The sequence below is a fragment of the Lamprocystis purpurea DSM 4197 genome, assembly GCF_000379525.1.
Lineage (GTDB): Bacteria > Pseudomonadota > Gammaproteobacteria > Chromatiales > Chromatiaceae > Thiodictyon > Thiodictyon purpureum.
The window spans coordinates 1-51,649 of record NZ_KB902522.1 but is presented as its reverse complement, the minus strand read 5'-3'; the positions used below and the strand labels follow the sequence as shown (position 1 = coordinate 51,649).

The window sequence follows — 51,649 nt, the reverse complement described above, 5'->3', positions numbered from 1 at the left end:
CGTGGAGCCCAAGGCGGCGCGCGCCACCCACGGACCCTGCAAGCCAGTTCGAACCCTGATGGCGCGCGCTCGCTCTTTGGGCGTTCGTTAGGCAATTGCATAGGCGTTTCTCAGCCGACTAGCCGAATTAAAGGGCTTTGACCCCTTTAGCTTTGACCCCTTTAGCTCAGCCGGCTAGCCGAATTAAAGGGCTCTGACCCTGAGGTATCCCCACGAACTTGAGCGAGACATCAGTAGGTTAGCGGAACCCCGGCGTCAGGGCCTCTGCCAGCCACTTGATGCGTATCTATCTAGCTGATAGAGAAAGTGATTTCGTGGGGATAGCTCAGGCTCTGACCCCTTTAGCTGTCGGCACTCGCCAACCAAAATTTTCGGGGCTCAACACCTTCAGGGTCGGCATCACCCGTTACCTTTGCACCTCGCCTGCTTTCGTGCCTACGCATCGACGTGCCCGTTACCGGTCACGCCGCAAGGCTCGATACTGGGCTCACGATTACCCAGGCGGGACTCTCACCCGCTAGAACACGCGGCCTTGCCAGGCCGCACTGTCCCCTATTTCGTGTGCATTTTTCACTTCGTTTTTACTCGTACACTTTAACTGGAAATATACATGCTGAGTTGTTGCCCATTTGCCTGACTAGCAGAGCTGCGTTATTGCAAACATTTTCATTTGCGCCACGTAAAATCAAAACGCTATTATCACCGATAGTAATGTAGGGGACTCCCATGCTCTTTCTTTCAAAGAAGCCAATTAGAGCCGTTACTTCGCCGCATTTTGAGCTTACGATGCGGGTAATGCCTGGCTGCGCGTTTGCGTCTCTGGTAATGGCTTTTAGTTTGCGATCACAATTTCCTTGCGTCGTTCTTTCTAATTGCGTCTTTACGTTGCCGGCAGTATCCTCAAGAGTTAATGATGCAACATACGCAAGAGAATCCGCGTTTACAGCAGCCGCAACGGAACATGCTGCTACAAAGGCGAACAAGCTGGAAATTGGTTTATGTTTCATGGCTTTGATCTTTGTGGAACCTAACGTTCAGGCCAGCGGCGCGCGCTACCGATGAACCTGCAAACCAGCGCAACGCCCGTGGCGCGCGCTCGCTCTTTGGCCGAGAGTTAGGCATTCTTTATGCTTTTCTTGGTTCTGGAATTAAGTAAAGAATGCATTTAGTAAACTGTCACCGTAATTTACATTGAAGTTATAATTGATCTCAGACCGGTTATGGTTTTCGTAGAGTTATATATAAATAATAAGGGCCATCCTCACAAATAAGCCCGCCGCCGCCAGCATTATCATTATCCATGCGCTCATTCTCTCTGAAATATTGGACTAATATTTGCTCCATCTCTCGAACATTTCTTTTCGAACTTGTACTATAAAGTACAACCATTTCTTCGTATCGAGTCCCATTAGCTGTATATACGGACGCCCTTCTGCCTGGGTCGCTAGTAATACCTATTTTGAACGAAGCAACCCTACCAGCGTGGGTAAACGCAGAAACCCGCTGATGCAAATTTAATTGATTTGGCCAGCCAGCCTGGATCGCATATCTAACGTTCACGTTGCCTCGCATAGATTGTCTTTACTAAGTGGCACAGCCAATACTTAAGTCCAAGCTAAGCCGAGAAAGTCCGCATCGCGGCCTGACGTCGGCTGGAGCGCCGTTTTATGCATTCCTTTGCCTCTCTCCATCGACAGCAGTTCGCCAAAGAACTAGCATGGGCAGCAAAGAGCATAGGGTGACATCTGAACTACGGAGTAATGCGTGAAGTGAATTGTAGAGCATGTAGTAATTAGTGCCTGAAACCTCAGATACAACCTGAATCGTGCGCTGCGCGTCCTTTCTCAATTCTGATTCTGAATACCACTCAGCCGAATGCTTCCAATAGTTTGCCGCTGCGTTGATAACCTGAAAAATGGAATAGTTCTTAGAGTGCTTCGGACCAAGTTCTAATGCGGTTTTTTTATCAATGCCCGTCAGCGTCAAGGTATCGGAAAAATATTGTTGAATTGCAGTTACTCCTATGCCAACGAAGTACTCCCCGCGATCCAATAATCCGTCTGTTTCAGGATCTTTGGATGCCTTAATCTTTTCTTGAACTCGGAGTATCTCCTTATCGACCATGGCCAGCAGATCGGCGAGTAGCGCCATTTCGCCATCTGCATATTCGTCTCCGGCTTTCAGGTACACACTGACCTCACTTGAATTGCATAACGTGTTCCCCGAGCCAGCACGCACCACCCACGGACCCTACAAACCAACTCGAACCCTGATAGCGCGCTCGCTCTTTGGGTGTTCGTAAGGCAATTATTGGATTCGTAACAGAGCCTGGCCCGTTTTCCCTGGGAATTAGGTAAACTGCCCCCGGAATTCGCGGGAACTCTGTTAGGCGTTTCTATGGTGATACTCCTCTTCCAGCCGATGAAATTCTTCTTGCACTCGCTGCTCTTGAATATCTCGCATGATCTTCGAGACGCAATCGGGGCAGGCCTCGAAGTTGCTGTAGCCATAGGAGTTATGCATAACGGTCCGTCCCTCATCGTAGTCTGTGTCGAGAGACTCGAAAAACGACTCCATGGCGGACTCGAAATTCAACTGCTCGCAGTGCGCGCATTCAACTACAGCCTCCGCATGGGAGCACACATAGCAGATATCGGCGCCGTCTTCGATGACAAAGGTGTCCTCTCCGCAATTCGGACATGCCCATACGAACTTGCCATCGACTTCTTCTTCAGCAATTCGGTTCTTGGCTCTTAACACTAACTCATCAAGGAGCCTCCGAATCTGTAAAAGCTGTTGGAAGTTCTCGGACGGAATTAGATCGGCTACATCGGTGTTGAGACGACGTCGTTGGAAATCGGACACAAAGGCAAATATCTCGAAGAAATTTGCTGCGGCGTGCTGACCAGTAAAATTGAAGCCCGAATGGGTAACCTCATTCCGCACTTTAATAGCACTCCGAATCCTTGTCTTGTCTCTATCTGAGAAAGTGAACCCGCCGATCTTTGGGTTTTCAAGTCGTTGAATTGCGCGAATGGAACTCAGGCTGTTTTTCGGGTTGTCGATGTCTTCGTAGACCAGAATCGGATGAATTGCACTGAGAGCAGCTTTGAGGCTTAGTTCGAGTGACTGCACAAGATTGAGGATCGCAAACTGCCAATGCCGAATGTCGGAGGTTGCTACCAGAACCTTCGCCACAGCTTCGTTGAGGAAGGCATGGCTATTCTCAAGCAAGCTAAGGTCGATTGAATCCGTATTGGACATAAGGAGATCAGAGGCCTAACGTTTCGCCTAAAGCGGGCGCGCCTACTGCGATGCCCGAGTTCTGCTCCGCCGGTCGTAGCGCGCCTCAAATTACGGTGACAGTTTACTAAATACAGTAATTACGGGGTTGCGTTCAACGCCCATCCGCATTCAGTGCATTTAGTAAACTGTCACCGTAACTAGCATTGCATTCCTAGCTGGTGGTGCGGATGCTCAAGAGAAACTCCAAAATCATGTTTCAGTATTTTTTCTCTAGCTTCCTCAACCGGCATAGCGTCTAGGCGAGCGAGGAAATCTTGTTCTGCACGTTTATTTAGGCCGACTACCTTTTCTGCGAGAATTATGTTTCTTGATGTTGGTTTATTTTAGCCTTCTTGGAATTTATAAGAATAAACCAATTATCCATTTTATAGCTATAAGAATCAATAAAGCAGTTGTGATATACGCACAGACGGTCTCGAAAGAACGCCATGGGTGATCTTGCCAATTGATAAGAAAACCATGCCTAGGCCCAAATAATGATGTTTCTCGAGCAATTGCGTACCCACCGATCAGCATCACGATACTCAATAGCACTATTAGCAACTCTAACATTTATTTGCCTATACTATTCACTAGATTATTAACAATGACTAAGTTAGGCTCTCTGTTCTTAAGGCAAAACCTGACCCCATGCCCCTGAATTAAGAAAACTGTCCCCGAAATTCGGGACTCATATTAAGTCTTGCGGTATGCCTTTTTCTTTCAATATGTTTGAAATCTTACTTTGAATGCCGGGAATATCGCTAGGATTCACACTACGAGCTTCAGAAATAAGTAGAGCTGTCCCCAATTTTGATAGCGAATCTACCTCATTCTTGTATATTTCCGCTTCTACAGAAGCGGGTGTTCCTGGTCTTGTTCGCACCATTTGGACTAGTAATGGCGAAATATCGTTTCTAGCCTTTCCCCAATCTCCTCTTGTGATTTTCTTAGCAGTTGATGCAACCCAGTTACCTGTAGATTGAACGGGATCTAGAAAATCAAATAAGCCCATCTGTATATCCTCTTTTCAAGATAGCAAATACGACGTTTGCACATGAGATTAAGCCGGTGCGGCGGCGGAACCCACTCGTCGCGCGGCCCAGGCTGGTGCGGGCGGTTAGCGTTCTTGCAGCCGCAAATGGTACCTAAGTCCAGCATTTTTCGTTCGTGGAATGGCTGCGTCTTTGCATTACGGAGCAGTCGTAAAGCCTAACCCACATTTCTTGATACATAGTATTTCCGTTGCCGAAGTTACCGAGCCTAACGTCCGGCCTAAAAAAGCAGCGCGCGCCACTGATGACGCTGAGAATTAGCACGAGCCCCGTGGGGCGCGCTCGCTTTTGAGGCCGCTTCGGGCCCTGCCGCGGGTCCCCCAGTGGCTCGGTGCTACCCATCGGCTGGCGGTCCTGCCGAAGTCCATCGCCCCTCGGTGTGTACTTTCCGCGTCTCACCGCTGTTTTGCAAGTGGGGCTTCGTGATCTGGATCACGGTTTCCGTAAGTTCCGGAAACGGAAGTTGCCGCTCACGCCGACGAATTGAAGGTGCCTGCACAGGTGTTACCTGCTGGTGCGGCGACACCGACGGCCGGTTCCAACTTGGGTATTTCAGGGCTTAAGGCGATTTCCGTGAATAGGCATCCCGACTGGACATGCGCAGAAAGCCTGTTGGGTTGTAGGGGCGAATGAATTCGCCCCTACACGGCGGTAGATCCTTTCCCGGAAATCACCTAAGCCTTCACGGTCAGCGCCACCTGTTACCATTAGCACCGCGTCTCCTCTCGTGCCGACGCATCGACGGCCTGTTGCCAGTTCCCGCCGCAAGGCGCTGCCAGGCCAGTGGCGAGCGGTGACCTGGGTGGGACTTTCACCCACTCGACGACGCACCCTTGCCGGGACGCACCGCGGCGGACCCGATGGGAAAACAGTGATTCGTACGGTCCGCGCCGCGGATTAATGACCATGCAGCGTGTACGATGGCCGCGGCGATGATCCAAGGCCGTTTTGTCAACTCGATTACGACAACGACAACGACAACGATTGTTCACTTATGTACAGCACACGCCTCAAGGTATCGCTTGGTCGCCCATCATCGACACGCGCAGCGGTCGTGCTGGCCGTGCTGACGCTGTGCGGCTGCGCCTCGCAGATTCCCGCGACCATCCGCACTCCGCCCGCCGTCACGGTGGACCTGGCCCAGGTCCAGCGCGACCCGGCGCGCTTCACCGGGCAACCGGTGCGCTGGGGCGGGACCATCATCGCCGTCCGCAATCACCCGGACAACACCGAGATCGAGGTGCTGGCCCGGCCCCTGGACGCCGTCGGCGCACCGCGCGCCGGGAGCGAGGGCCAGGGCCGATTCATCGCACGCGTCGGGAGTTTTCTCGACCCGGCGGAGGTTGGTGTGGATCGCGAACTGACCGTGGTCGGCCCCATCACCGGGACGGAGACCCGCCCGGTGGGTGATTACCCCTATCTCTACCCCATCGTCCGGGTCGAACATCGCTACCTCTGGCCCGCGGCACCCCCGCCGAGCGCCGATGTCTACTATGGACCGGGATTCTCGCCCTTTTACGGCCCCTGGTACGATCCCTGGTTCAGATCCGGGTTCAGCCCCTGGTATCGGCCTTATGGTCCATACTTCAGGCCGCCGCGACGGGCACGGCATCGTTGACGGGGCGAGCGACCAGCGTCCTGGTGGTGATCGCGCCCGACTTTCTGTTCACAGCGTGGAGTGTCCATGAAATCGCACCCTGCTCATACTATCGGCGCTGCCGCCCTGTGCACCCTGATCGGCGCGGTGATCCTGACCGGCTGCGCGACAACCGACTGCGTCGGACCGACCGGCAACCCCCGTTTGACCCCGGCCCAGGTCGGCGCAACCCAGGGCCACACCGGCGAACGCCTGCGCTGGGGCGGAGCCCTGGGCGCAACACGCAATCTCAAAGACAGCACTGAACTCGAAATCATCGGCTACCCATTGGACCGCTGCGGCGTCCCGCGGGTCGGACAGCAACCCATCGGCCGCTTCATCGTCGTCGCCCCCGGCTTTCTGGAGCCCGCGGATTACCGACCCGACCGCCTGGTCACCGCCACCGGCATGATCACCGACATCCGCGACGGTATGGTCGGCACTGCCCCCTACCGATTTCCGGTGCTCGCCAACGCCAAGGTCACACTCTGGCCGGAGACCGTCCGCGACGGCGACGGGTCGGGGACCCCACGACCCTGGGTGTCCATCGGCATCGGCGGCGGCAGCGGCGGCTGGTACGGCGGCGGGATCGGGGGCGGCGTTGGGGTGCAGTTTTAAGATAGGACTTGACGCCCGCGAAATCTCCCTTAAATTATTAGCACTCGCGTAAGATGAGTGCTAACAGTATCGTCGCTCGCGGCAAAAATGCGGGCCGCACACCACTTTTTGAGTATAACCCTATGAATATCAGACCATTGAATGACCGTGTCGTCGTCCGCCGCCGGCCGGAGGAGCGCACCACGCCCGGCGGGATCGTGATCCCCGACACCGCCACCGAGAAGCCGATTCAGGGCGAAGTGCTCGCCGTGGGCAAAGGCAAGCGGCTGGACAATGGGGATCTGCGTCCGCTGGACCTGAAGGTCGGGGACCGCGTCCTGTTCGGTAAGTATTCGGGCACCGAGGTCAAGGTTGGGGGCGAAGAAGTCGTCGTCATGCGCGAAGACGACATCATGGGCGTCATCGAGTAGCGCGTCCGGCCGCCCGCCCCATCCATCCGATTCTACTCGGGCCGATTCCACTCAGGCCCATTCCAACTTCAGGAGATCGTTCAATGAGCGCAAAGGAAATTCATTTCAGTGACGAAGCCCGTGCCAAGATTCTGCACGGCGTCAACATCCTGGCCAACGCGGTCAAGGTCACGCTTGGCCCCAAGGGCCGCAACGTGGTGCTGGAGAAGTCCTTCGGTGCCCCGACCGTGACCAAGGACGGCGTGTCCGTAGCCAAGGAGATCGAACTGAAGGACAAGTTCGAGAACATGGGCGCACAGATGGTCAAGCAGGTCGCCTCCAAGACCAGCGATGTCGCCGGTGACGGCACCACCACCGCGACCGTGCTGGCGCAGGCCATGGTACGCGAGGGTCTCAAGGCGGTCGCCGCCGGCATGAACCCCATGGATCTCAAGCGCGGCATCGATCAGGCGGTCGAAGCGGCCGTGGCCGAACTCAAGGTCATCTCTCGCCCCTGCTCCGACAACAAGGAAATCGCCCAGGTCGGCACCATCTCCGCCAACTCCGACGCCTCCATCGGCGAGATCATTGCGCAGGCGATGGAGAAGGTCGGCAAGGAAGGCGTCATCACCGTCGAGGAAGGCAAGTCACTGCACAACGAACTTGATGTCGTCGAAGGCATGCAGTTCGACCGCGGCTACCTCTCGCCCTATTTCATCAACAAGCAGGAGACCCAGAAGGCCGAACTCGAAGAGCCCTTCATCCTGCTGCACGACAAGAAAATCTCTAACATCCGCGATCTGCTCCCCGTACTGGAAGCCGTCGCCAAGTCCGGCAAGCCGCTGCTGATCGTGGCCGAAGATGTCGAAGGCGAGGCCCTGGCGACCCTGGTAGTCAACAGCCTGCGCGGCATCATCAAGGTCTGCGCGGTCAAGGCTCCTGGTTTCGGTGACCGGCGCAAGGCCATGCTGCAGGACATCGCCATCCTCACCGGCGCCACCGTCATCGCCGAAGAAGTCGGCCTGTCGCTGGAGAAGGCGACGCTCGCCGAACTAGGCACCGCGAAGAAAGTCCAGGTTAGCAAGGAAGAGACCACCATCATCGACGGCGCCGGCTCCGAGGCCGACATCAAGGGCCGCTGCGAGCAGATCCGCGCCCAGGTCGAGGAGACCACGTCCGACTACGACAAAGAGAAGCTCCAGGAGCGCCTGGCCAAGCTGGCCGGCGGCGTGGCACTGATCAAGGTCGGCGCCTCCACCGAGATGGAAATGAAGGAGAAGAAGGCACGCGTCGAGGACGCGCTGCACGCCACTCGCGCCGCAGTCGAGGAAGGCGTGGTCCCCGGCGGCGGCGTCGCACTGGTGCGTGCGCTGGGCAAACTCAGCAACCTCAAAGGCACCAACAAGGACCAGGACGTCGGCATCACCATCGCCCGCCGGGCCATGGAAGAGCCGTTGCGCCAGATCGTCGCCAACGCCGGTGAAGAGCCCTCGGTGGTGCTCAACAAAGTCGCCGGCGGCACCGGCAACTTCGGCTACAACGCCGCCAACGGCGAATACGGCGACATGGTCGCCATGGGCATCCTGGACCCCACCAAGGTCACCCGCTATGCCCTGCAGAACGCCGCCTCCATCGCCGGCCTGATGATCACCACCGAGGCGATGATCGCCGAACTGCCCAAGGATGAGAAGCCGGCCATGGGCGGCGGCGGCGGGATGGGTGGCATGGGCGGGATGGGGGATATGGACTACTGATCGAACCGGCTTCTCCCGCGAGCCAAAAAAGCCCCGCTTCGGCGGGGCTTTTTCTTTGGCGATCACGGTCATTCGCCGACTCACCGACATCGACACTCAGCGCTCGAAACCAAGACCATCACTGATTGAAAATACCACGTTGAGAACTCGCCAGAGGCAACAGCAATTCCAAATTTGAGAGTCCGCTGCGGCCCATGGTGGATGCGGCGCGCACAACCGACGTGCTGAATCCCGAATATTGCCCGGCGCGCCTTATCCACCCTACAAAATTGCAGGTTTTGTAGGGTGGATAAGCGCAGCGCATCCACCATCAGCCCCGCCGACGGCTTCACGCTGAATGCTGCCGCCCAAATTTGGAATTGCTGGCGGCAATGCCGACTTTGCCCCGGAACAACTGCCGGTGATACCATCGACGACCGTAACGCTGCCGTTCAACCGCCAGCCTCACCTCGGCCAATCCATGGACCTCGCCGCCCAAATCTACGAATCGGTCAAACCCTTAAATCCCGCGGCTGCGCGGGAAGTGCTAAATTTCGTTGAGTTTCTGCGACAGCGCCAGGCCCGACAGGAGGACCGCGACCTGATGATCGCACAGCACAGCGCCATGGCGGACTGGGATAACCCGGACGACGATGCCTGGAATGATGCCCCAGCCGTCTGACATCGTCCTGTTGAAGCGGATACACAAGGCAATCTGTTCGCATCTCGGGTGTATCGGATAAATATGCACGCGAAATATGCGACCCCACTCAATCTGGACCCGACGATGGACCCCGCACACTTCGACCTCAACGACATTGAGCATGAGCCGACTGACGAGCAACTGGCCGCACTGATGGAATGCGTTGCCGAAGAGGCGCGCCGCCGGGGCGAGCGGGTGCGCAGCGAACTGTTGACGAGCCTGAAAGCAGGGCTCGCGACTGCCATGGCTGACCCGCAGACACATGAACGCACCTGAAAGGCCGCGACTGATCGTGGTCGCCGGCCCAAATGGGGCGGGCAAGACATCTATTACTGAGCAGCTGCTCCGCCATGAGTGGATGGGCGGCTGCGCGTATGTGAATCCGGATTACATTGCGCGGGACGAGTTCGGCGACTGGAATGCCCCAGCGGCCGTGCTCCAGGCTGCGCGCCGTGCCGCGGAGATACGTGAAACCTGTCTGACCCAGGGACGTAGCCTTGCGTTCGAGACCGTGCTGTCCATGCCTGACAAGCTGGATTTCATCCGCCGCGCGCGGGGCGCAGGGTTTTTCGTCCGGGTATTTTTCGTCGGCACCGATGACCCCTCGATCAACGCCAAGCGCGTCGCCTTGCGGGTCATGCAAGGCGGCCATGATGTGCCGATCGCCAAGATCATTGACCGCTACAAGCGTTCGCTGATCAACTGCGGGGTTGCTGTGCGTCTGGCAAATCGCGCCTACGTCTATGACAACTCAGTCGAAGATTGCCTTGCACGGCTCCTTTTCCGCACCACCGACGGCCAATTGGTGAAGACCTATGGACCAATCAACGCCTGGGCGCAGGCTATCTTGGACGAACTTTGATCCGGATCGTCCGGAATATGTGATTAGAGGGCGCTGTCGGCGGCTACTTCAGTCGTGGTCAGGTTAGGCGCGCTGTTCGTACAGCGTAGGTTGCGGTCGTGGGCCTCGATCAAGATTCCGGCTACTTGGGCTCGCCGGGTGCGTAGTCAGGCCATCCTGGCCTGACCCCGTCAGGGCTGGAAGCCCTGACGACGCACGCCGCTGGCCGGGATTACGATCAAGGCCCGGTTGTGGGCGCGTGCTCATGTCGATTCCCCCGATTAGAATTTCTCTTGGAACAGGGTATCAAGAAGCTATGGCCCATATTTGACGGAAATCGCCTCAGACACGACACCGCGACCGTTCTGTCTGGCCTAGAGACCCAGGTCGATGATCAGATCAGAGTTGCGTTTCCCCGTGATCCCTCCGGTTGGCGGCATGATGCGGATATCTCCACTGGCACTGCGCTCGATCCGATACTCCCGATTGGCCTGACAGATGGCGAAAAACAGCGCGTCATCCAATCTGACAGCGGGCGGGACGCGTAGATCAACCCGCGGGAAATCGTGGGTAAAGCCCATGGTGATGCCCTCGCGGCAGCGTGGCGCCTGAGCAGCGCAATTCGATGAGTCCAGCACGGACGCGCGGTCTGCCAAGACGGCCGGTAACACTTCATCCTGACGCGAATAGCGCCTGACGCGCGGGCCGAATCGATCGAAGCCCCCCGCTCAGCGCAACTCCGGAAAGGCAGCGCGGGCAATCGCAATCGGGATCGCCATTCCGAACCCCTGGTAGTTGGCATCGCCGCCCTGGGTGAGCTTGGCGAAGTTGACGGCGATGACTTCCCCCGCTTCATTGACCAGTGGGCCGCCGCTGTTGCCGGGCAGCAACTGGACATCGGTCAGGATCTGCTCGGTTCCCAGTCGCGTCACGCGGCCGGAGGTCACGCTGTCGGAGACCCCCAGGGGATTGCCGATGGCATAGACGGCATCCCCCTGCCCCGGGAATTGCTGAACGGCGACCGGCAGTGCCGGCGTTCGATAGCCATCGAGCTTGAGGAGCGCCAGATCGTGGGGCTCGCTGACGCCGATCAGGCGGGCCGTGAGTTGCTCTCCGTCTTTCAGTACGATGGTGAAGGTGCTTTGTACCATCGCACTGCTGTTCTTTACGCTGTTGTCCAGCTTGGCCTTGTTCAGCATGCGCTGCCCTTCTTCCACCTCGGCCGCCAGGTCGACGGTCGCCGATTTGAAGTACTCGGCTTCACGCGCAAGCGCGCGCGACTGAGCGCTGCCGCCTTGACCCTGCCGCTTGAGTTCGGCAAGCTGGGCCGCGGCACCGTCCGCACGCTTACGGCGCGCCGCGAGTTCCGTTTCCATCGTCCGCAGGCGCCGCTCCATCTCATTGAACAACCGCTGCTCGTCATCGCCCGGCTCCATTGTCGGGCGCACCACATGCCGATTCGTCAGGATGTAGCCGTTCTCCCTGATGAAAAACCCGGCGCCCTCACCGGACTGCGCCTTGATCGCAACGGTCGCCAGCGTCGCCTGCTGCACCGGGGTACCGCCGCCAAAGCGGGCGGCCAGCCGTTCCGCCAAGTCGCGGGTCGCAGCGGGTTGATCGGCCGCCGCGGGCGACGGCTGGGGCACTCGCGCCCCCGGCGGGGGACGATCGGTGAAATGCCAACTGCCGTCGGCGTCCTGATACTTGAACACCTCGCCCGAGGCGGGAGTGCAGACCAGCGCAACCAACAGCGGCGCCAGGGAGATGGCTCGACCGATGCGACTCATGTGACGTGAATTCCAAGCCTAACGATGAATGGTGACAGCCACGCGGCAGAACGGGCCTCAATCAAGATTCCGGCCACTTGGGCTCGCCGGGTGCGTAGTCAGGCCATCCTGGCCTGACACCGTCAGGGCTGGAAGCCCTGACTACGCACGCCGCCGGCCGGGATTACGATCAAGGCCGCAGAACGCAATCGAGCCGCTCAGAACCCCTCCGCCCAGACCCCGGACAGATCCAGCCGGAAACCCGGCAGGACCGTCTCATCGGTTAGGGTACCAGGGTCATCCAGGCACTCCTCCGCCCCTTGCTCGGGAAAACGATAGACCTGCCGAGCTGTCGGCAGGATCAGCCAGCCGAGCCGCACGCCATTCGCCCGGTATTCGCGCATTTTGGCAATGAGTTCGGTCCGGTGATCGCTCACCGATGCCAATTCAATAACGAAGTCCGGAGCCAGGGGCAGAAACTGCTTTTTTTCCTTGTCACTCAGCCGCGCTAATCGCTCGCGCAGTACCCAGGAGCAATCAGGTGAAAGTACGGCACCGTTCGGCAGCACAAAACCGGTCGACGAATCGAACACGACACCGCGACCGTTCTGTCTGGCCCAGAGACCCAGATCAATGATCAGATCCGAGTTGCGTTTCCCCGTGATCCCTCCCGTTGGCGGCATGATGCGGATATCTCCTCTGGCACTGCGCTCGATCCGGTACTCCCGATTGGCCTGACAGATGGCAAAGAACAGCGCGTCATCCAATCTGACAGCGGGCGGAACGCGCAGGTCCACCCGCGGCAAATCCGGGGTAAAGCCCATAGTGATGCCCTCGCGGCAGCGTGGCGCCTGAACGGCGCGGTTCACAGGGAGTCTAGCACGGACGCTCGGACTGCCAAGACGGCCGGTGGCGATGCGTCATTGCCCATCGCGATGGCCCGCGGCCGCATACCGGACCGGACGGTCGTGAAGGTGCCGCCACGTCTGGTTGTTCATCCAGACATTGGTTCCAGCCGCTCCCTGACTCAGCAGCAAGTCGTCGGCGCCATTGCCGTCCAGATCGACCGTCAGCAGGAGATCCGCGCTCATCGTGTCGACGCGGCTCCAGACCCCGTCATTCATCCACAACCAGAGGCCGTCGCCGCCCAGATCGAAGGCGAGGTCGAGCCGTCCATTGCCGTCAAAATCGCCGGCCGCCATGTGCTTCGGCGGGCCGGGGTGCAGACGCTCCCATCGCTGATCGCGGGAAATCCAGACGCCATCGGCGCCGCGATTCGCGACCAGATTGCCCAGACCATCGCCGTCGATATCGGCAATGAGCAGGCCCTGGGTCGCGGCCGAGTGCAGTTTGACCCACACGGTTCCGTTCAACTGATGCAGCAGGGCCCAGAGACCCGCCGGACCCAAATCGGCCACCAGGTCCGCCTGCTGATCGCCGTCGAGGTCGCCGAGCGCCAGGTTGGTCGGGGGCACGCCGCCCGGCGGCGCCGGGATGACTTCCCAGCCGGTGTTGGGCTTGCGCACCGCAAGACCACCCGCGCCGAAGTCGGCAAGCACCTCGGCGCGTCCATCGCCGTCAAGATCGCCACTCAGCAGTTGGCGGGCCGGGCGTGGTTCGAATGCGTCCTCGGCACCCTGGTTCAGTCGACGTTGCAGCCCCGCGGGACCGCGGTCGACGACCAGATCCGCAACGCTGTCACCATCGAAGTCGCCGAGCACCAGGCCGTCCGACGCAGTCTCGGACAGTTGGCTCCATTGGGTGTCGTTGAGCCACTGCCAGAGGCCCGCGGAGCCGAAATCCAGCACCAGATCCGCCCGCCGCGCGTCGGCGGACATCAGGGTCGAAGCAGACCACAGCGGCGTTTCAGCCGCGGGGACCGGCGCCACCTCCGCCCCCACAGGCGGCGGGGCCAGTGTCGCCGTCAGCGTATAGCTGAAACGGGTGCCTGCCGCCGCGGTGGGCGCCGGCGGCAGGGCATCGCGGAAGGCCACGTAGGCCACCACGTTATCCTCACCCTCGTAGGTCGTGCCATGGGTATAGAGATTGATCGAAAAGGGTTGATCGGACTGGAGTTCGTCGAACCAGAAGCTGGCGCGCCGCGCATATCCGGCAATGGCGTAGGCGCCATAGTGCGCCGGCGCGCGATCACGTTGCATCAACCCGAAACAGGGTGCAGCGTCGAAACGGCGAAACTGATCCGGCGATTCATGGTGCGCCGGTACCAGGCCCTCGATGCCCAGGGCGCCCTGACCGCACACCAGGAACTGATCCGCGTCATGAGCTTCATCCGCCGGATCGGCGGGGGTCGCCGCCTCGCCCTTCCAGAACATGCTGCTGATGGCCAGCGGGCTCACCCTGGCCGCGGGAGCAACCGCGACGCCCGGGCGCGGATAGAACTTGAGACTCACCTGCATCCGGCTGGCTAAGCCGGGGGTCACCAGAGCCTGGACGCAGCCGTTGAACGGAGCACTCTCGATCACGCCGAACAGGGCCAGGCGGGCATCCGGCAGGGCCTTGACATAGATCCGGGTGAGGCGCGGCTTGACCTCCTCGCCCCCGACATCGAAGGCCGCCAGACGCAGACTCGAACCAAAGACCGACGTGAGCCCGCTCAGCCGGCCATAGGCATTACCCCCGAGATACATGACCTGCGGCCACCGTTTGGACTCCGCCAGCCGCCGCCCGATTTCCAGAGCCGTCAGCACCCCGGCGGCCGCCGGCACCGGCGTCGGCAGCGGCGGCTCGATCACCGGTGAGGAATAGTCGAAATCGTCCGCACGGTACGGCCGACTGCGATAGGCGGCACCCACCGCTGGTGTGTACCACAGTTCCAGCGGGAACCGCTCGACACCGCCCCGCGGACGTGACCGCACCCAGAGGGTGCCGTCGTCGAACAGCGGCTGCCGCGCGGTGATCTTCAAATACTCCTCATACACCAACCCCAGGCCCCCCTTGTTCCCGTCGCCCGGTGCGTCGAAGGCCGGCAGATCGACCGAGACGGGCGTCTGATAGGCCTCCTGCGCCAACGCGAAGGCGCTGCGGCAGACCGCGGCGAAATCATCGTCCAACGCCGCCTCCGGCGCGGCGTGCGGGACCCGGGCAAACAACGCAAGACCGCAGACCAGCCAGACGGCGCTATGACCAGGGGACATCTCAGCAACCTCCTAAACAACGCTCGATTGCCCCGACCAGCAGTTGCGGGTCGTGACGCAGTTGATCCGGCGTCGCCACGTCGGCGATCACCACCCTGATCCCGTCCGGTTCCGGTACCGGTACCGGCCGGGACTCGGGCCACAGCAGCGTATCGAACACCTGGGCACCCAGGACCTCCCGGGTCCAGCGCAGCAGTTGCGCCGGATCGAGCAGACCCACCGGGCCGCACTCCGGGTGCAGGTTGCCGATCAGGACGCGCTGCGCCGGCGAGGCGGCAACAGCCGCCCGAAAGTCGGGCAACAACAGGGCGGGGAGAATGCTGGTCATGAAACTCCCCGGCCCGAACAGGATCAAATCCGCACCCAGCACCGCCTGCAACGCCTCCGGGGTGGCGGCGACCACGGGGTCGAGCCAAACCCCCGTCGGGACCTCGGTCATGGCGTCCAGGTGCAACTCACCGCGAACCGGCCGGCCGTCGGCATAGCGGGCCGCCAGATGGGACCCGGTCTCGCACATCGGAACGAGCCGCAGTTCGACCTCCAGCAATTCGCGGATCAGGTCGATGGCAAGCAGCGGACGCGGCGAGAGCTGATCCAGGGCCAGCATGATGAGGTTGCCCAGGCTGTGTCCGGACAGTTCACCGGCATCGACGAAGCGGTACTCCAGGAGCAGGCTCCCGAGGGTCTGTTGATCCACCACCTGATTGAGACAGTTGCGGATATCCCCCCAGGCGATCCCGCCCGCCTGTTCGCGAATCCAACCGGTCGAACCGCCGTTGTCGGTGGTGGCCACGACGCCGGTAAGCCGCGGCCCGAGGAAGCTCAGGGCGCGCAGGGTACGCCCCAATCCCGTCCCCCCGCCGACGGCGACCACGCCGCGCAATGCCGCGAGGTGCGCCGTCACAGGTCACTCCACATGCGCAGCAGGTTGGCATAGGAACGGTCCACATAACCGGTAGTCGCGGTGCCGGGAGCCGCGCGCAGCAGATCCTCCCGCGCCAGGTTGAGTTCGTAGAGCAGTTCGCGGCGCGCCGGGTCCCGCACATAACTCTGCACCCAGGTCAGGGCCACCAGCCGCTCACCGCGTGTGACTTCCGCCACCCGGTGCAGGCTGGACGACGGATAGACGACCGCATCGCCCGCGGGGAGCTTGACCTGACGGTCACCGAAGGGGGTGCGGATCACCAGTTCACCGCCGTCGTAGGCATCCGGCGGGTTGAGGAAGCAGGTCAGCGAGACATCGGTGCGAAACCGCGGCCCCTGGGTGCCCATGATCGCATCATCCACGTGGTCACCGTAGCGCATCCCCGATGTATAGCGGGCGAAGATCGGATCGGCTACCCGATGGGGCAGGCAGGCGAAGCGGAAGGTCTCATGGTGGCCGAGACTGGCCATGAGAATGCGAATCAGGCGCTGCATCCGCTCCGGTTCGGGGCGCAGCTCCAGATTGTGCTTGACCCGACCGGCGGCAAACCCGGCGGTGAGCCGGCCGTCGACGAACTCGGCGCCTTCCAGAGTGGCGTGGATCTTGGCGAGTTGGGCCGCATTCAGCAGCCCGGGGATGGTCAGGAGCATAAGTCAGGTCCCGAAGAGCGATGAGCCGCAAATGAACGCCGAAGCAGCGCGACCTATCGCGACCCATCGGCGGTAGAATCGACGCCAAGCCAACTACCCGCGCAGTGACCGGATGATTCTCAAAGCCATCATCGACGATCAAGTCTACGAACTCAACGTACCCGATGCGCTGCTCGCCGCGGCCGGGCCTTTTTTTGCGCAACTGGACCGCGACATGGACCAGGGCCGGCAGATGAGCCGGGAGTGGGTCGGCGCACCCGATCGCGTGCAGCGGTGCCAGATCGTTGCGGACAAGCTCCTGACCGCGCTGGAGCAGGAAAACGACAAACTCGGCCGGCTCATGGCCGGGTACATCCTCTCCCGCCTGCCCGGGGTGGAGTCGGTCGAATTGGACATCCATGGCGAGATCCAGAACAACCGCTTCAACCTGGCCGACCACCAGCCGGCGGCCGCGGCGCCGACCCCGGTCCGGACGGCGAGCGCTCCGCGCGGCGGCCTGAGCAAGCTCGCGGCCATGGAGCAGGCCGGCAATGATGTCACCAAGGTCTTCAAGGTCGGTAAGGGCTGGCGCTTCTCCGTCTTCGACCACGAAAGCCAGACCTGGCAGGACGCCCCGCTCGCCGCCAGCGAGGCCGAGGCCGCCAGGCTCCGTCAAGAGGCATTCAAGACGCGCTACGAGGCGCTGCAACGCGGACGCGTGGACTGACACCATGGACGCGGCACTGCACTTGGGATGGCAAGGCTGGTTCAGCCTCGGGTTGGTCGCCTGCTGTTTTGCGCTCTTCATCGGCACGCGCGCGGCACCGGATTTGGTGACCGCCGCCGCCCTGACGCTGTTGCTGGTGACCGGCATCCTCACGGCCGACGAGGCGCTGATCGGGTTCTCAAACGAGGGGATGCTCACCGTCGGCGTCCTCTACGTGGTGGTCTCCGGTCTCACCGAGACGGGTGCGGTCAACTGGATCGGCCAGGGATTGCTCGGCCGACCCAAGGGCGAGACCCACGCCCGACTGCGGGTCATGGCGCCGGTGGCAGTCTTGAGTGCCTTTCTCAATAACACGCCGGTCGTTGCCATCTTCATCCCCGCCGTCCAGGACTGGGCCAAACGCAATCGGCTGGAGCTGTCGCGACTCCTGATTCCGCTGTCCTACGCCACCATCGCCGGCGGTCTCTGCACCCTGATCGGTACCAGCACCAATCTGGTCGTGAATTCGCTGTATGCACAACGGGTGGGCGGCGAAGGCTTGAGCCTGTTCGAGCCCGCGTGGATCGGCGTACCGGTCACCATCGCCGTCTTCATCTATCTGCTCACCGTCGGTCACTGGCTGTTGCCGCGCCGCCGTCCGGCCGCCGACAGCTATGAAGACGTGCGCCAGTACACCGCGGAGATGCTGGTCGAACCCGGCAGTCCGCTGGTGGGCAAGAGTGTCGAGGCCGCCGGACTGCGCCAGTTGCCGGGGCTCTTCCTGGCGGAGATCGAGCGTGGCGACCTGGTGCTGCCCGCGGTCTCGGCGGAGGAGATCCTGCACGCCGATGACCGGCTGGTGTTCGTCGGCATCGTCGACTCGGTGATGGATTTGCAGCTTACCCGCGGTCTGATTCCGGCCACGGATCAGGTCTTCAAGCTCGATACCCCCAGACCCGGGCGCGGTTTCGTGGAGGCCGTGCTCTCCGACAAATGCCCACTGGTCGGCTATACCGTACGCGCCGGCCGGTTCCGCAATCGCTATGACGCGGTGATCATCGCCCTGGCCCGCAACGGCGCGCGGATCGACCGCAAGATCGGCGATATCGAACTCGCCGCCGGCGACACCCTGCTGTTGGAAACCCGGCCGGACTTCGTGGAACAGCAGAAGAACTCACGCGATTTCCTGCTGGTCAGCCGCATCGGCGACTCGCACCCGGTCGACCATCGGCGCGCCCCGCTGGCCATCGGTATCGCCGCGGCCATGGTGGCCGTGGTCACCATCGGCTGGTTCAGTATGCTGGAAGCCTCCCTGCTGGCGGCCGGGCTCATGATCATCACCGGCTGTACCGACGGCCGTATCGCCCGTCGGGCGCCGGATTGGCAGGTACTGATCGTCATCGCCACCTCCTTCGGCATCGGCGCCGCCCTGGAGAAAACCGGCGCCGCCAGCCTGGTGGCGGGCGGGCTGGTCGGGCTCGCCGCCAAGGATCCCTGGACCAGCCTGGCCCTGATCTATGTGACCACCTCGCTCCTGACCTCCTTTGCGACCAACAACGTGGCCGCCGTCCTGATGTTCCCGATCGCCCTGCAGACCGCGGCCGGGATGGGGGTCTCACCCTTACCCTTCATGTTGACCATCATGGTCGCCGCCTCGGCCGACTTCGCCACCCCGATCGGCTATCAGACCAATCTCATGGTCTTCAACGTCGGCGGCTACCGCTTCCTGGATTTCACTCGGGTGGGTGCGCCACTGACCCTGCTGGTGGGTACGGTGACGGTGCTGCTGGTGCCATTGGTCTGGAAGTTCTGAGGTTGACGACACCGGCTAGGTGATGCCCGCCAAGCTGTCCGGCAGCCGCGGATCAAGCAGGATCGCCTCCTGTTCGAGCCACCGGCCGCGGCGCCGCAGCAGTGCAAGTAGTCCGGCACCCCGGTCGGACTCAGTTCCGGGCCAACCCTGTCCCGGTCCGAGCGGCAACGCGTGCGTGTCCAGATAGTCGCTCCACCAATCCGGCAGAAATAAGCGCGGACGGCGCAGTTCGCCGCCGAGCGCCGCGAAGATCGCGAGCCCTTCGGGATCAAGATCGCCGAAATGCCACCAGGAGACCTCCGCCGGCAGCAGGCCGATCAGGTGCCGGGCGAGCCGACAGTTCCAACCCGGTTGATGGACCACCAGGGCCTGGGACGGCGCCGGCAGATCCAGGTAGGCACCCAGATTCTCGACCGTCATCACCCATCGGGGAAGGGTACCGCACAGGGAGAGACCATCGCACAGGGCGCGCTGGGGGATAACCAACTCACCAAGCGGGCGTACCCAATCGTCGCAGTCACGTACTTCCCCGTCGGCGAAGCGCAGCGCCAGCCCCCGATTCGGGCGCAGCCGCAGCAGGTCGTCATCGGTGAGCACCAGAGTCGGCGGCGGCAGCGCATCCGGTGTACCCGCCTTGGAATGAGCCCCGAAGCGGGCCATCCAGGTCTTGCGATGCAATCGCGGCGGAAGCGCGGCCAGGGGTACTCCGCACCGGCGCAACTGACGCAGCCCGGCCGCGTCGCAGGGAAGGCCCGCGGCTGCCAAAGCGGCCAGATCGCGTTGCCAGTCGGGCCAGCCTTCGGCCAGTCGGACCGCCACGGCCGCCCGCTTGGCCGGACGAAGCAGAAACAGATCCCGACGCGAACCTTGACCAACCCATCCGGCCTCGCGCAACCAGTCCACCAGGGTTGCATTGGCGGCATTGCGCCGGATCTCGCCGAACTCGAGCAGTGTGACCAAGGTCCATTGCAGATCCGGGTCCTGCCAGCTGAGCGCGCTCATGGATCGAGGTCACGCATCCGCCGGCCGCGCACGATGACTTCCTCCGCACCTGTACTGTCGGTGCGCCGAACCAGGCGGTAAATATGTCCGCGGCGGCCACGATCGGCTGCGGGCGCGGCGGCGAGCAGTTGAACCTGCATCTGTTCGCATAGCTCGGTCAGCGTGTCGAGCGATTCGGGGCTCAGCCGGTTGGCCTCGTCGAGAAACAGGAAGCGCAATGCCTGCCCGCCCTTGCGCCCCTTGAGCAGCGCCGCCTGCTGCTCCCAGGCATCAAGGATGACCACCAATACGGCGGCACCCACACCGATCGACTCTCCGGTGGAGAGTGCTCCGGCGCGGGCCTCCATCCAGGCGTCGCGGCCGAGGCGCTGCACCTGTACGCCAATGCGGATGTATTGGCGATAGTCGAGCAGATGCTCGCCCTGAATCTGACCGCCGCCTAGGTGTTGGTAGACGGCAGCGAGTGCATCCTCCAGCGGGGCGTCTTGCTCGAACAGGTCGGGTTGAGTGCGCATGGCGTCGAGCAGCTTCAGCATCATGGGCTGTCGCTCCAGATGGATGCGCACCCCCCTGATGGACCCGAAGCGCACGCGCGCAAGCCCCCGATTGAGGCCGTGGATCCGCGCCTCCTCCCGACGGATCTTGACCTGGATGCTGTTGGCGATTTCTTCGGTGCTGTGCCGTAGCGACTGCTCCTGGTCCAGCAGTCGCTCGCGCAACAGCGTGAGGTGCTGGCCAATCTGCTCCAGCGCGACCTGGGGGTCGTCCGATTGAGCGATGTCGCGCGGTATGCTTTGCTCCAGAAACCCGCGCACGAGACCCCAAGCACGCAGATCGCGAAGTCCAGCCGTACCTTCGGCGGATGCGGCACCCGGACCCCGCGCGAGCTGCTGTGCCAGATCCATCCCGCCGTCGGCGTTCTTCACGGCTTCTCCCAACTGGCCGCGGCGCTCGCTGGCCAGCCCCATGACATTGGGCGGACCCAAAGCCTGATAGCTCTCGGCTACGCGTACGAGGCGGTCCAACACGCCGAGCCGGGCGGCCTCGCGCCGCAAACCGATCCAGTTACGCCAATTGGGGCGCAGTTCTATCAGAGTCTTGCGCCAGGCGTCACGAGTCCTTGCCTGCTCCTTGTCGGCCTGATCGACACAGTTTGCAGCGACTGCTACATCCGCATGGAGCTGACGGTCCTCGCGATCCGCCTGCGCCAGCTCGGCCGCCGCGTCGGCGCGCAGCCGCTCGGCCGCCGCCAGACCCTCGGCCGAACCATCCTCGCCGGTCTCAGCGAGTTGGTTCGCTCGTTCGTCCCAGCTTGCAGCCGTGGCCTTGAGCGCGGCGTCTGCGCTGTTGTGCGCCGCGCGCGCCCGCTCCAGAGACTGTTCCGCCTGGTCCTTCGTTTTTTCGAGAACGGCGACCCGCTGCCGGAGCGCATCGAGCATCTCGCGCAATTCCCCTAGTGCACCATCCTGCTCCCTGAGCAGCGGCTCCTGGTCGGCATAGGCGAAATGGAGTCGGCGCTCGGCAAGGTCCTTGAGCAGGTGTCTCGCCTTGGACCAATAGTCGAGTATCTGCCGAGCGGCGGTCTGTCGCCGATGCAGATTCTCCAGGTAGGCGCAATCGGGCGGGGCTTGCTGCAACTCCAGAAAGCCCTCGCGCAGGGTCTTGATGTCGGCTTGCGACCGCTCCAGCAGCGCCCGCGCCGCCTGGACCGCCTCGCGCTCCCGGCGTAGCACCAGGAGAATGGTCGACCAGTCTTCCTCGTCGAGCAGACCGGCATCGGGGAGGCAGCGCTCCAAAGCCACGCCGATCTCCTCGGCCAGGGTCCGTTCGAGCTTCAGTGCCGCCAGGGCGGCCTCGTCGCGCTGCAATTGTTGGCCGCGCTCGCCTGCAATCCGGCGCTGATTGCGCAGTTCCATCTCCGGGGACGGCAGCATGAGCCAGCGCACCTCGGCGGCTAGCCGCCCGACTAGCTGGAGATGACCGCGTAAGCGCACGCGCTTGCCACGCAGCCCGTCGCGCTCCGCCTCGCACACCTGGACTGCCGTACGTAAGCGGGCGATCTCCTGATCGCGCGCCACCCGGCCCACCACCGGATGGTGCGGCTGCCGACTCAGACGCCAGACAGTTCCCATCTGCACCAATTCACTGTCACCCAGGGTCTGCCCCGGCGGGGGGCCGGCCAGCTCCCCGGCTGGGACCAGCCACAGATGCTCTGGGCGCCGCTCCACCCCGACCGCGGTCGCTGCGGCTGCGGCGATGTCGTAGACCAGCACGGCCGAATGCAGGGGACCGAGGCGCGCCTCGATCATGGCCGCCTCCGCGGCCGGTACGGCATCGAAGCGCTCAGCCACCAATTGGCCGTCGAGCCGGTCGGCTAGACTGGCCAACGACTCGTCGAGCCGTCCGCCGCCAAACTCCAGTTGTTCCGCTTCTTCAACGAACTGCTTACGCTGCTCGTCCAGTTCTCTCAGCCGACTGCCGAGCGCGTCGTCCTGCCGCACCAACTCGACCCGAAGGAGTTCCAAAGTCTCTGACCCATCGATCAGCCACTCGTCTAGAGCCCGCAGTTCATCGGCCAGGGTCTGGACCCCGCGCCAAGTCTCCAGGTCCCGCTCCAGGGTCTCGGTGCGCTGGCCAGCCAGGTCGCGCACGCGGCGATGCTCCGCGCAACGCGCGCTCAGATCGCCCAACTCGACGCCCAATGCACGGCTGCGCCGGGCCTGCAGCGCATGCGCCTCGCGCACCTGATTGGCGCGATCCAGTGGGCCACACCTGGGCACCAGATGCTGAAGTTGCCGACGCAGGTCGGCTTGGGTGCGTGCCCGCACCTCGGCCTGTTGGATGCGCTCCGGCAGATCCTGGGCACGGGCCACGCGCTCCTCCAGGTCCCGCAGTTCCGCATCCACTTGACACGCGGTGGCCGCGGCTTCGTGCTCAGCCACTGCATGCCCCGCCTGACGGACCAGGACGGCGAGTAACGTATCAAACCGCTGGCGGCGGGTTTCAGCACCGTCCAACGATTGCTGCGTGCTCGACACCGCCGTCAGGGCGGTCTGCCACTGGTCCTCGCACTCAACGAGCACGCCGTCCAGCCGGTCGGGATCCAACTCCCGGTCGGGCAGCGCGGCGCGGGCGTCGTTCAGACTGGTCAAGGCGGCGTGGTACTGCCCCACTTTGGAGGCGATGGCCGCGAACGCGTCCTGGGCGTTGGCCAGGTTGCCCGTCAGCACGTCGCGCTCCTGTTGTTCGTGCCGATGGCGCTCACGGGCGTTTGCCACCGCAGATTGGGCGGCCTCACAGGCGTGCTCGGTCAACGCCAGGGCTTGCTCCTGCGCCACGCGACGGGGCTTCAGGTTGTCCAACTCGGTGCGTAGACGGCGCGCCCGTTGGCAGCGCTCCAACAGCTCGGCGGTCTCTCGGTCCGCCGCCTGCAGGGGCACCAAGGTGCGCTGAATCTCCGCCTGACGACGGATCAGCCGCTCATGCTCCAACGCTGCCTCCCTGAGCAGCAGGCGACAGTGCCGATGGCCTGCACGGGCCTCAGCGGCGCTCACCCGACGGGTTTCGGCGAACAGCCGGGTACCGTGGAAAGCGGCCTCCACCATACCCCACCCGAACCGAAAGACCTCGGCGATCAGCCGATAGCGTGCGTCGGCCTCGGCAATACGCCGACGGGTGATGCGACAGGCGTCCAGGTTTTCGCGCATGCGCACGACATGGTTGCGCAGACGTTCGTCTTCGTTGAGCAGATAGTCGCGCAAGCCCTTTTGCAGTGCCCCGGAGAAGCCGCCGTACATGCTGGTATGCAGCATCTGGTGGAAACGCTGGCGGTCTTGCGACTGCTCCATACGCATGGGCAGGATGCCTAATTCGTGCAGATGTCCGCAGTAACGTCCGGCGGTCTCGTAGAGGCGCATGCTCGCGCCGGTTTGGGCGAACGCCTCGCGCAGTTCAACTAGATCAGGAATACGCTCGTTGTCCCCGTCTCGCAGCAGCACCAAGGCCTCCAAGTCCTGGTCCACCGACAGACCCTCAACCACGAAGCGCTTGAATTCGATATGCGGCGAGGCGCCACGCAGCAGGCAGACCCCGGCTACGACGCGGGCACCGTCGCCGGTGCGCAGATCGAGCAGACTGTAGCTTGGCCCCTTGTCACCCAGACGGCCGTAGATGCCCCGATCACCGTCACCGCTACCCTCACCCTCGCCGATATTGCGGAAACTCAGCCGTTGCGGATCCGGTAACAGCGCGACAAAGGCGGCAATCATGACCGTGGTCTTGCCGGCCCCGTTCTCGCCTTCCAGTGCGGTAACCGCTTCGTGCAGCTCGAAGGGCTGAAAAAACAACCCTTTCCAGTTGAGCAACAGCAGCCGGCTGATCCGTGCCCTAACGCTCATCCGGGTCCTCGCCGTCGTCGGGGAGCACGGCGACGGCGGGGTCATCCGGGGCCTCGGAGGCATCCCGCGCGGGATCGCCGAATTCCACCTCTCCTTCCAATACCAATCGCTCCAACGCCTCCCTCGGATCGGCGGAACCGCGGACCGCGGCGACGAAGCGCATCAGTGGCCGCCGGGGCAACAATTCGGCCGTATCGCGCCGCTGGCGCACGAAACCCAGTGCCTCCAGCCCGTTGAGGGCCTTGTCCACCGCTTCGCGGATACGGCGGTCGTCCGCGTGGTGTTCACGGGCGCGGCTGCGCGGGGCCAGTTGCGCCGCCAGGCGCTCACGCCCGAGCAGATGTTCCAGGGTTTCCAGGACCTTGGTACGCGGAATCCACCCAGTCTGGCTCAGCCAGACCGGGTCCATGTGCATCAAGGCCAGCACTTGACCAACCAGCATCTCAGCCAAGCTCAGCCGGCGGTGTCCGAGCAATTCGCCCTCCGAGCGCAGATACCAATAACCTTCAGGGGCTTGAATCAAACGGCACTGATAGCCGGCGTAAAAGCCTTGCAACCAGTCCGCCGCGTAGAGCAAGAACTCGTAATCGGCGATGTCGTCGCTGTCCACATGAAAGCCGCAGCGCAGGCGATGGTCAATGCAGGGAAACAGCGGGTCTGAGATTACGGACTCAAGACTGTGATAACGATCGTCATCCATCGCGCTGTGCTTCCCTGGCGGTCCGCTCGACGACCAGATTCTGCACCTCCAGACGGCGGCCGAGCGGTATCCATTGCCAACCCTGGGGCGGCAGCGGCTCCCCCTGCGCCAACATCCATCTAACCAACGCACCCGCCATCAGAAACAGCTCCTCGTCCGAATGGCTGGGAAGCCGTTCGTGCAACAGATCCCACAGGTCGAGGCGGCCAGTCTGGTTCATCTGTGCATGCAGGGCAGCAAAGACCCGCTCCAGCGGATCGGTTTCGGCTAACGCGTCAACGAGCCTATCGTCGCGCTCAGTCCGCCGACGAACCACGGCCTTGGTGTCCAGACCGGACTCCGGCTCCCGCAGGTGGCGATAGGGGGTCTGGGCGGCGCAACGCAGATGCCAGGGTAACTCGGTGTAGCTTTTGAGCCCATCACGCAAGCGCGCCCGCAGGGCCCGATCGCGGTCGACCCGGACGATCGTGCGAATAAACTCATGCACGTTCTGATAGTAGGCTGACCACGACTGAAATCGGCTGTCACCCCAGGCGGCGACCCGCTCGATCTGGGTACGGACATAGCTGACGGCATCCAGCGCAGCGTCCTGATCGGCATCGTCGGCAGCCTCGAAAATCTCGTTGAGCAAATTCGCGACCCCCTCAGTCTCGGACATCAGGGTATGGTTCAGCTCCTGCAGGGTCACACCGGTGTTCTGCAACAGCGTCTCGCAACGCGCAATGGCCTCGAACCACTGGGCCTCCAACAACTGGCCGATCTGCTCGCGGATCTCTTGCTGCTGGACATCCATCCCCCGCTGGCGACGGTCGATCATCTCAACGAGTCCGGCGACCGTGAGCTTCAGTGGGCTCACCACCCGGGCGCGCCAATGGGTCTCGTCCCCGCCCAGAAGCGCGGCCTGACGGACCCCGGCGAGGTCCCCACGGATACGCGTGAGCATCACTTCCAGCCCCTCGCGATCAAGGCCCTCTTGCGCTCCAAACCATTCAGCCAGGGTCTTGCCCAAGGGGCTCAAAGTAAACTCGCCCGCCGTCGAAACACCACCGAAATCGGACCGGACGAGCAGGTACTGTGCGCACAGTGCGTCGATCGCATAAGTGGCGCGCTGCGCGACCGCCCCGGTCTCGCCTTGCACGATGTCGTTGAGCAGTCCGAAGATATCGCGCAACTGCTCCTCGGTGAGAACGGGGTCCGGATTCAGTTCCAGGAAGGCATGGATGCCGCTCAAATAAGCGAGCCGCTCCCGGTCGAGCTGGAGCGACCTATCGGCGGCCCAGGTGCGGGCGATCCGATCAGCGACGTCTCTTGGACCGTCGTCTTGCGCCACCAACTGCCCCCTGCCCGCCGTTAGCGAATGTTCGCGAGTATACGCCACTCGCGCGCGGGTGCTCGGACCATACCGCGCCGCGTCAGCACAGTGGACACCGGTACTTCGTCCTGTCCACCCACTCGCAAGTTGCTACACGAAACGCTCTTACGCGGGAAAAAAAGGTTGCATCGACCCGCCAACCGCTGAAAGATCCGCCCATCCTGACGTAACCCTAAGCGGACGGAGGGCCCATTGTGGACACCCCGCGCCGACCTCAAGGCCAAGCAGACCGCCGCCGACACGCGACCCGGTTACCCCTGGGCCCGGGGCTCCCGTGGCCCCGATTCACCGGGCGGACCTTTTCAGACCTCTATGCCCTCCCCGGCCCGGCCCTGCATCTGCCGCGCTATCCGCTCTACACCCCGGATGAGCCGCGCCGCGGCGATTTCGACTACTTCTTTCTGCGCGGACCGCGCTATGCCAGTTGCCAGGCCGCGCGCTTCATGCTGCTGGGCGGGGAGTTTCTGACCCTGGCCGACGCTGCCGGGGTGGACCTGACCACGGACCTTTCCGACTATTGGAACGGCTATTTCAGGGAGCATTTCCTGGGTCAGTTCGGCCCCGTCATCCGCTATGCCGGAGCGACCGGCTACCGGCAGCGCGCGGCCGAATTCCCCCGCCACCGCATCGTCTCCCCCCACCCGTTCGACAGCGCCCATCTCCCGGCCGAGCGCTATTATCTCGCCGATCCCCACCTCGTGGTGCGGCTCAACGACAAAGGCCGCATCGCGGAACTGACCCCGCACGTGCTGCGCCACGAGACCCTGGACGCCCAGGCCTTCGCCGACGGCCAGTGGCGTGAGCGCTGGGAACTGCCGTTCGTACTCAAGCTGACCGAACCCAGCGGCGGCGGCGACGGAGTGGTGCTGTGTCGGCGCGAGACCCAGGTCCGCGAGGCACAACACCGCTTGCGCGGCCGTCCGGTGAAAGTCGAGCCCTTGATCGAGTCCATCCGCCACAACTACAACGTCCAGTTACAGGTGACCCGGCGCGGGCACATTCGCTATATCGGCGGCTCGGTACAGCGGGTGGCGGCCGGGCGCTACGCGGGGAACCTCATCGATCTGGCCTGGCTGCCCCCAGCGCCGGTCGCGCGGATCTGCGATCAGGTGGCGCGGGCCGCCGCGGCACTGGGCTGGTATGGCGTCTGCGGCCTGGACCTGCTCGAGGATGGAGCCGGCGCGGTCTGGTTCATCGACCCCAATTTCCGTCTCAACGGTTCCACGCCCTTCTTCCTGCTCGGCGACTATCTGGCGACCCGCCATCGCCGGCCGCAACTCACGACCGGCTATTTCTGCTTTCCCGGCACCCCCACCGAACTGCTCGATCACTTCCGGCAGGAGATCCATCGCCGCGAGCTGATCCCGGTCGGGGCCTGTTATGATCCACGCGCGGACGGCATCACGCGCCTCTACGCCGCGGTCGCCAGTGACGGGGACCCGCAAACCCATGCCGGCCTCCTGGCATCCTTCGAATCGAAGCACTTGGTTGCAGGTATCGCGTTGTGAGTCAGCCCTTCGCTGTCCATCCATTCGAGTACACCCCAGGCAGGATCCCCGTGCTCCTGGAGTTACCGCACGGCGGCCACCTGACACCGGATGAGGTCAAGTCCTACCTGCACCCCAAGTTCACCCCCGGGGACCGCCGCGAAGACTCCGACGAGTTCTCCGACGAGATCTATCTGGACCTGCCCGCCGCCCCGCACATTCTGCGCTTTCTGATCTGGCGGGCGCATGCCGATCCCAACCGGACCTGCGACGATCTGGACGCCGACGGGGCGGTGAAGACCCTCACCAGTCAGGGCATCAAGATTTATCAGTCGGATCGCGGCCTGCCCAAGCAAGTCCGCCAGCAGGTGATCGACCGCTACATCCGCCCGCATCGGCAGCGGCTGGCCGAACTGCTGCTGAGCCCGGTGATCGAAAAAGTCGTCTTTTGCCACACCATGCCGGGGATCGGCACCGGCAGCTCGGCGGATCGCGGGGAACTGCGGCCGCTGTTCATGTTCGGCAATGCCGGCGACGAGAAGGGGCATCCGCCCAATGACTGTTTCGCCGCGCGCGAACTCCTGCTGACGCTGGCCGAGATCGTGGAGACCAGCATCGGCGACCTGGACGTCGACTTCAACTTCTGTGACGTGCTGCGTTTCAATCACCCCTACACCGGGATCAACTCGCTGAGCCGCTTCGACCCCCAGGATCTGCGCGGCAAACACCCTTTCACGATCGAGATCAACCGCGACCTGCTGCTGCACAACCCCGACAATATCGAACCCACCCGCACCATCGTCAATCGCATCATGCTGGCCCTCGCCGACTGGGGCAACGCGGGCGACCGACCGACCGAGCCGAACCATGCCAGACCCCCGCAACGCGACCGTGCCGACGACACCGCCGACGCGCGCTGACACCGCGCAGTCGCCGCGAACCGCGACCGACCCGCAGCCGCGGCGTCCCGCCGCGCAGAAACGGACCAAACACCGCCACGCGCCCTGGCGGCCGAAGTCGCGCGTCCCGCGGCTGAATCAACCACCACCCGGAACCCCCGCGGGGATCGAGTATCACGAACTGATCCAGACCCCGGCCAGCAGGCGCGGCCGGGTGATCTGCACCGACTACTCCCAGGATCAATGGGAAATCCAGGAGGTCGAGGACATGGCCGCCTTCCTGGCGCTCCATCGCCCGGAGTGGTCTGAGGTGCGGTGGATCCATGTCGAGGGAATCGAGGATCAGAACACCATCCGCGCCCTGGCGGAAAAGTATCAATTGCACCCGTTGGCGATCGAAGACGCGCTCGACGGGCAGCAGCGCCCCAAGACGGAGGACTATCCGGGCAGCGGGGACCTGCCCGGACGGCTGTTCGTGGCAGCACGGCGCGTCCTGATCCAGGACGGCGTGCTCCACGCCGAACAGGCGAGCTTCTTCCTCGGGCGCCATACCCTGCTGAGTTTTCAGGTCAGCCCCTGTCAGGCGATCGATCAGGTGCGTCATCGCATCGAAAGCCCGCGCTCACGGTTGCGCCAGAACGACGCGAGCTTCCTGCTCTATGCCTTGCTGGACACCATTGTCGACTGCTTCTACCCGGTCCTGGAAGACGCCTCAGGGCAATTGGAGGAACTGGAGGAAAACGTCCTCGACCACCCGGGGCCCCACACCCTGCAAGCGATCCACCAGATCAAGCGCGGACTGGTCCTGATCCGGCGGGTCGCCTGGCCCATGCGCGAGTTGATCGCCGCGCTCCAGCGGGAGCGGCACGAGTGCCTGTCGGACGCCGCCCAGACCTACTTCCGCGATGTCTACGACCACTGTGTGCAGGTCATCGACCTGCTCGAGACCTACCGCGAGATCGCCTCCGAGCTCGCCGATACCTACGTGTCCATGACCTCGTACCGAACCAACCAGATCATGAAGGTCCTGACGATCATCGGCACCATCTTCATGCCGCTGACCTTCCTGGTCGGAATCTACGGGATGAACATGTATATCCCCGAGAACGAATGGCCTTACAGCTACGCCGTGTTCTGGGTCGTCGCCATCACCATCGCCGGGGTGATGTTGTGGCGCTTCAGGCGCGGCGGCTGGCTCTGAACACCGTGTCGGGCCGGCAGCCCCATGCCGCGGGGACAGGATCAAAAATTAGCACTTGCTAAATTAGAGAATGATTATATAATGATGACTACTTAGAGCGTCAACCCACCTGTCCTGTTAGGAGCTGTTCCATGGGTATTCTCGGTATACTTGCCTCTGTTGCCTTGCTGATCGGCGGCGTTCAGACCACGATGGTGCTGAGTGAAGGCGACCGTCTTGTCGCGGAAGAGACTAAGACCCCGGTGGTCGAGGTCCAGGCCATTCAGACGGATGCGACTCACCAATCCGGCGAGTTCGGACTCTGACCGCCAGCCGGCCATGCAGGCCCGCCAGGCCCCGATGCCCACGGCACCGGGGCCTTGTTTTTTGGATCGTCAGTTTCCCCCGCGTTCTTGAGCGATGACCGGAAAATTGGAGTCCGGAAGGCTATGCTTAGCGCCTCAGCGCTCAACGTGAGCGCCGAATTGCAGGCGAGCCACGATGTCCACTCCCGACGATACCATCCGTTTCAGCGTCTCACTGCCGCGGCCACTCCTTGATGAGCTGGATCGCCGGGTCGTCAGCAAGGGCTACGCCTCCCGCTCCGAACTGGTACGCGACCTGATCCGCGAACGTCTGGTGGAGGAAACCTGGGAGCGCGGTGACGCGGAGGTGGCCGGCGTCCTGACCATCGTCTACGATCATCACCAGCGCGAGTTGACCCAGCACATCCTGGACATTCAGCACCGGCAATTCGTTCATGTGGTCGCGACCACGCATGTGCACCTGGACCACCACAATTGCCTTGAAACCATCATCATCCGTGGGCAGCCCGCGGAAATCGAGCGGATCAGCCTGGAGATCGGCGGTCTCAAAGGGGTGCGCTTCTCAGACCTGACCCGTGCCTCCCGTCTGGGGCACTGACACCGACGCGCGGCCCTGACTTCATCGGCATCACAGCCCTACCTGAATTAAGGGTAATATGGGCGACCCGTGCGCCCCCTGACGTGCGATCACTGCTTCGTTGCTCTTGTCCGGCGCAAGCCACCGCGATTTATGTCCAACACCAACTTTACCAATGTTTTCGGCGCCCGCATCGCGCTCGGGCTGTTCGTTGTCGGACTGCTGTATCTGAGCTATCAGGTCCTGAACCTGTTCCTGATTTCCGTGGCCTGGGCGGTCATCCTGGTCTATGTGACCTGGCCCATCTACGGTCGACTGCGCCACTTGCTCGGCCGCAAGGTCAACACCAGTGCCCTGCTGATGACCCTGTTCCTGACGCTCACCTTCGGCCTGCCGCTGCTCTCGATGGTCAACATGCTGCGGGCGGAAGTGCCGACGGCCTATAACCGCGCGGTCGAGATACTCCTGAGCGGACCCGATGCGGTGCCCCCCGCCATCGCCCGGTTACCCTGGCTGGGCAACGAGGTGCAACGGGTCATGGCGCTCTCTGCCGAGGACCCGGCCGCCCTGCGTCAACAGGTGGTTCAGTGGGTGAATCCATGGGTGGATCAGTCGCTCAAAATTCTTGGCGACATTGGGTTCAGCGCTTTCAAATTCGCCTTTGCGCTGCTCACCGCCTTCTTCTTTTACCGCGACGGTGAGTCACTGCTGGAGCAAGTCAGACGACTCCTGTACGGACTGATCGGTGCCCGCGCCAACGCCTATCTCTTCGCCATCGGCGGCACCATTCGGGCGGTCCTGTACGGCCTGGTGCTGACCGCGCTCGCTCAGGGCGCTCTGGCCGGACTGGGGTATTGGGCGGCGGGAGTGAAGGCACCGGTCCTGCTCGGCATGGTGACCGTCATCCTGGCGCTGATTCCTTTCGGGACACCCCTGGTCTGGGGGACGGTGAGCGTGTGGCTCGCAGCGAGCGGCGACACCTGGGCCGGCATTGGTTTAGCCATTTGGGGCGCCCTGGTGGTGAGCCAGATCGACAATCTGCTGCGCCCCTTCGTGATCAGCAGCGCCACCAGCATCCCCTACATCCTGGTGCTGTTTGCCGTCTTGGGCGGCATCGCCGCATTCGGCCTGTTGGGACTCTTCCTGGGACCCATCGTCATCGCCGTGCTGTTGGCGGTGTGGCGGGAATGGATCGACGAGCAGGTACCCAGGAGCCAACTCACGTTCCTCGGCGGACCAGGCATGGCGCCGGCGGATGGCGCCGAGCGCGCCGACACCCAGGCCCAGACGGAGACCCCGCCCGCGCGGGACTGATGCGCGCAGATAAAGCGGTCAGGAACGGTTCACGAATAAATTGAACAAGTCCATTGGGGGATGCTAAGTCAAGCCAACGCCTGACCATAGACCTCTCGTTCCACCCCGAACAACCGGAAATAATTTTCGCTGGTGGCTTGTGCCAGTTCCTCCAGCGGCAGCCCGCGCAGCGCGGCGATACAGGCGGCCACCTGCGGAACATAGCGGGGCTCGTTGGACTTGCCGCGATACGGGACCGGCGCCAGATAGGGCGAATCGGTCTCGATCAGCAGGCGGTCCAGGGGGACTTGGGCAGCGACCTCACGCAATGACGCGGCCATCTTGAAGGTCACGATGCCGGAGAAGGAGACATAGAAACCCAGGTCCAGGCCCTGTTTGGCCATGGCCCAGTCTTCAGTGAAGCAATGCAGGACCCCGCCGACCCGCTCCGCGCCCTCCTCCCGCAGAATGCGGATGGTGTCCTCCCTGGCTTCACGGGTGTGAATGATCAGGGGTTTGGTACAGGCCCGTGCCGCCGCGATGTGGGTGCGAAAGCGTGCGCGCTGCCACTCCACATCCCCTTCACTACGGAAATAGTCGAGGCCGGTTTCGCCGATCGCGACATTGCGCGGGTCCGCCGCCAGACGCACCAAATCCTCGAGCGTCGGCTCCGGATCGGTCGCCGACCCCTCGTTCGGGTGCACCCCGACCGACACTGCCACCTGCGGATAAGGATCGATCATGGCGCGCATGGCAGGGTAACGCGGCAGATCGATGGAGACACACAGCACATGGGTCACGCCTGCCGCGGCAGTCGCCGCCATCAATCGGCCAAAATCGCCCTGGTAAGGACTCAGATCCACCCGATCGAGGTGGCAGTGAGAATCAACAAACATCACTTCTCCACTAAACCGTGTCCTACATGGTATGCGTCGGCCGCTCGGAACTCAGCGCGCCGACCAGATATTCCTCGATCTTGCGTCTGGCCACCCCCTTGTCCTGCTCGCTGAACTGCACCCCAACCCCGACCGCGCGGTTGCCCTCGGCACCGGGCGGAGTCACCCAGATCACCTTACCGGCAACCGGGATGCGATCGGGCTCTTCCATCAGTTGCAGCAGCAGAAAGATTTCGTCGCCGAGCTGGTAACGCTTGGTCGTGGGGATGAAGAGCCCGCCATTGCGGATGAAGGGCATGAACGAGGCGTAGAGCGCGGTCTTGTCCTTGATCGCGAAGCTCAGGATGCGCTGCTGGCCTCCGAGTGAGCCGGCCGGATTCACTGGGGTACTCATCGCACACACTCCTTAAGTTAAGACGAGACTGTCGGCGGACAGCGCCGTAGCCCTCAATGCTGACTGACACGACCCCAATCGATCAGCAAGGACTCCAATTGCATCAGCGGATTGAGGTTGGACTCCAACTGCCCCCTGGCCTCGAATACCCGCCGCAACAGGCGATGACCGAGCTGTGGATCGACGCGCCTGGCCAGTTCACCCAGCCTGGCGCGCAACCCCGGATCGGCGAGACGCGGCGGCCGCGCGGACACTGCCAACCGCAACAGGTCACAAAGGCAAACCGCGAGACACTCCAATGATAGCCGTGTGCCCACCCCGTTCCAAGCCGCCGCCTCAGTCACCGGGTCCAACTCACGGCGGCTGATGCCGATCAGACTGCGGACCAGGGTTTCCCATTGGTCCAGCGTCGCCTGATCCAGCTCATCCAGCGCACGCAAGGGCGCACCCGCGGCCAGCCGCAGACGCATGGCCGCCGTGTCGCCCAGCCGCGGGGTCAGCCAGGCAAGTGCCTGAGCTTCCGGTGGGATCGCGACCCCAAGCAATTGACAGCGGCTGCGGATCGTCGCCGGAAGCCGACCAGGCCGTGCGGCGATCAGACACAATAGGGTATCGCCGGCCGGCTCCTCCAGGGTTTTGAGCAGCGCATTGGCGGCGGCTGGGTTCATCCGGTCGGCCGGATCGATCAACACCAGTTTACGCGTCCCCCGCAGCGGTGTCAGTGCCGCGCGTTCGCTCAAGTCGCGAATTGCATCAATCGTGATCTCACCGGACTTGGACTCGGGGTCCGGCACCACGCACACCAGGTCCGGGTGATTGCCGGCCGCATTCAGCCGGCAGTCCGGACAACGCCCGCACGGCAGGCCCTGGGGGTCAGGGGCCGTACAGAGCAGGGCGCGCATGAACAGGTCAGCGAACCGGCGCTTACCCAGACCCCGCGCACCGGCGATCAGCAGGGCGTGGGGCAGCCGATCCGCCGACCGCGCCTGCATCAGACGCGCCCAGAGCGGAACCAGCCAGGGCAGCAGTTCGCTGTCGCCGGCGTCGGCGGATCCGATTGCAGAGTCGGTCATGGTTGTCCGGCGCTCATGCATCGAGCACGGGCGCGATGAGCCGCGTGATCTCGGCCGTCACCTCGAGCAAAGGGCGGGTTGCATCCAGTACCCGATAGCGTTCGGGGCAGCCCAGGGCGCGCTCCAGATACACCGCCCGCGCGGCCTCGAAGAAGGTCAGACGTTCCGACTCGAAACGATCCGGTGCACCCCGCCCGCGCGCCCGTGCCAGGCCGACTGCCGGAGGCAGATCGAACACCAGCGTCAGATCCGGCCGCAAATCCCCTTGTACCAGGTCTTCGAGCACCCCGATGCGTGCCGGCGCGACGCCCCGGCCACCGCCCTGATAGGCATAGGTGGCGTCGGTGAAGCGGTCACAGAGCACCCAGTGACCCGCATCCAAGGCCGGTGCGATGACTTTCGCCAGATGCTCGGCGCGCGCGGCGAACACCAGGAGCAGTTCCGCAATCCCATCCATCCCGGCATTGTCCCGATCCAGGAGCAGTGTTCGGATGCGCTCCGCGACCGGAGAGCCGCCCGGTTCCCGCGTCGTGATCACACCGCGGCCGCGCGCGCGCAGCCAGTCGGCCAGGGGGCCGATCTGGCAGGATTTTCCGGCCCCCTCGATCCCCTCGAATGTAATGAAGCGACCCCTCATCATCCGCGATTCCACGCGGCAGCTATGGAAGGCGCAGCCCTGACATGAGCGCCCGGTCGCTGATCAACGTTCATTTGCGTCTATTTGCATCATTTGCGGACATCGACTCCGTCTTGATCCCGGCCGGATGATTCCTGGGATTTGCGCAACAGGAACTCCCGCACCGCCCGGTTATGTTGGTCCAAGGTCGCGGAAAACACGTGTCCGCCATCGCCGCGCGCCACGAAGTAGAGGTCTTCACCCGCCGCGGGGTGCAGCGCCGCATGGATCGCCGCCCGCCCGGGCAGGGCGATCGGGGTTGGCGGCAACCCGGCGATGACATAGGTGTTGTAGGGGGTTGCCGCTCTGAGGTCGTCGCGGCGAATATCGCCGTCGAACCCCTCGCCCATCCCATAAATCACCGTAGGATCGGTTTGCAGGCGCATGCCCAGCCGCAGCCGCCGCACGAAGACCCCGGCGATCTGTGGCCGTTCCGCGGCAAGCCCGGTCTCCTTTTCGATAATGGACGCCAGAATCAAGGCTTCGTAAGGCGTCTTGAGCGGCAGTCCCGCGGCCCGCCCCGCCCATTCCTGTGCCAGCACTTCATCCATTCGCTGGAGTGCGCGCTCGAGCACACCGAGCCCCGTGGTACGCCGCGGAAAACCATAGGTGTCGGGAAAAAACCGTCCTTCCGGGTGTTCTCCGGGTCGCCCTAAGGCGGACATCAGCGCCGCGTCGGACTGTCCGGCCAGATCGTCGCCGAATCGACCGTTGGCAAGGATCGCCGCGACCGCCTGCCGAAAGGTCCACCCCTCAACGAACGTGATGGGGTATTGGATCACCCGGCCCGAGATCAAGCGATCAAGGACCTGGTCCGGGCGCATCCCCCCGGTGAGTTCGAACTCACCGGCCTTGAGCCGGCCGCCATCGCCGCGAACACGAGCGAGCGCCAGCAGGTAATAGGGGTGGCTGATGAAGCCGCGGTCAGTCAGCCCGTCCGCGACCTGACGCCAGCCATTGCCGCGCTCCACCTCGAAAGTCACCACGGGCTCGGTGATCGCGACCGGAGTCTCCAAAAAACGCTGATAATCGAGCCAAATCCCGCCGAGCAGGGTGAGCACCCCCAGGAACAGCAGTAACAAGGCACGCAAGATCATGTCGTTGGCCACTCCGCGGTCGACGCCGCCAGGGCGACGGCCTCAAGTAACTCCCAAGGCAGGCAGTGCGGCGCGTAGTCTTGCCCGTCCAACTGACGCACCGGCCAGCAGCCGATCAGCGCATTGGTCAGGAACAGACCGCGCGCCGGACGCAGATCGCGAGCGTTCAGATGGCATTCCCGGCACGCGATACCCAAACCGACCGCCAGTTCCAGCGTCAGGGCACGCACGGTACCGGCAATCCCCGCGCGATCCAGGATCGGTGTGATGAGCGACTGACCGGTCCACAGAAACAGGTTGGTCATGGTCCCGCCGACCACCCGCCCATCCTCCCGCAACATCAAGCCCTCGGCAACCGCCGGATCGTCCCATTCAGCACGTGCCAGGACGCTATCCAGCCGGTTGAGGTGCTTGATTCCCGCCAGCGCGCGGTTCTGCGATGCCGGCGTCGCGCACCAACGCAGGATGACGCCATCTCTTGACCATGCGACCGGGTAACCGGGCAAGGGATAGAAGAGCAAGGCCCGGCGGGGGCACGGTAAGGGCAGCGGACGATACCCTCGCCCCCCGGCACCGCGCGTGATCAGGATCTTGAGTACGCCGTCCGCGCCCTGGGTCAAGGCACGGGCCTCAGCCGCTAATACCGCGCCCCCGACGTACGGAATCCGTAATCGTCGACAGCCGAATTCAAGTCGGGCGAGGTGTCGGGACCATTGGCATGGCGCGCCCCCGCGGATCAGAATGGTCTCGAACAAACCATCCCCGTAGCTCAGTCCGCGGTCCCAAACGGGAATCTCGCGCGTCGGCAAACCGTTGATCAGTAACCGCAGTGGGCCTGGATCAACCTGGGGAACATCCGGCTCCCCCCTCAGTCGACTGTCCGGGACGGTAAACGACATGGACGCGATCGGCGAATAACGAAAATCCTTCGCGATCAGTGGTACAGGATTTTCCGTCAATCGCCTCAGACGCGGCGGAAGATCAAAGTCCCGTTGGTTCCGCCAAAGCCGAACGAGTTGGTCAACGCCACATCGATCGGCATCTCGCGTGCCGTGTTAGGCACATAGTCGAGGTCGCAGTCCGGATCGGGCGTTTCGTAGTTGATCGTCGGCGGCGCGACCTGATCGCGAATGGCCAGGATCGTGAAAATCGCCTCAGCCCCACCGGCCGCGCCCAACATGTGCCCGGTCATCGACTTCGTGGAGCTCACCGGAACCTTGTAGGCGAGATCCCCGAAGGTCCGTTTGATCGCCATGGTCTCGGCCATGTCGCCCGCCGGAGTCGAAGTGCCGTGGGCATTGATATAGCCGACTTGATCCAGGTTGACGCCCGCATCCCGCATCGCGATCAGCATGCACTCGGACGCGCCTTCACCGTTCTCCGAGGGTGCCGTCATATGATAGGCATCGGAATTCATGCCGATCCCGACCAGTTCGGCATAAATCGGCGCTCCCCGCGCCACCGCGCGTTCGTACTCTTCCAGGACGACCACCCCGGCTCCATCGCTCAGCACGAAGCCGTCGCGATCTTTCTCAAAGGGCCGACTGGCGCGCTCCGGATCGTCGTTGCGGGTCGACAGGGCACGCGCCGCCGCGAAACCGCCCAGGCCGACCGGGGAGGTGGCCATCTCGGCACCACCCGCGATCATCACGTCCACATAGCCGTGGCGGATCATGATCGCCGCCTCGCCGATATTGTGACTGCCCGTACTGCAGGCGGAGACGATCGAGTAGTTCGGCCCCTTGAGCCCGAACTTGATCGACAGGTCACCCGCAACCATGTTGATGATATTGGCCGGGACGAAGAAGGGCGAGATCCGGCGCGGCCCCTTGGACCGATAGGCCTCGTAATTGTTCTCGATCCCCGTAATCCCACCGATCCCCGACCCGATCGCCACGCCGATGCGGCGACAATTGGACTCGTCGACCACCAATCCGGAGTCGGCGATGGCTTGACAGCCGGCCGCCATTCCGTAGTGGATAAACTTGTCCATCTTCTTGGCGTCCTTCTCCGTGATATAGAGGGTCGGATCAAACCCATAGATCGGCCCGCCGAAACGCGTGCTGAAGGTTTCCACATCAAAGTGGGTGATCGGCTTGATGCCGCTCTTGCCGGCCAGGATATTTGCCCAGGACGATTTCACGTCCAAGCCCACCGGCGCCACCAGTCCCAGACCGGTGACCACGACCCTTCTACCTGCCATTACCTACCCCTCTCGCTCAGAATGACTCGACGGGCAAGCGCCGCACCTGCGTTCCCTGTGCCGGGCGGCGGCCGTTCCGTCTTCGAAGCCGCACGCCTCAAACAAGGTGCGCGTTGATGTAGTTGACGGCCTGCTGGACGGTGGTGATCTTTTCCGCATCCTCATCAGGGATTTCGGTTTCGAACTCCTCCTCGAGTGCCATCACCAGTTCGACAGTATCGAGTGAATCCGCACCCAGATCGTCGACGAAGGAAGCCTCCGCGGTCACCTCCTCTTCTTTGACGCCCAATTGTTCAACGACGATCTTGCGGACGCGGTCTTCAATGCTGCTCATCTGTCTGAATCCTCCGAATGGAAAAGACGGCCCGGCACGGGCCAGGCGGTATTCTAGTGACAATCGAGGGGGGATGAAAGCCGATAAATGGCCTCGCTACCCTCAATTAACCAAATGACTTTGCTCGGGTTTGATCGCTGCATCCAGCGACCTAGACCATGTACATGCCGCCATTGACGTGCAGGGTCTCTCCAGTGATGTACCCGGCACTGGGTGAAGCGAGAAAAACGACCGTGTCGGCGATCTCCTGCGGCTGCCCGAAACGGCCGAGCGGGACGGCTGACAGGATGATCTGCTGCTGCGCCTCGCTGATCGCCCGCGTCATGTCCGTGTCGATCAGACCCGGGGCCACGCAGTTGACCGTGATGCCGCGCGAGCCCACCTCTCGCGCGAGGGACTTGGTGAATCCCATCATACCGGCCTTGGCCGCCGCATAGTTAGTCTGACCGGCGTTACCCATGACGCCAACCACGGAGGCGATATTGATGATGCGCCCTTTACGCGCCTTGGTCATCGCCCGTACGCAGGCGCGCGACATCCGGAAAATGGAGCCGAGATTGGTGTCAACGACCGCCTGCCATTCTTCGTCCTTCATGCGCATCAGGAGGTTATCGCGGGTGATACCGGCATTGTTGACCAGCACGGTCGGCGCACCGACACGCTCCGCGATCCGCTCCATCGCCGCCTCGACCGACACCGGATCGGCGACGTCGAGCACCACACCGAAGCCTTGATGACCGCCCTCGCCCAGGACCTGGTCAATGCCGTCGACACCGGCTTGGGTCGTGGCGGTACCGACGACCACGGCACCCTGCCCAGCCAGTGCCAGCAAGATGGCACGACCGATCCCACGTGACGCACCCGTCACCAGCGCGATTTCACCCTTGAGCATCTGCAGTCGCCTCCAATGCCGCCTTCAACGTCTCCGGATCGAAGACCGGCAGCGTGGTGATGTTCTTGTCGCAACGTTTGTTGAGCCCGGTCAGCACTTTACCGGGACCGAATTCGATAACCAGCGAGACCCCGGCCGCACCCATGGCCTGCACGGTCTCGACCCAGCGCACGGGTCGATACAACTGCTCGCACAGCCGCTCGCGCAAGGCCGCGACTGAATCCGCGACAGCCGCATCCACGTTGTGAAGCACGGGAACCTCCGGCAGTCGCAGGTCCACTGCCTCCAGACGCCTGGCCAGCAGGGTAGCCGCCGGGCGCATCAGGGCGCAATGGGATGGCACACTGACCGGCAGGAGCAAGGACCGCTTGGCTCCCGCGGCCTTGGCGGCAATCATCGCACGGCCGACCGCGTCCACGTCACCGGCAATGACGACCTGACCGGGCGCGTTGAAGTTCACTGCCTCCACCACGGCCCCCTCGGCTGCCTCGGCGCAGACTGTCATCACCTGCGCATCCGTCAGACCAAGCACCGCGGCCATTGCTCCCTGACCGACCGGGACGGCCGCCTGCATCAACCGTGCACGTTCGGCTGCCAGACGAACGCCTTGCGCCAAACTCAAGGACCCGGCGGCCACCAATGCGGCGTACTCGCCCAGGCTGTGACCGGCCATCAGGGCCGGCGCCACGCCGCCTTGCGCTTGCCAGACGCGCCACACGCTGATCCCGGCGACCAGCATCGCCGGCTGGGTATTCTCGGTTTGATCGAGGGTCTCCTTGGGACCGCCGCTGACCAGCGCCCAGAGGTCCAGCCCGAGCGCCTCGGACGCCTCCTCGAAGGTCTCGCGGACCTCGGGATAGGTCGCGGCAAAGGCATCGAGCATCCCCACGGATTGGGAACCCTGGCCGGGAAAGCAGGCGGCAACTAAAAGCACTGGTCTCATCTCGATTCAGATCGGATTCGGGGCTGGTTCGAACCGGGTTCGCATCCGTTGTGGACTTGATGTTTCAGAAGCGCGCGAGGACCGAGCCCCAGGTGATACCGCCGCCGAAGGCTTCCATCAACAGCAGCTCACCCCGTTTGATGCGGCCGTCACGCACCGCCTGATCCAAGGCCAGCGGGATGGACGCAGCGGAGGTATTGGCATGATCGGCGACCGTGACGACCACCCGCTCCATGGGCAAGTCGAGCTTACGCGCGGTGGCCTGAATGATCCGCAAATTCGCCTGATGCGGGATCAGCCAGTCGATATCGGAACGCTCCAGGCCGTTGGCCGCGAGCGTCTCCTCGACGATTCGGCTCAAGGTCGTAACAGCGACCCGAAACAGTTCGTTGCCCTTCATCTCCACGCGGTTGTTGGCATAATCCCCGTTGCCGAGACCACCGGGGATCTGCAGCAGATCCTTGTACGCACCATCCGCGTGCAGATGGGTGGAGATGACCCCGGGCGTGTCCGCCGCCTCGATGATCACCGCGCCGGCCCCATCGCCGAACAACACGCAGGTGCTCCGGTCGGTCCAGTCGAGGATGCGCGAGAAAGCGTCCGACCCCACCACCAGGGCATTCTGGGCGGAACCCAAGCGAATGAACTTGTCGGCAATGCTCAAGGCATAAACGAATCCGGCACAGACCGCCTGGACGTCGAACGCCGGACAACCGTGGACATCGAGCCGCTGCTGCAAGATACAGGCTGTGCTGGGAAAATACTGATCCGGCGTGGTCGTCGCCACCACGATCAGGTCGAGATCCGCAGCCGCCAGACCGGCCGCCTCCAGCGCCAGGCGGGCGGCGCGCTCGGCGAGATCGGAACAGGTCTCACCGTCGCTCACGAGATGACGCCGCTCGATCCCGGTGCGCTCGCGAATCCAGGCATCCGTGGTGTCGACGGTCGCCTCGAGGTCGGCGTTCGTCACGACCCGCTCCGGGAGGTAACCGCCGGTCCCCGCAATGCGCGAGTAGATCATCAGGCGGTCGCCCGTAACGGATCGGTCGCGAGATGCCGCCCGACCTGTTCGGAAATGCGACGCGGGATATCGCAGAGGATCTCTTTCGCGGCGATATGGATCGCGTTCTCGAACGCGATCTCGTCCGCCCCGCCGTGACTTTTGATCACGATCCCGCGCAGACCCAACAAGCTGGCGCCGTTGTAACGCCGCGGGTCCATGGTGCGTCGAAACGCCCGCAGAATCGGCAGCGCCGCCAAGCCGGCAATGCGGGTGAACAGGTTGCGCTTGAATTGACCGTTCAGCGTGTGACGCACGAACTTCGCCACACCTTCACTGCTCTTCAAGGCCACATTCCCGACGAATCCATCCGAAACCACCACATCCACGTCTTCCAGATAAATCCCGTCTCCTTCGACATACCCGATGTAGTTGAGCCCACTGCGGGACAGCAACTCATGGGCATTCTTGACCTGCTCGTTGCCCTTGATCTCTTCCTGTCCGATGTTCAGCAGGGCAACCTTGGGCGCCGCGACACCATCCACGGCCGTGACCAACTCGCTGCCCATCACGGCAAACTGCAACAGGTGCTCGGCGGTGCAGTCGACATTGGCCCCCAGATCAAGCATATGCGTGTGGCCATGCAGCGAGGGTACGGCCGTGATGATCGCCGGACGATCCACGTTCGGCAAGGTCTTGAGGACGAAGCGCGCGGTGGCCATCAGGGCGCCGGTATTCCCCGCACTCACGCAGGCATGCGCCTCGCCGCTCTTCACCAGATCGATGGCCACGCGCATGGAGGAATCCTTCTTTCCGCGCAGCGCTTTGGACGGTGACTCGTCCATCGCGACCGACTCCGTGGTGTGCCTGATCCGCAGCGATGGCGGGATCACACCGCCCAGACAAGCGAGGATCTGTGCCTGATCGCCGACCAAGATCAGATCGATCGAATGCTCGGTCGACAAAAAGCGCCGGGCGGCAGCGACGATCACCTGCGGCCCATGGTCGCCGCCCATCGCATCCAAGGCGATCGTCTGTCGACCAGTCACGGCTTGCGCTGGAGCTTGACGAGGGACTTGACCGGTACCAGGCTGGCCCTTGCCGCGGAGTCCGAGCCCTGCCCCGTCCGGGCTTGCAGCCTGGCCGATTCCGGGGCGTAAGACGACCAAAGGCTCCGCATCGCCGGTCACTTAAGATCTATCCAGGATCTTACGACCGCGGTAGAAGCCGTCCGGGGATACGTGATGGCGCAGGTGAATTTCACCGGACGTGGGTTCGACCGACAGGGTCGGCTTGCTGAGGGCATCGTGCGAGCGACGCATGTCGCGCCGCGAGCGGGTCTTTCGATTCTGGGGAACGGCCATGCTTCTCTCCGCAAAGCGTCCGTGTCCTTATGCGGATCGGAACGCGTGCTCGTTGTAACTCAAATGCGCGTGTTTGCCGGACGGCACCCACGATCTCTTCAATGCTCGTCCGCCTCCGGACCCGGTTGCCGCGCCTGAAGCGCCGCCAGTGCCGCGAACGGATTTCGCGGACGTTCGGCCGCCATCTCGGATGCGGCCGGGGCGACCTCCGCCATGCAGTGTCCAGCCGGATGCATCGGCACCTGCGGCAGGGCGAGCAGCAACTCGTCTTCCACCCAATCCAGGACACGGACGGGCTCGTCGTCGCCCAACGGGAGCGGCTCCAGGTCGCCGGCCAGACCCTCCACTTGAGCCAGCCCCAAGCGGTCCGGAGCACCGCGCAAGTGCACCAGACCGAGCGCGATCGGGGCATCAACCGGCACCTCGAACTCACCCAGGCAGCGCTGACAGGTCATCAGCAGCACCATGGAAACGCGCCCCCGTGCCACTGCTTGCCCTTGCTCATCGAGCTCGAACCGGATCTCATAGCGCGCGGGGCCGGCCGCCCCGAACACCGCCTCGGCCAAGCGCGGAAAGGACCGCAACGACGCCTCGCCGGCGAACGCGGCCTTGAACTTAACCGCACGCCAAGGATCGAGTCTTTCAGGTAGTGGCGCCGACATAAGCTCACCAAAATAACCGATTCAGGGCCACAGAGTCAATTGCAGCGATTGCGACATTCGGATCGCGTGACGATGCACGTGTTGCCGATCCCTGAGGCCGAAGGGAAATCCGGCGTGATCTGGTCGCGGCTCCCGCCACTCGCCTAACGGCCCGATCCTGGCCCGAAGGGATGTCGCAACACCAGGGTCTCATTGCGTTCAGGACCGGTGGAGATCAGGTCGATCGGCAGGCCGGAGAGGTCTTCGATGGTCTTCAGATAGGCCCGGGCATTGGCCGGAAGGGACTCCCGCGACGCCGCGCCGACGGTGGACTCCGACCACCCCGGAAGTTCCAGGTAATGGGGTGCGCAGCGCGCCAGGGCATCGGCGCCCACCGGCGGCACGGTGATCCGGGCGCCGTCCAGATCGTAGGCAGTGCAGATCCGCAGGGTCTCGAAGCCGTCGAGCACATCCAGTTTCGTGATGCACAGACCGGTGACGCTATTGATGGCGAATGAACGCTGCAGGGCGACCATGTCCAGCCAGCCACAGCGCCGCTTACGCCCGGTCGTGGCACCGAACTCGTGGCCGCGCTCGCCCAGGCGATCACCATCGGCGTCGAACAGCTCGGTCGGGAAGGGACCGCCGCCGACGCGCGTCGTGTAGGCCTTCACGATCCCCAGGATGTAGTCGAGATCACGCGGCCCCACGCCGCTGCCGCAGGCGGCACCGCCGGCCGTGGTGTTGGAGGACGTGACATAGGGGTAGGTACCATGATCGATATCGAGCATGGACCCCTGGGCACCTTCGAACAGCACATCCGCGCCCTCGGCACGCAGGGTGTGCAACACGCCGGGCACGTCCACGACCAGCGGACGCAGTTGCTCCGCTTGGGCCAGCGCCTCATCGAGCACGGCCGCGTAGTCCACGGCCTCCGCCTTGAAATAATGCACCAAGGTGAAATTGTGATACTCCAGCACCTCCCGCAGACGCTCCTTGAAGTGCGCGGTATCCAGCAGCTCGCCGAGCCGAATCCCCCGCCGGGAGACCTTGTCCTCGTAGGCCGGGCCGATCCCGCGACCGGTGGTGCCGATGGCCTTGGCCCCGCGGGCACGTTCCCGCGCCAGGTCCAGGGCAACGTGATAAGGCAGAATCAGGGGACAGGCGGCGCTGATGCCCAGCCGCTCACGGACCGGAACACCGGTACGCTCGAGTGCGGCCATTTCGTCGAGCAGCGCCCGCGGCGACAGCACCACGCCGTTGCCGATGAGGCAGCGGACGCCCGCTCTGAGAACTCCCGAGGGGACCAGATGGAGGACGGTTTTTACCCCGTCGATCACCAAGGTGTGACCCGCATTGTGGCCGCCCTGAAAGCGCACCACCGCGGCGACGTGCTCGGTGAGCAGGTCGACGACCTTGCCCTTACCCTCATCTCCCCATTGGGTGCCAATGACTACAACGTTGTTGCCCATCTGCGAGATTCCTGACCCTTGACTTAAATGACTTCGAGTTGCCAGCCGGCCGCACCCGCGACCAGGCGTCGATCACACCCGAGCGGACGCGGGTCCTGATCCAACTGCGCGTCCCCGCCGGGAAGCGCGGTCAGCACCCGGTGACCGTCCCGGCGCAAGCGCTCGACTTGCTCCAGCAGGGCCGGATCGGCAGACCAGGGGGCGTAGATTGCCGGTGCCTCCCGATAGCGCGTCCCCAGGCCCGTACCCAGACGCAACAGACCCTTGAGGTCGGTGCTGAATCCAACCGCCGGGCGCGCCCGCCCGAAGACCCGGCCGATGTCGTCATAACGCCCACCGCGCGCGAGCTCCTGTCCCCAGCCGGGCACGAAAGCCGCGAACACCACCCCGGTCTTATAGCGATAACCGCGCAGTTCGGCCAGGTCGTAATGGACCGAAACTTCCGGCAACCACTGGTTCAGCGCATCAGCCAACCGGCGCAGATACGCCACCGCCGCCAGCACCGGCGCCTGGGCACCCTCCAGGACGGTCGCCGCGCGGGTCAGGGCGTCATCGCCATTCAGATCGGCCAGCGCGACAAGCATGGCAGCCAACCGCGTCGGGAGACCAAATGCGCCGACCAGCGTCTCGATCTCCGGTATCGCCTTGCGTTGCAGAGCGGCAAAGAGCGCGTGCTCTTGCGAGGGATCCAGACCGCCTTGGCGGGCCAGACCGCGAAAGATACCGACATGGCCCAGATCCAGATAACAGCCGGTGATACCGGCCATCCGCAGGGTCTCGAAAATCAGACGCAGCACTTCGAGATCGCTCTCGATACCGGCATGTCCATAGACCTCGGCACCAATCTGGTAGGGGCTGCGGGTGCCGGCGAAACCATCGGCGCGGGTGTGCAGCACCGTCCCCAGATAGCAGAGGCGGGTCGGTGCATCGCGCCGCAGATGATGCGCATCGATCCGTGCCACCTGGGGTGTCATATCCGCGCGGACCCCAAGCAAACGCCCGCTGAGCTGATCAGTCAGCTTGAAGGTTTGCAGATCCAGGTCCTGACCGGTCCCGGTCAGGAGTGACTCCAGGAAGTCGATGAAGGGCGGGACAACCAGTTCGTAGCCCCAGCAACGGTAGAGGTCGAGCAAGTCGCGCCGCAGGGACTCCATGATCTGGGCCTGGGGCGGCAGGATCTCCTCGATCCCAGTGGGCAGCAGCCAGCGTTCCTCATCCATCGACCTTACTCGGTTGACCCGGCACCGAACAGTCGACCCACGGGAAGCGGATCGGCCGCTGGTTGACCAGCCATTAGTTGACTACATACAAGAGCGCTACGCCGGCCAACATGCTGACCAGCCCCGCCAGCCGGAGCGGGCCATCCGCCTCCGTGACCACTGTCTGCAAGGCGCGTCGAAAGGTCGCCGGGCTCAGGAAGGGCCAGATGCCCTCGATGACCAAAAGCAGCGCGGCGGCAGCGAGGAGTTCATGCACGCCGGTCACCCCAGGCAGCGGACAGGCGCGGACCGCCCCGCGGGCTAAAAGCCCACGGGGCGCCGCCGGCCTTGGTCCGCGCCGTGACCACTAGGGCGCTTCGCCGCTCTGCGAGCGGAAGTAGCGGAAGAATTCCGATTCGGGCTGCAGGACCATCATGTCGCCGCCCGAGTGGAAGGCTCCGCGGTAGGCCCCAAGGCTCCGGTAGAACGCATAGAAATCCGCATCCTCGGTGTAGGCCTTGGCGTAGATCTCGGTCGCCTTGGCATCACCCTCGCCGCGCGCTTGCTCCGACTCCTTGTAGGCATCGGCCAGCATAACGGTCCGCTGACGATCTGCATCCGCGCGAATACGTTCGGCCGCCTCCTTGCCCTTGGCGCGCAGGTCGCTGGCCACCCGCTCACGCTCGGCCCGCATCCGCATGTAGACGGACTCGCTCACCTCGGGCGGCAGATCGATCTTCTTGACCCGCACATCGACGATCTCAACGCCCAGTTCGTTCGCCTGCAGATCGCTGCGCTTGCGCAGTTCTTCCATCAGCTCGGTACGATCCTCGGACACCACTTCCTGAATGGTGCGCTTGCCGAACTCGTCGCGCAGACTACTGCCGATCCGCTCGGCCAGCAGCCGCGAGGTCCGGCTGACGTTACCGCCGGTGGAGCGGAAATACTGGGCCGGATCGCTGATCCGCCACTTGGCGTAGGAATCGACGATCACGTCTTTCTTCTCGACGGTCAGAAAACGCTGCGGCGGTGCGTCCAGCGTCTGGATCCGGCGGTCGAAGATCTTGACATCCTGCAGTATCGGCACTTTGAAATGCAGCCCTGGCGCATAGTCACTTCCGACGATAGACCCGAGCTGCAGCTTGATTGCCGTCTGCCACTCGTTGACGACGAAGGTCGACGCGTAGATCAGCAGGACCAGGACAGCGAGCAGCGCCGGCAGGAACGACTTGTACTTGCTCATTGACGCGCCCTCCGATCACGGTCCACCGGACGCGCCGTCCCTGGCCGCGCCTCGGTCTCGACCGGGGACACGATCAACGGCTGCTGAGGTTCGGCCACGGTCTGACGTTGCCGCACCAACTGATCCAGCGGCAGGTATACCATACTATTTGAGCCCTCCTGCGTGTCGAGCACGATCTTGTTGGTGCCGCTCAGCACCTTCTCCATGGTGTCGAGATAGAGCCGCTCACGCGTCACCTCCGGCGCCTTTTTGTACTCGGCCAGCACGGCGCTGAAGCGGGCAGCCTCGCCCTCAGACTCGGCGACCACCTTATCACGATAGGCTTTGGCGTCGGCGATGATCCGGGCCGCTTCGCCGCCCGCCTGCGGGAGGACCTGGTTGGAGTAGGTTTCGGCCTGGTTTTCCGAGCGTTCCTTATCCTCTCGCGCCTTGATGGCGTCATCGAAGGCTTCCTTGACCTGATCCGGCGGCTTGGCCGGCTGCATGTTGATCGAGGTAACCAGCAAACCTGTCTTGTACAGATTCATCAACTCCTGGACACGCTCCTGAATGGTGATCGCGATGGCCCCGCGGCCCTCGGTCAGGATAAAGTCCAGCTTGCTGCCGCCGATCGTCTTGCGGACCACGGTCTCGGTTGCGTCTTTCAACGTACCCTCCGGGTTCTGGTCCTGGAACAGAAACTGCGCGGCGTCCTGGATGCGGGACTGAACGGTCAACTCCACGTCGACGATGTTCTCATCCTTGGTCAGCATCGCGGCTTGGTGGCTGAACGAGGACACCTCGTCGACATTAACCTTTTCCACCGATTCAATCGGGTAGGGGATATGCCAGTGTAGGCCCGGATCGGTGGTATCTACATATTTACCGAAACGCATCACGACCCCGCGCTCGGCGGGCGCGATGATGTACGAACCCGTGAACAGCCAAACCAACAGCAAGGCCCCGAGGACGATCGCCACGGCGCGCGTTCCCAGGTTGCCGGTCGGCAGGTTGAACCCACCGCCCCCGCCGCCGGACTTGTTGCCGCCCGGCCGGTTGCCGCCGAAGAGGCCGCCGAGTTTTTCCTGAAGCTTGCGAACCACCTCGTCGAGGTCTGGCGGCCCTGATTCGCCGCCCCCGCCGCTCTTGCCGCTCCAGGGGTCTTTGTTGCCGCCACCTGGCTCATTCCAGGCCATAGCTACTCCGTCTATCTCTGCGCGTGAGACTGAATGGGATGGAACGACCGACTCACGAGTCGGACGATTCCATAGTGATTGGGACTGGGCACGAAACACCGCTTGTCACTCAGTTTGTCAAGATGCAGCCGCCTGGCCGCTTAATCAACCCGCGCAAGTGGTCGCCGGCACGGTCGGATAGCCAACAGACGATTGTAGGCAGCCGGACGCGGCGGTGCAAACGCCACAGTAGGGAAATGGGAACCGGTTGCGCCGCCGCAAGCGACCGGATGACGGATTCGCTCACGCAACCTCAGTGCAACAGCACGTGCGCGCGCTCGGGCTCATGCGCCAGAAAACGTTGCAAGTCCGCGGGCGCGATCAGGATTTCCATCGTCCAACCGCCCTCCGCGTCGGGCGCATCGGCCAGGACGCGCGCGTGAGCATAAACCCAGGCACGCAGACGCCCGTCACCGGGGCCCAGACGCACCTGATGGCGCGTACTCTCGCTCCCGGTCAATTCCGCGATGGCGGTCAGCAGGAGGTCGATCCCCGCACCCGAACGGGCGGACACCCAGACGCGGGTCGGCTGACCGACACTGTCACGTTCCAGGCGCGGCGGTTCGTCCGCCAGCAGATCGAGTTTGTTCCAGACCTCCAAGCGCGGAATGTCCATGCTGCCGATCTCCGCGAGCACCGTTTCCACGTCGCCGATCAGCCGCGCCCGGTGGCCGGCGGACGCGTCGACCACATGCAGCAGCAGCGACGCATTGCGGGTCTCCTCCAAGGTGGCACGGAAGGCCGCCACCAGCTCGTGCGGAAGTCGGCTGACGAACCCGACTGTATCCGCCAACAGTGCCCGCCCACCGTTGGGCAGGGCGAGCCGCCGCAGCGTCGGATCCAGGGTGGCGAACAGTTGATCGGCCTCGAACACCCCGGCCGCGGTGAGCCGATTGAAGAGCGTGGACTTGCCGGCGTTGGTGTAACCGACCACGGAAATCACCGGCAGCTCGGCCTTCTCGCGTGCGCGCCGCCCCTGGGCGCGCTGGGACTCGATCCCCTCCAGTCGCCGCTTGAGCAGCGCGATGCGCTTGGCCAACAAGCGCCGGTCGGTTTCGAGCTGAGTCTCGCCCGGACCGCGCAGACCGATGCCGCCCTTCTGCCGCTCAAGGTGCGTCCAGCCGCGCACCAGGCGGGTCGACAGGTGGCGCAGTTGGGCCAGCTCGACCTGCAGCTTGCCCTCGAAGGAACGGGCACGCTGAGCAAAGATATCGAGAATCAGGCCCGTCCGGTCCACCACCCGACATTCGAGCAGACGCTCCAGGTTGCGCTCCTGCGCCGGGGACAGCGGATGATTGAAGACCACCAGTTCCGCCCCTGCTGCCGCGACCAAGTCCTTCAACTCATCAGCTTTACCGGAGCCGATGAAGAGCCGGGCGTCCGGCCGGGCGCGCGTACCGCCCAGGGTCCCGACCACCTCGGCACCGGCGGCGCGGACGAGTTGGTCGAACTCCTCACGCTCGTCGAGTGCAACCGCGCCACCCAAATCCAACTGCACCAGCACGGCACGCTCGCCGGATGCGGGCCGCTCGAACACCAGATCGCTAGGCATCGGAACATCCGCACGCTGACTCGGGAACCGCGCCCGTGAGCCGCCCGGCCACAGAACGTCTGCGCAATTTAGCTATTACCTGGCTCCTCGATCTCGTCGCCAGCCGGCAATTTCACATTACGCGCCGGCACCACGGTCGAGATCGCGTGCTTGTAAATCATCTGGCTGACGTTGTTCTTCAGCAGCACGACGAACTGATCGAACGACTCGATCTGGCCCTGCAACTTGATACCGTTGACGAGAAAGATTGAGACGGGGATGCGTTCTTTACGCAGCGCATTGAGGAAAGGGTCTTGCAGGCTTTGGCCCTTGGACATGTTTTTGCTCCTTGTTGTAGTCGTTTCGCGACGATCGCCCGGCTCTAATGGATCGACTGACGCTGCTGGTCGGCTTGGCGCCGAACGCCGCTCTGAGTCTTGCTTACAGCATGGCTCATCGTGCGGCCGGTGCGGTGGCAAGGGTCAGTTCAGACGCTCCGACACGTGGGTTGCAGCCGGGACATGCTGTTCCACGCAATAGGTCCCAGTAGTTTCACCCAGCGGGAACGAGAAAGCCATTAAGATTTTCCAATACTTGCTGAGTGTTGTGCCGGAAAGGGACCGCACGGCCACGCGCCATCCATCGAGACATGGCCAACGCAGGCGGCAAGACGGCCGCGCGACGGGGTGGCTGAAACCGTCCGGATCGGACGGTCAAGGGTGTCGGCCGGACCGCTGTTCAAGATGCGCTACCACCCGCGTCAGGGCTAAACCGTTCTAGCTAACTTTCAGTGATTCAACGTGCGGTTGTCCTCGACTCTGGACACTGCCCGGCCGCTCGGGTATAAAGCGCGTCGGCCCCCTGCTGCCCGAGCGCGCATGCGTGAATCTCCGCGAAGTCATCGTCGAACCCGTCGCCGCGCCCGAGGAGGCGCGCTTCCAGGCCCTGATGGATGCCCATCACTACTTGGGCGCGCTGCCGAAGATCGGG

At 63.2% G+C, this 51,649-nt stretch carries 50 protein-coding genes; 15 read left to right on the top strand and 35 right to left on the bottom strand.

Features of this window, described 5'->3' with window-relative positions:
- Nucleotides 1–581 precede the first annotated feature (581 nt).
- The 4 genes from A39O_RS41155 to A39O_RS41145 all read right to left on the bottom strand — a co-directional run bounded on the left by A39O_RS41155 (nucleotide 582) and on the right by A39O_RS41145 (nucleotide 4,300).
- The gene (locus A39O_RS41155) at nucleotides 582–1,007 is read right to left on the bottom strand and encodes a hypothetical protein (protein WP_157640345.1); all 426 of its coding nucleotides are present in this window, start codon (nucleotides 1,005–1,007) and stop codon (nucleotides 582–584) included.
- Between the two features lie 658 nt (nucleotides 1,008–1,665).
- Nucleotides 1,666–2,190, bottom strand: coding sequence for a hypothetical protein (locus tag A39O_RS41150; protein WP_157640344.1), 525 nt, complete (start codon nucleotides 2,188–2,190; stop codon nucleotides 1,666–1,668).
- Between the two features lie 195 nt (nucleotides 2,191–2,385).
- A complete protein-coding gene (locus A39O_RS0122620) occupies nucleotides 2,386–3,264 on the bottom strand; it encodes a hypothetical protein (RefSeq protein WP_020506950.1) in 879 nt (292 codons plus the stop codon).
- A 712-nt stretch (nucleotides 3,265–3,976) separates the two neighbouring features.
- Nucleotides 3,977–4,300, bottom strand: a complete 324-nt coding sequence (locus tag A39O_RS41145; protein WP_157640343.1) for a hypothetical protein — start codon at nucleotides 4,298–4,300, stop codon at nucleotides 3,977–3,979.
- A gap of 1,034 nt (nucleotides 4,301–5,334) precedes the next feature.
- Here A39O_RS41145 and A39O_RS34685 point away from each other — a divergent pair.
- The 7 genes from A39O_RS34685 to A39O_RS0122585 all read left to right on the top strand — a co-directional run bounded on the left by A39O_RS34685 (nucleotide 5,335) and on the right by A39O_RS0122585 (nucleotide 10,281).
- On the top strand, nucleotides 5,335–5,958 hold the full coding sequence (locus tag A39O_RS34685; RefSeq protein WP_083924838.1) for a Slp family lipoprotein: 624 nt from the start codon (nucleotides 5,335–5,337) through the stop codon (nucleotides 5,956–5,958).
- A 66-nt stretch (nucleotides 5,959–6,024) separates the two neighbouring features.
- Nucleotides 6,025–6,594, top strand: coding sequence for a Slp family lipoprotein (locus A39O_RS34680; protein WP_020506948.1), 570 nt, complete (start codon nucleotides 6,025–6,027; stop codon nucleotides 6,592–6,594).
- 122 nt (nucleotides 6,595–6,716) lie between these two features.
- Nucleotides 6,717–7,004, top strand: coding sequence for a co-chaperone GroES (locus A39O_RS0122605; protein ID WP_026199659.1), 288 nt, complete (start codon nucleotides 6,717–6,719; stop codon nucleotides 7,002–7,004).
- 83 nt (nucleotides 7,005–7,087) lie between these two features.
- Complete coding sequence (gene groL / locus A39O_RS0122600) at nucleotides 7,088–8,737, top strand: chaperonin GroEL (protein ID WP_020506946.1); 1,650 nt, start codon at nucleotides 7,088–7,090, stop codon at nucleotides 8,735–8,737.
- 337 nt (nucleotides 8,738–9,074) lie between these two features.
- Nucleotides 9,075–9,398, top strand: a complete 324-nt coding sequence (locus A39O_RS42875) for a hypothetical protein (RefSeq protein ID WP_020506945.1) — start codon at nucleotides 9,075–9,077, stop codon at nucleotides 9,396–9,398.
- A gap of 105 nt (nucleotides 9,399–9,503) precedes the next feature.
- Entirely contained in the window at nucleotides 9,504–9,695 is a 192-nt protein-coding gene (locus tag A39O_RS0122590; RefSeq protein WP_169338479.1) for a hypothetical protein, read from the top strand.
- On the top strand, nucleotides 9,682–10,281 hold the full coding sequence (locus A39O_RS0122585; protein ID WP_026199657.1) for a zeta toxin family protein: 600 nt from the start codon (nucleotides 9,682–9,684) through the stop codon (nucleotides 10,279–10,281). The genes A39O_RS0122590 and A39O_RS0122585 overlap by 14 nt, the downstream gene beginning before the upstream one ends.
- Nucleotides 10,282–10,634: 353 nt before the next feature.
- On the opposite strand, the gene A39O_RS34675 is transcribed toward A39O_RS0122585, so the two are convergent.
- The 6 genes from A39O_RS34675 to A39O_RS0122555 form a co-directional block, all read right to left on the bottom strand.
- Complete coding sequence (locus tag A39O_RS34675) at nucleotides 10,635–10,841, bottom strand: PDDEXK family nuclease (protein WP_040528500.1); 207 nt, start codon at nucleotides 10,839–10,841, stop codon at nucleotides 10,635–10,637.
- A 147-nt stretch (nucleotides 10,842–10,988) separates the two neighbouring features.
- Nucleotides 10,989–12,047: a trypsin-like peptidase domain-containing protein gene (locus tag A39O_RS37000; protein WP_020506941.1), complete on the bottom strand. Its 1,059-nt coding sequence runs from the start codon at nucleotides 12,045–12,047 to the stop codon at nucleotides 10,989–10,991.
- 197 nt (nucleotides 12,048–12,244) lie between these two features.
- Nucleotides 12,245–12,850, bottom strand: a complete 606-nt coding sequence (locus A39O_RS0122570) for a Uma2 family endonuclease (protein WP_020506940.1) — start codon at nucleotides 12,848–12,850, stop codon at nucleotides 12,245–12,247.
- A 96-nt stretch (nucleotides 12,851–12,946) separates the two neighbouring features.
- Nucleotides 12,947–15,181, bottom strand: a complete 2,235-nt coding sequence (locus tag A39O_RS0122565) for a glucan biosynthesis protein (RefSeq protein ID WP_020506939.1) — start codon at nucleotides 15,179–15,181, stop codon at nucleotides 12,947–12,949.
- A 1-nt stretch (nucleotide 15,182) separates the two neighbouring features.
- The gene (locus A39O_RS0122560; RefSeq protein ID WP_020506938.1) at nucleotides 15,183–16,085 is read right to left on the bottom strand and encodes a gluconeogenesis factor YvcK family protein; all 903 of its coding nucleotides are present in this window, start codon (nucleotides 16,083–16,085) and stop codon (nucleotides 15,183–15,185) included.
- Nucleotides 16,082–16,756, bottom strand: coding sequence for a Fe2+-dependent dioxygenase (locus tag A39O_RS0122555; protein ID WP_020506937.1), 675 nt, complete (start codon nucleotides 16,754–16,756; stop codon nucleotides 16,082–16,084). Before A39O_RS0122555 ends, A39O_RS0122560 begins: the two co-directional genes overlap by 4 nt.
- Before the next feature lie 112 nt (nucleotides 16,757–16,868).
- Here A39O_RS0122555 and A39O_RS0122550 point away from each other — a divergent pair, with 112 nt between their 5' ends.
- Both A39O_RS0122550 and A39O_RS0122545 read left to right on the top strand, forming a co-directional pair.
- Nucleotides 16,869–17,462, top strand: a complete 594-nt coding sequence (locus A39O_RS0122550) for a hypothetical protein (RefSeq protein WP_020506936.1) — start codon at nucleotides 16,869–16,871, stop codon at nucleotides 17,460–17,462.
- A gap of 4 nt (nucleotides 17,463–17,466) precedes the next feature.
- On the top strand, nucleotides 17,467–19,254 hold the full coding sequence (locus A39O_RS0122545; RefSeq protein WP_020506935.1) for an SLC13 family permease: 1,788 nt from the start codon (nucleotides 17,467–17,469) through the stop codon (nucleotides 19,252–19,254).
- A gap of 15 nt (nucleotides 19,255–19,269) precedes the next feature.
- Here A39O_RS0122545 and A39O_RS0122540 read toward each other — a convergent pair whose 3' ends face one another.
- The 4 genes from A39O_RS0122540 to A39O_RS34665 are packed head-to-tail and all read right to left on the bottom strand — an operon-like array spanning nucleotide 19,270 to nucleotide 26,683.
- Nucleotides 19,270–20,256: a Wadjet anti-phage system protein JetD domain-containing protein gene (locus A39O_RS0122540; protein WP_020506934.1), complete on the bottom strand. Its 987-nt coding sequence runs from the start codon at nucleotides 20,254–20,256 to the stop codon at nucleotides 19,270–19,272.
- Nucleotides 20,253–24,653 (bottom strand): chromosome partition protein MukB, encoded by a 4,401-nt coding sequence (gene mukB / locus A39O_RS0122535; protein WP_157640342.1) that lies wholly within the window; start codon nucleotides 24,651–24,653, stop codon nucleotides 20,253–20,255. Before mukB ends, A39O_RS0122540 begins: the two co-directional genes overlap by 4 nt.
- Entirely contained in the window at nucleotides 24,643–25,353 is a 711-nt protein-coding gene (locus tag A39O_RS0122530) for a chromosome partition protein MukE (RefSeq protein ID WP_020506932.1), read from the bottom strand. Before A39O_RS0122530 ends, mukB begins: the two co-directional genes overlap by 11 nt.
- Nucleotides 25,346–26,683 (bottom strand): hypothetical protein, encoded by a 1,338-nt coding sequence (locus tag A39O_RS34665; RefSeq protein WP_169338478.1) that lies wholly within the window; start codon nucleotides 26,681–26,683, stop codon nucleotides 25,346–25,348. Before A39O_RS34665 ends, A39O_RS0122530 begins: the two co-directional genes overlap by 8 nt.
- A gap of 236 nt (nucleotides 26,684–26,919) precedes the next feature.
- On the opposite strand from A39O_RS34665, the gene A39O_RS0122520 reads away from it, so the two are divergent.
- From A39O_RS0122520 to A39O_RS0122495, 6 genes are all read left to right on the top strand, one after another.
- Complete coding sequence (locus A39O_RS0122520) at nucleotides 26,920–28,233, top strand: hypothetical protein (protein ID WP_020506930.1); 1,314 nt, start codon at nucleotides 26,920–26,922, stop codon at nucleotides 28,231–28,233.
- Nucleotides 28,234–28,283: 50 nt separating this feature from the next.
- Nucleotides 28,284–29,132 (top strand): N-formylglutamate amidohydrolase, encoded by an 849-nt coding sequence (locus A39O_RS0122515; RefSeq protein ID WP_020506929.1) that lies wholly within the window; start codon nucleotides 28,284–28,286, stop codon nucleotides 29,130–29,132.
- Entirely contained in the window at nucleotides 29,080–30,312 is a 1,233-nt protein-coding gene (gene corA / locus A39O_RS0122510; protein ID WP_020506928.1) for a magnesium/cobalt transporter CorA, read from the top strand. The genes A39O_RS0122515 and corA overlap by 53 nt, the downstream gene beginning before the upstream one ends.
- 131 nt (nucleotides 30,313–30,443) lie before the next feature.
- Nucleotides 30,444–30,617: a hypothetical protein gene (locus A39O_RS41845; RefSeq protein WP_169338477.1), complete on the top strand. Its 174-nt coding sequence runs from the start codon at nucleotides 30,444–30,446 to the stop codon at nucleotides 30,615–30,617.
- Between the two features lie 175 nt (nucleotides 30,618–30,792).
- The gene (gene nikR, locus A39O_RS0122500; RefSeq protein WP_020506926.1) at nucleotides 30,793–31,215 is read left to right on the top strand and encodes a nickel-responsive transcriptional regulator NikR; all 423 of its coding nucleotides are present in this window, start codon (nucleotides 30,793–30,795) and stop codon (nucleotides 31,213–31,215) included.
- A gap of 132 nt (nucleotides 31,216–31,347) precedes the next feature.
- Nucleotides 31,348–32,508, top strand: a complete 1,161-nt coding sequence (locus A39O_RS0122495) for an AI-2E family transporter (protein WP_020506925.1) — start codon at nucleotides 31,348–31,350, stop codon at nucleotides 32,506–32,508.
- A gap of 68 nt (nucleotides 32,509–32,576) precedes the next feature.
- Here A39O_RS0122495 and A39O_RS0122490 read toward each other — a convergent pair whose 3' ends face one another.
- The 21 genes from A39O_RS0122490 to hfq all read right to left on the bottom strand — a co-directional run bounded on the left by A39O_RS0122490 (nucleotide 32,577) and on the right by hfq (nucleotide 50,997).
- A complete protein-coding gene (locus A39O_RS0122490) occupies nucleotides 32,577–33,383 on the bottom strand; it encodes a TatD family hydrolase (protein ID WP_026199656.1) in 807 nt (268 codons plus the stop codon).
- Between the two features lie 22 nt (nucleotides 33,384–33,405).
- Nucleotides 33,406–33,777 carry a PilZ domain-containing protein gene (locus A39O_RS0122485; protein WP_026199655.1) on the bottom strand — a complete coding sequence of 124 codons (372 nt, stop codon included), beginning with the start codon at nucleotides 33,775–33,777 and terminating at the stop codon, nucleotides 33,406–33,408.
- 53 nt (nucleotides 33,778–33,830) lie between these two features.
- On the bottom strand, nucleotides 33,831–34,850 hold the full coding sequence (gene holB / locus A39O_RS0122480) for a DNA polymerase III subunit delta' (RefSeq protein ID WP_157640339.1): 1,020 nt from the start codon (nucleotides 34,848–34,850) through the stop codon (nucleotides 33,831–33,833).
- Between the two features lie 13 nt (nucleotides 34,851–34,863).
- Nucleotides 34,864–35,490 carry a dTMP kinase gene (gene tmk, locus A39O_RS0122475; RefSeq protein ID WP_020506921.1) on the bottom strand — a complete coding sequence of 209 codons (627 nt, stop codon included), beginning with the start codon at nucleotides 35,488–35,490 and terminating at the stop codon, nucleotides 34,864–34,866.
- 86 nt (nucleotides 35,491–35,576) lie between these two features.
- A complete protein-coding gene (gene mltG / locus A39O_RS34660; RefSeq protein ID WP_040528505.1) occupies nucleotides 35,577–36,623 on the bottom strand; it encodes an endolytic transglycosylase MltG in 1,047 nt (348 codons plus the stop codon).
- Nucleotides 36,620–37,522, bottom strand: coding sequence for an aminodeoxychorismate lyase (pabC, locus tag A39O_RS0122465; protein WP_157640338.1), 903 nt, complete (start codon nucleotides 37,520–37,522; stop codon nucleotides 36,620–36,622). Before pabC ends, mltG begins: the two co-directional genes overlap by 4 nt.
- Before the next feature lie 65 nt (nucleotides 37,523–37,587).
- A complete protein-coding gene (gene fabF / locus A39O_RS0122460; protein ID WP_026199653.1) occupies nucleotides 37,588–38,826 on the bottom strand; it encodes a beta-ketoacyl-ACP synthase II in 1,239 nt (412 codons plus the stop codon).
- A 97-nt stretch (nucleotides 38,827–38,923) separates the two neighbouring features.
- A complete protein-coding gene (gene acpP, locus A39O_RS0122455; protein ID WP_020506917.1) occupies nucleotides 38,924–39,160 on the bottom strand; it encodes an acyl carrier protein in 237 nt (78 codons plus the stop codon).
- Between the two features lie 151 nt (nucleotides 39,161–39,311).
- A complete protein-coding gene (fabG, locus tag A39O_RS0122450; protein WP_020506916.1) occupies nucleotides 39,312–40,052 on the bottom strand; it encodes a 3-oxoacyl-ACP reductase FabG in 741 nt (246 codons plus the stop codon).
- The gene (gene fabD / locus A39O_RS0122445; RefSeq protein WP_281170103.1) at nucleotides 40,039–40,986 is read right to left on the bottom strand and encodes an ACP S-malonyltransferase; all 948 of its coding nucleotides are present in this window, start codon (nucleotides 40,984–40,986) and stop codon (nucleotides 40,039–40,041) included. The genes fabG and fabD overlap by 14 nt, the downstream gene beginning before the upstream one ends.
- Nucleotides 40,987–41,059: 73 nt before the next feature.
- Nucleotides 41,060–42,016: a beta-ketoacyl-ACP synthase III gene (locus A39O_RS0122440; protein WP_020506914.1), complete on the bottom strand. Its 957-nt coding sequence runs from the start codon at nucleotides 42,014–42,016 to the stop codon at nucleotides 41,060–41,062.
- Nucleotides 42,016–43,044, bottom strand: a complete 1,029-nt coding sequence (gene plsX / locus A39O_RS0122435) for a phosphate acyltransferase PlsX (RefSeq protein ID WP_040528497.1) — start codon at nucleotides 43,042–43,044, stop codon at nucleotides 42,016–42,018. The genes A39O_RS0122440 and plsX overlap by 1 nt, the downstream gene beginning before the upstream one ends.
- Before the next feature lie 141 nt (nucleotides 43,045–43,185).
- Nucleotides 43,186–43,359, bottom strand: a complete 174-nt coding sequence (rpmF, locus tag A39O_RS39035; RefSeq protein ID WP_083924836.1) for a 50S ribosomal protein L32 — start codon at nucleotides 43,357–43,359, stop codon at nucleotides 43,186–43,188.
- Between the two features lie 98 nt (nucleotides 43,360–43,457).
- Nucleotides 43,458–44,021, bottom strand: coding sequence for a YceD family protein (locus A39O_RS36995; RefSeq protein ID WP_020506911.1), 564 nt, complete (start codon nucleotides 44,019–44,021; stop codon nucleotides 43,458–43,460).
- Between the two features lie 143 nt (nucleotides 44,022–44,164).
- Entirely contained in the window at nucleotides 44,165–45,472 is a 1,308-nt protein-coding gene (locus A39O_RS0122420) for an adenylosuccinate synthase (RefSeq protein WP_020506910.1), read from the bottom strand.
- Between the two features lie 23 nt (nucleotides 45,473–45,495).
- Nucleotides 45,496–46,692, bottom strand: a complete 1,197-nt coding sequence (locus tag A39O_RS0122415; RefSeq protein ID WP_020506909.1) for an ATP phosphoribosyltransferase regulatory subunit — start codon at nucleotides 46,690–46,692, stop codon at nucleotides 45,496–45,498.
- A 73-nt stretch (nucleotides 46,693–46,765) separates the two neighbouring features.
- Nucleotides 46,766–46,948, bottom strand: a complete 183-nt coding sequence (locus A39O_RS0122410; RefSeq protein ID WP_020506908.1) for a DUF2065 domain-containing protein — start codon at nucleotides 46,946–46,948, stop codon at nucleotides 46,766–46,768.
- Nucleotides 46,949–47,038: 90 nt separating this feature from the next.
- On the bottom strand, nucleotides 47,039–47,914 hold the full coding sequence (gene hflC / locus A39O_RS0122405; protein ID WP_020506907.1) for a protease modulator HflC: 876 nt from the start codon (nucleotides 47,912–47,914) through the stop codon (nucleotides 47,039–47,041).
- Nucleotides 47,911–49,089 (bottom strand): FtsH protease activity modulator HflK, encoded by a 1,179-nt coding sequence (gene hflK / locus A39O_RS0122400; RefSeq protein WP_020506906.1) that lies wholly within the window; start codon nucleotides 49,087–49,089, stop codon nucleotides 47,911–47,913. The genes hflC and hflK overlap by 4 nt, the downstream gene beginning before the upstream one ends.
- 292 nt (nucleotides 49,090–49,381) lie before the next feature.
- Nucleotides 49,382–50,665, bottom strand: a complete 1,284-nt coding sequence (hflX, locus tag A39O_RS0122395; RefSeq protein ID WP_026199651.1) for a ribosome rescue GTPase HflX — start codon at nucleotides 50,663–50,665, stop codon at nucleotides 49,382–49,384.
- 83 nt (nucleotides 50,666–50,748) lie between these two features.
- On the bottom strand, nucleotides 50,749–50,997 hold the full coding sequence (hfq, locus tag A39O_RS0122390; protein ID WP_020506904.1) for an RNA chaperone Hfq: 249 nt from the start codon (nucleotides 50,995–50,997) through the stop codon (nucleotides 50,749–50,751).
- Nucleotides 50,998–51,649: the final 652 nt, after the last annotated feature.

Excerpts from the sequence above, each read along its gene's own strand:
- A39O_RS41155 (WP_157640345.1), bottom strand. The coding sequence starts at position 1,007 with ATGAAACATAAACCAATTTCCAGCTTGTTCGCCTTTGTAGCAGCATGT.
- A39O_RS0122620 (WP_020506950.1), bottom strand. The coding sequence starts at position 3,264 with ATGTCCAATACGGATTCAATCGACCTTAGCTTGCTTGAGAATAGCCAT.
- A39O_RS41145 (WP_157640343.1), bottom strand. The coding sequence starts at position 4,300 with ATGGGCTTATTTGATTTTCTAGATCCCGTTCAATCTACAGGTAACTGG.
- A39O_RS34685 (WP_083924838.1), top strand. The coding sequence starts at position 5,335 with ATGTACAGCACACGCCTCAAGGTATCGCTTGGTCGCCCATCATCGACA.
- A39O_RS34680 (WP_020506948.1), top strand. The coding sequence starts at position 6,025 with ATGAAATCGCACCCTGCTCATACTATCGGCGCTGCCGCCCTGTGCACC.
- A39O_RS0122605 (WP_026199659.1), top strand. The coding sequence starts at position 6,717 with ATGAATATCAGACCATTGAATGACCGTGTCGTCGTCCGCCGCCGGCCG.
- groL (WP_020506946.1), top strand. The coding sequence starts at position 7,088 with ATGAGCGCAAAGGAAATTCATTTCAGTGACGAAGCCCGTGCCAAGATT.
- A39O_RS42875 (WP_020506945.1), top strand. The coding sequence starts at position 9,075 with ATGCTGCCGCCCAAATTTGGAATTGCTGGCGGCAATGCCGACTTTGCC.
- A39O_RS0122590 (WP_169338479.1), top strand. The coding sequence starts at position 9,504 with ATGGACCCCGCACACTTCGACCTCAACGACATTGAGCATGAGCCGACT.
- A39O_RS0122585 (WP_026199657.1), top strand. The coding sequence starts at position 9,682 with ATGAACGCACCTGAAAGGCCGCGACTGATCGTGGTCGCCGGCCCAAAT.
- A39O_RS34675 (WP_040528500.1), bottom strand. The coding sequence starts at position 10,841 with ATGGGCTTTACCCACGATTTCCCGCGGGTTGATCTACGCGTCCCGCCC.
- A39O_RS37000 (WP_020506941.1), bottom strand. The coding sequence starts at position 12,047 with ATGAGTCGCATCGGTCGAGCCATCTCCCTGGCGCCGCTGTTGGTTGCG.
- A39O_RS0122570 (WP_020506940.1), bottom strand. The coding sequence starts at position 12,850 with ATGGGCTTTACCCCGGATTTGCCGCGGGTGGACCTGCGCGTTCCGCCC.
- A39O_RS0122565 (WP_020506939.1), bottom strand. The coding sequence starts at position 15,181 with ATGTCCCCTGGTCATAGCGCCGTCTGGCTGGTCTGCGGTCTTGCGTTG.
- A39O_RS0122555 (WP_020506937.1), bottom strand. The coding sequence starts at position 16,756 with ATGCTCCTGACCATCCCCGGGCTGCTGAATGCGGCCCAACTCGCCAAG.
- A39O_RS0122550 (WP_020506936.1), top strand. The coding sequence starts at position 16,869 with ATGATTCTCAAAGCCATCATCGACGATCAAGTCTACGAACTCAACGTA.
- A39O_RS0122545 (WP_020506935.1), top strand. The coding sequence starts at position 17,467 with ATGGACGCGGCACTGCACTTGGGATGGCAAGGCTGGTTCAGCCTCGGG.
- A39O_RS0122540 (WP_020506934.1), bottom strand. The coding sequence starts at position 20,256 with ATGAGCGCGCTCAGCTGGCAGGACCCGGATCTGCAATGGACCTTGGTC.
- mukB (WP_157640342.1), bottom strand. The coding sequence starts at position 24,653 with ATGAGCGTTAGGGCACGGATCAGCCGGCTGCTGTTGCTCAACTGGAAA.
- A39O_RS0122530 (WP_020506932.1), bottom strand. The coding sequence starts at position 25,353 with ATGGATGACGATCGTTATCACAGTCTTGAGTCCGTAATCTCAGACCCG.
- corA (WP_020506928.1), top strand. The coding sequence starts at position 29,080 with ATGCCAGACCCCCGCAACGCGACCGTGCCGACGACACCGCCGACGCGC.
- A39O_RS41845 (WP_169338477.1), top strand. The coding sequence starts at position 30,444 with ATGGGTATTCTCGGTATACTTGCCTCTGTTGCCTTGCTGATCGGCGGC.
- nikR (WP_020506926.1), top strand. The coding sequence starts at position 30,793 with ATGTCCACTCCCGACGATACCATCCGTTTCAGCGTCTCACTGCCGCGG.
- A39O_RS0122495 (WP_020506925.1), top strand. The coding sequence starts at position 31,348 with ATGTCCAACACCAACTTTACCAATGTTTTCGGCGCCCGCATCGCGCTC.
- A39O_RS0122490 (WP_026199656.1), bottom strand. The coding sequence starts at position 33,383 with ATGTTTGTTGATTCTCACTGCCACCTCGATCGGGTGGATCTGAGTCCT.
- A39O_RS0122485 (WP_026199655.1), bottom strand. The coding sequence starts at position 33,777 with ATGAGTACCCCAGTGAATCCGGCCGGCTCACTCGGAGGCCAGCAGCGC.
- holB (WP_157640339.1), bottom strand. The coding sequence starts at position 34,850 with ATGACCGACTCTGCAATCGGATCCGCCGACGCCGGCGACAGCGAACTG.
- tmk (WP_020506921.1), bottom strand. The coding sequence starts at position 35,490 with ATGATGAGGGGTCGCTTCATTACATTCGAGGGGATCGAGGGGGCCGGA.
- mltG (WP_040528505.1), bottom strand. The coding sequence starts at position 36,623 with ATGATCTTGCGTGCCTTGTTACTGCTGTTCCTGGGGGTGCTCACCCTG.
- pabC (WP_157640338.1), bottom strand. The coding sequence starts at position 37,522 with ATGTCGTTTACCGTCCCGGACAGTCGACTGAGGGGGGAGCCGGATGTT.
- fabF (WP_026199653.1), bottom strand. The coding sequence starts at position 38,826 with ATGGCAGGTAGAAGGGTCGTGGTCACCGGTCTGGGACTGGTGGCGCCG.
- acpP (WP_020506917.1), bottom strand. The coding sequence starts at position 39,160 with ATGAGCAGCATTGAAGACCGCGTCCGCAAGATCGTCGTTGAACAATTG.
- fabG (WP_020506916.1), bottom strand. The coding sequence starts at position 40,052 with ATGCTCAAGGGTGAAATCGCGCTGGTGACGGGTGCGTCACGTGGGATC.
- A39O_RS0122440 (WP_020506914.1), bottom strand. The coding sequence starts at position 42,016 with ATGATCTACTCGCGCATTGCGGGGACCGGCGGTTACCTCCCGGAGCGG.
- rpmF (WP_083924836.1), bottom strand. The coding sequence starts at position 43,359 with ATGGCCGTTCCCCAGAATCGAAAGACCCGCTCGCGGCGCGACATGCGT.
- A39O_RS36995 (WP_020506911.1), bottom strand. The coding sequence starts at position 44,021 with ATGTCGGCGCCACTACCTGAAAGACTCGATCCTTGGCGTGCGGTTAAG.
- A39O_RS0122420 (WP_020506910.1), bottom strand. The coding sequence starts at position 45,472 with ATGGGCAACAACGTTGTAGTCATTGGCACCCAATGGGGAGATGAGGGT.
- A39O_RS0122415 (WP_020506909.1), bottom strand. The coding sequence starts at position 46,692 with ATGGATGAGGAACGCTGGCTGCTGCCCACTGGGATCGAGGAGATCCTG.
- hflC (WP_020506907.1), bottom strand. The coding sequence starts at position 47,914 with ATGAGCAAGTACAAGTCGTTCCTGCCGGCGCTGCTCGCTGTCCTGGTC.
- hflK (WP_020506906.1), bottom strand. The coding sequence starts at position 49,089 with ATGGCCTGGAATGAGCCAGGTGGCGGCAACAAAGACCCCTGGAGCGGC.
- hfq (WP_020506904.1), bottom strand. The coding sequence starts at position 50,997 with ATGTCCAAGGGCCAAAGCCTGCAAGACCCTTTCCTCAATGCGCTGCGT.